52 protein-coding genes, 1 other RNA gene, 1 pseudogene and 1 other annotated feature (1 of these 55 running past the window's edge) are annotated in these 57671 nt (G+C 38.0%); of the genes and pseudogenes, 20 read left to right on the plus strand and 34 right to left on the minus strand.

The features are described 5' to 3' along the window. Window positions 1–1011: 1011 nt before the first annotated feature. Window positions 1012–1326, minus strand: coding sequence for a hypothetical protein (locus tag ASE01S_RS07415; protein ID WP_067840542.1), 315 nt, complete (start codon window positions 1324–1326; stop codon window positions 1012–1014). 161 nt (window positions 1327–1487) lie between these two features. On the opposite strand from ASE01S_RS07415, the pseudogene ASE01S_RS16170 reads away from it, so the two are divergent. Then, window positions 1488–1931 (plus strand): annotated as a pseudogene (locus ASE01S_RS16170) (transposase); the annotation flags it as partial. A gap of 125 nt (window positions 1932–2056) precedes the next feature. On the opposite strand, the gene mecA reads toward ASE01S_RS16170, so the two are convergent. The 6 genes from mecA to ASE01S_RS07445 form a co-directional block, all read right to left on the minus strand. Next, window positions 2057–2734 (minus strand): adaptor protein MecA, encoded by a 678-nt coding sequence (mecA, locus tag ASE01S_RS07420; RefSeq protein ID WP_067840544.1) that lies wholly within the window; start codon window positions 2732–2734, stop codon window positions 2057–2059. A 213-nt stretch (window positions 2735–2947) separates the two neighbouring features. Beyond that, window positions 2948–3343: a transcriptional regulator SpxA gene (spxA, locus tag ASE01S_RS07425; protein ID WP_067840546.1), complete on the minus strand. Its 396-nt coding sequence runs from the start codon at window positions 3341–3343 to the stop codon at window positions 2948–2950. 360 nt (window positions 3344–3703) lie between these two features. Continuing rightward, window positions 3704–4300 (minus strand): GNAT family N-acetyltransferase, encoded by a 597-nt coding sequence (locus ASE01S_RS07430; protein WP_067840548.1) that lies wholly within the window; start codon window positions 4298–4300, stop codon window positions 3704–3706. A gap of 159 nt (window positions 4301–4459) precedes the next feature. Then, on the minus strand, window positions 4460–5680 hold the full coding sequence (locus ASE01S_RS07435; protein ID WP_067840550.1) for a putative glycoside hydrolase: 1221 nt from the start codon (window positions 5678–5680) through the stop codon (window positions 4460–4462). A gap of 509 nt (window positions 5681–6189) precedes the next feature. Further along, window positions 6190–7977, minus strand: coding sequence for an oligopeptide ABC transporter substrate-binding protein (opp4A, locus tag ASE01S_RS07440; protein ID WP_067840552.1), 1788 nt, complete (start codon window positions 7975–7977; stop codon window positions 6190–6192). A gap of 302 nt (window positions 7978–8279) precedes the next feature. Beyond that, window positions 8280–8576, minus strand: a complete 297-nt coding sequence (locus tag ASE01S_RS07445) for a HesB/YadR/YfhF family protein (protein WP_067840554.1) — start codon at window positions 8574–8576, stop codon at window positions 8280–8282. 314 nt (window positions 8577–8890) lie between these two features. After that, window positions 8891–9092 (plus strand) — a binding site (T-box leader). A 591-nt stretch (window positions 9093–9683) separates the two neighbouring features. Here ASE01S_RS07445 and trpS point away from each other — a divergent pair. Beyond that, a complete protein-coding gene (gene trpS / locus ASE01S_RS07450) occupies window positions 9684–10679 on the plus strand; it encodes a tryptophan--tRNA ligase (protein ID WP_067840557.1) in 996 nt (331 codons plus the stop codon). Window positions 10680–11040: 361 nt separating this feature from the next. Here trpS and ASE01S_RS07455 read toward each other — a convergent pair whose 3' ends face one another. From ASE01S_RS07455 to ASE01S_RS07470, 4 genes are all read right to left on the minus strand, one after another. Next, complete coding sequence (locus ASE01S_RS07455) at window positions 11041–11796, minus strand: DUF3603 family protein (RefSeq protein ID WP_067840559.1); 756 nt, start codon at window positions 11794–11796, stop codon at window positions 11041–11043. Between the two features lie 58 nt (window positions 11797–11854). Continuing rightward, a complete protein-coding gene (locus ASE01S_RS07460; RefSeq protein ID WP_067840561.1) occupies window positions 11855–12052 on the minus strand; it encodes a YuzI family membrane protein in 198 nt (65 codons plus the stop codon). Window positions 12053–12455: 403 nt separating this feature from the next. Further along, entirely contained in the window at window positions 12456–13697 is a 1242-nt protein-coding gene (gene fabF / locus ASE01S_RS07465; RefSeq protein ID WP_067840563.1) for a beta-ketoacyl-ACP synthase II, read from the minus strand. A gap of 24 nt (window positions 13698–13721) precedes the next feature. Continuing rightward, window positions 13722–14657, minus strand: a complete 936-nt coding sequence (locus ASE01S_RS07470; RefSeq protein WP_067840565.1) for a beta-ketoacyl-ACP synthase III — start codon at window positions 14655–14657, stop codon at window positions 13722–13724. Between the two features lie 373 nt (window positions 14658–15030). Between ASE01S_RS07470 and ASE01S_RS15515 the strand changes: the two genes are divergently transcribed. Continuing rightward, complete coding sequence (locus ASE01S_RS15515) at window positions 15031–15204, plus strand: DUF2929 family protein (RefSeq protein ID WP_083512048.1); 174 nt, start codon at window positions 15031–15033, stop codon at window positions 15202–15204. Window positions 15205–15365: 161 nt separating this feature from the next. On the opposite strand, the gene ASE01S_RS07475 is transcribed toward ASE01S_RS15515, so the two are convergent. After that, entirely contained in the window at window positions 15366–15698 is a 333-nt protein-coding gene (locus ASE01S_RS07475; RefSeq protein WP_067840571.1) for a hypothetical protein, read from the minus strand. Window positions 15699–15781: 83 nt separating this feature from the next. On the opposite strand from ASE01S_RS07475, the gene ASE01S_RS07480 reads away from it, so the two are divergent. After that, window positions 15782–16597 (plus strand): undecaprenyl-diphosphate phosphatase, encoded by an 816-nt coding sequence (locus ASE01S_RS07480; RefSeq protein WP_067840572.1) that lies wholly within the window; start codon window positions 15782–15784, stop codon window positions 16595–16597. A 37-nt stretch (window positions 16598–16634) separates the two neighbouring features. Then, window positions 16635–17336, plus strand: a complete 702-nt coding sequence (locus ASE01S_RS07485; RefSeq protein WP_067840573.1) for a Crp/Fnr family transcriptional regulator — start codon at window positions 16635–16637, stop codon at window positions 17334–17336. 82 nt (window positions 17337–17418) lie between these two features. On the opposite strand, the gene ASE01S_RS07490 is transcribed toward ASE01S_RS07485, so the two are convergent. Both ASE01S_RS07490 and ASE01S_RS07495 read right to left on the minus strand, forming a co-directional pair. Then, a complete protein-coding gene (locus ASE01S_RS07490; protein ID WP_067840574.1) occupies window positions 17419–17730 on the minus strand; it encodes a metal-sulfur cluster assembly factor in 312 nt (103 codons plus the stop codon). Window positions 17731–17939: 209 nt separating this feature from the next. Further along, window positions 17940–18698 carry a prolyl oligopeptidase family serine peptidase gene (locus ASE01S_RS07495; RefSeq protein ID WP_067840575.1) on the minus strand — a complete coding sequence of 253 codons (759 nt, stop codon included), beginning with the start codon at window positions 18696–18698 and terminating at the stop codon, window positions 17940–17942. Window positions 18699–19332: 634 nt separating this feature from the next. Between ASE01S_RS07495 and ASE01S_RS07500 the strand changes: the two genes are divergently transcribed. Further along, the gene (locus ASE01S_RS07500) at window positions 19333–20154 is read left to right on the plus strand and encodes a Cof-type HAD-IIB family hydrolase (RefSeq protein ID WP_067840577.1); all 822 of its coding nucleotides are present in this window, start codon (window positions 19333–19335) and stop codon (window positions 20152–20154) included. A 278-nt stretch (window positions 20155–20432) separates the two neighbouring features. Then, window positions 20433–20696: a NifU N-terminal domain-containing protein gene (locus ASE01S_RS07505; RefSeq protein ID WP_067840579.1), complete on the plus strand. Its 264-nt coding sequence runs from the start codon at window positions 20433–20435 to the stop codon at window positions 20694–20696. Window positions 20697–20780: 84 nt separating this feature from the next. Here the strand turns inward: ASE01S_RS07505 and ASE01S_RS07510 are convergent, their stop codons facing one another. From ASE01S_RS07510 to ASE01S_RS07520, 3 genes are all read right to left on the minus strand, one after another. Beyond that, complete coding sequence (locus tag ASE01S_RS07510) at window positions 20781–21422, minus strand: response regulator transcription factor (RefSeq protein ID WP_067840581.1); 642 nt, start codon at window positions 21420–21422, stop codon at window positions 20781–20783. A gap of 4 nt (window positions 21423–21426) precedes the next feature. Then, a complete protein-coding gene (locus ASE01S_RS07515; RefSeq protein WP_067840583.1) occupies window positions 21427–23727 on the minus strand; it encodes a sensor histidine kinase in 2301 nt (766 codons plus the stop codon). Between the two features lie 367 nt (window positions 23728–24094). Continuing rightward, complete coding sequence (locus ASE01S_RS07520) at window positions 24095–24943, minus strand: YitT family protein (protein ID WP_067840585.1); 849 nt, start codon at window positions 24941–24943, stop codon at window positions 24095–24097. Between the two features lie 197 nt (window positions 24944–25140). Here ASE01S_RS07520 and fakB point away from each other — a divergent pair, with 197 nt between their 5' ends. Continuing rightward, entirely contained in the window at window positions 25141–26001 is an 861-nt protein-coding gene (gene fakB / locus ASE01S_RS07525) for a DegV family protein (protein ID WP_067840587.1), read from the plus strand. A 994-nt stretch (window positions 26002–26995) separates the two neighbouring features. On the opposite strand, the gene asnB is transcribed toward fakB, so the two are convergent. Then, window positions 26996–28840, minus strand: coding sequence for an asparagine synthase (glutamine-hydrolyzing) (gene asnB / locus ASE01S_RS07535; protein ID WP_067840592.1), 1845 nt, complete (start codon window positions 28838–28840; stop codon window positions 26996–26998). A gap of 297 nt (window positions 28841–29137) precedes the next feature. Next, complete coding sequence (locus tag ASE01S_RS07540; RefSeq protein WP_067840594.1) at window positions 29138–29518, minus strand: DUF1516 family protein; 381 nt, start codon at window positions 29516–29518, stop codon at window positions 29138–29140. Between the two features lie 116 nt (window positions 29519–29634). On the opposite strand from ASE01S_RS07540, the gene ASE01S_RS07545 reads away from it, so the two are divergent. From ASE01S_RS07545 to ASE01S_RS07570, 6 genes are all read left to right on the plus strand, one after another. After that, window positions 29635–29853: a spore germination protein gene (locus ASE01S_RS07545; RefSeq protein ID WP_067840595.1), complete on the plus strand. Its 219-nt coding sequence runs from the start codon at window positions 29635–29637 to the stop codon at window positions 29851–29853. A gap of 10 nt (window positions 29854–29863) precedes the next feature. After that, window positions 29864–30058: a spore germination protein GerPB gene (locus tag ASE01S_RS07550; RefSeq protein WP_067840599.1), complete on the plus strand. Its 195-nt coding sequence runs from the start codon at window positions 29864–29866 to the stop codon at window positions 30056–30058. Window positions 30059–30081: 23 nt separating this feature from the next. Beyond that, on the plus strand, window positions 30082–30576 hold the full coding sequence (gene gerPC, locus ASE01S_RS07555) for a spore germination protein GerPC (RefSeq protein WP_067840601.1): 495 nt from the start codon (window positions 30082–30084) through the stop codon (window positions 30574–30576). Then, on the plus strand, window positions 30563–30733 hold the full coding sequence (locus ASE01S_RS07560; RefSeq protein ID WP_067840604.1) for a spore germination protein GerPD: 171 nt from the start codon (window positions 30563–30565) through the stop codon (window positions 30731–30733). Before gerPC ends, ASE01S_RS07560 begins: the two co-directional genes overlap by 14 nt. Continuing rightward, complete coding sequence (locus ASE01S_RS07565) at window positions 30730–31086, plus strand: spore germination protein GerPE (RefSeq protein WP_067840607.1); 357 nt, start codon at window positions 30730–30732, stop codon at window positions 31084–31086. Before ASE01S_RS07560 ends, ASE01S_RS07565 begins: the two co-directional genes overlap by 4 nt. Window positions 31087–31208: 122 nt before the next feature. Next, window positions 31209–31427, plus strand: coding sequence for a spore germination protein (locus ASE01S_RS07570; protein WP_067840609.1), 219 nt, complete (start codon window positions 31209–31211; stop codon window positions 31425–31427). Between the two features lie 595 nt (window positions 31428–32022). On the opposite strand, the gene ASE01S_RS07575 is transcribed toward ASE01S_RS07570, so the two are convergent. The 6 genes from ASE01S_RS07575 to ASE01S_RS07595 form a co-directional block, all read right to left on the minus strand. Next, entirely contained in the window at window positions 32023–33246 is a 1224-nt protein-coding gene (locus ASE01S_RS07575) for a C40 family peptidase (protein ID WP_067840611.1), read from the minus strand. A 404-nt stretch (window positions 33247–33650) separates the two neighbouring features. Beyond that, a complete protein-coding gene (gene aroD / locus ASE01S_RS07580) occupies window positions 33651–34412 on the minus strand; it encodes a type I 3-dehydroquinate dehydratase (RefSeq protein WP_083512050.1) in 762 nt (253 codons plus the stop codon). A 292-nt stretch (window positions 34413–34704) separates the two neighbouring features. Beyond that, window positions 34705–36168, minus strand: a complete 1464-nt coding sequence (locus tag ASE01S_RS07585; protein WP_245630338.1) for a sulfatase family protein — start codon at window positions 36166–36168, stop codon at window positions 34705–34707. 197 nt (window positions 36169–36365) lie between these two features. Next, window positions 36366–36521: a hypothetical protein gene (locus ASE01S_RS15760; RefSeq protein ID WP_157065168.1), complete on the minus strand. Its 156-nt coding sequence runs from the start codon at window positions 36519–36521 to the stop codon at window positions 36366–36368. A gap of 89 nt (window positions 36522–36610) precedes the next feature. Beyond that, the gene (locus tag ASE01S_RS07590; RefSeq protein WP_067840617.1) at window positions 36611–38521 is read right to left on the minus strand and encodes a beta-glucoside-specific PTS transporter subunit IIABC; all 1911 of its coding nucleotides are present in this window, start codon (window positions 38519–38521) and stop codon (window positions 36611–36613) included. A 110-nt stretch (window positions 38522–38631) separates the two neighbouring features. Beyond that, window positions 38632–39453, minus strand: a complete 822-nt coding sequence (locus tag ASE01S_RS07595) for a PRD domain-containing protein (protein ID WP_067840618.1) — start codon at window positions 39451–39453, stop codon at window positions 38632–38634. Window positions 39454–39987: 534 nt separating this feature from the next. On the opposite strand from ASE01S_RS07595, the gene ASE01S_RS07600 reads away from it, so the two are divergent. Beyond that, the gene (locus tag ASE01S_RS07600; RefSeq protein ID WP_067840619.1) at window positions 39988–40617 is read left to right on the plus strand and encodes a YczE/YyaS/YitT family protein; all 630 of its coding nucleotides are present in this window, start codon (window positions 39988–39990) and stop codon (window positions 40615–40617) included. A gap of 522 nt (window positions 40618–41139) precedes the next feature. On the opposite strand, the gene ASE01S_RS07605 is transcribed toward ASE01S_RS07600, so the two are convergent. From ASE01S_RS07605 to smpB, 4 genes are all read right to left on the minus strand, one after another. Further along, window positions 41140–42093: an RNA polymerase sigma factor gene (locus tag ASE01S_RS07605; RefSeq protein WP_067840620.1), complete on the minus strand. Its 954-nt coding sequence runs from the start codon at window positions 42091–42093 to the stop codon at window positions 41140–41142. 939 nt (window positions 42094–43032) lie between these two features. Then, the gene (locus ASE01S_RS07610) at window positions 43033–43590 is read right to left on the minus strand and encodes a hypothetical protein (RefSeq protein ID WP_067840621.1); all 558 of its coding nucleotides are present in this window, start codon (window positions 43588–43590) and stop codon (window positions 43033–43035) included. A gap of 520 nt (window positions 43591–44110) precedes the next feature. Next, window positions 44111–44472: a transfer-messenger RNA gene (gene ssrA, locus ASE01S_RS07615) on the minus strand. Between the two features lie 108 nt (window positions 44473–44580). After that, a complete protein-coding gene (gene smpB, locus ASE01S_RS07620) occupies window positions 44581–45042 on the minus strand; it encodes an SsrA-binding protein SmpB (protein WP_067840622.1) in 462 nt (153 codons plus the stop codon). A 218-nt stretch (window positions 45043–45260) separates the two neighbouring features. On the opposite strand from smpB, the gene ASE01S_RS07625 reads away from it, so the two are divergent. Then, window positions 45261–46106: a GNAT family N-acetyltransferase gene (locus ASE01S_RS07625; RefSeq protein ID WP_067840624.1), complete on the plus strand. Its 846-nt coding sequence runs from the start codon at window positions 45261–45263 to the stop codon at window positions 46104–46106. A gap of 513 nt (window positions 46107–46619) precedes the next feature. Here ASE01S_RS07625 and rnr read toward each other — a convergent pair. The 3 genes from rnr to secG form a co-directional block, all read right to left on the minus strand. Then, entirely contained in the window at window positions 46620–48926 is a 2307-nt protein-coding gene (gene rnr, locus ASE01S_RS07630) for a ribonuclease R (RefSeq protein WP_067840626.1), read from the minus strand. Window positions 48927–48966: 40 nt separating this feature from the next. Continuing rightward, on the minus strand, window positions 48967–49710 hold the full coding sequence (locus ASE01S_RS07635) for an alpha/beta hydrolase (RefSeq protein WP_067840628.1): 744 nt from the start codon (window positions 49708–49710) through the stop codon (window positions 48967–48969). A 358-nt stretch (window positions 49711–50068) separates the two neighbouring features. After that, the gene (gene secG / locus ASE01S_RS07640) at window positions 50069–50296 is read right to left on the minus strand and encodes a preprotein translocase subunit SecG (RefSeq protein WP_067840629.1); all 228 of its coding nucleotides are present in this window, start codon (window positions 50294–50296) and stop codon (window positions 50069–50071) included. A gap of 251 nt (window positions 50297–50547) precedes the next feature. Here secG and ASE01S_RS07645 point away from each other — a divergent pair, with 251 nt between their 5' ends. From ASE01S_RS07645 to ptsP, 4 genes are all read left to right on the plus strand, one after another. Continuing rightward, complete coding sequence (locus ASE01S_RS07645; protein ID WP_067840631.1) at window positions 50548–51300, plus strand: DeoR/GlpR family DNA-binding transcription regulator; 753 nt, start codon at window positions 50548–50550, stop codon at window positions 51298–51300. Further along, the gene (gene pfkB / locus ASE01S_RS07650; protein WP_067840633.1) at window positions 51297–52208 is read left to right on the plus strand and encodes a 1-phosphofructokinase; all 912 of its coding nucleotides are present in this window, start codon (window positions 51297–51299) and stop codon (window positions 52206–52208) included. Before ASE01S_RS07645 ends, pfkB begins: the two co-directional genes overlap by 4 nt. Window positions 52209–52447: 239 nt before the next feature. After that, entirely contained in the window at window positions 52448–52717 is a 270-nt protein-coding gene (locus ASE01S_RS07655) for a phosphocarrier protein HPr (RefSeq protein WP_067840635.1), read from the plus strand. Between the two features lie 6 nt (window positions 52718–52723). Beyond that, entirely contained in the window at window positions 52724–54439 is a 1716-nt protein-coding gene (ptsP, locus tag ASE01S_RS07660) for a phosphoenolpyruvate--protein phosphotransferase (protein WP_067840636.1), read from the plus strand. A 449-nt stretch (window positions 54440–54888) separates the two neighbouring features. On the opposite strand, the gene eno is transcribed toward ptsP, so the two are convergent. Together eno and gpmI are read right to left on the minus strand one after the other, a co-directional pair. Further along, window positions 54889–56175: a phosphopyruvate hydratase gene (gene eno, locus ASE01S_RS07670; protein WP_067840639.1), complete on the minus strand. Its 1287-nt coding sequence runs from the start codon at window positions 56173–56175 to the stop codon at window positions 54889–54891. Window positions 56176–56229: 54 nt separating this feature from the next. Next, on the minus strand, window positions 56230–57671 hold the 3' portion of the coding sequence (gpmI, locus tag ASE01S_RS07675; protein ID WP_067840641.1) for a 2,3-bisphosphoglycerate-independent phosphoglycerate mutase. The gene runs 94 nt beyond the window's last position; 1442 of the gene's 1536 nt are visible here — the last part of the coding sequence; its start codon lies off the right edge, out of view; it ends in the stop codon at window positions 56230–56232.

Genomic DNA, 57671 nt, shown 5'->3' on the forward strand with positions numbered 1-57671 from the left:
TCATAGCTTATATGATGTAAATGAATTAAACAAATTCTATCTTCTACTTTATAATTTAAACTACATAGCTAACAAAAGTAGATATTATTTGGTGACTTCCAAACTTTGAATCAAGGTATGACCAAAGATAATACTAAAAATTATAGCGACATATCGTATTTCAATCATATTTATATTTACAATGTTAATATTTAGCGAAAACAACAAAGTAACCCAAACGTAAGGTAGGGACAGAATGAATGATGGAATACCTAAAATGAACAAGCTGATCTTATTAATTTTCAGATTGCCTTTTAGGGAAATAAGAGAATTGAATAGACCTAATAAAAAGCCAATTGCTCCAAAACAAATAAAGATTAAAAAATTTAAGTAAAGGTAGTTATGTTCTAATGATGACTGAACTTGTAATTCGTAATTTCTTAATAAAAAAATTACCACAGTTATTAATAAAATAATAAGAAACAAGTTAGCAGAATACTTTAATATTAATTTATTTTTCAATATTATCACTCCTCGTATATTATATTTAATCCCATCATTTGGACTCACTATTTTACTCATTAGACCTGTAATAAAAAAAATACTTGGACGTCTTGTGATGTTCCCTAGATAATGGTCCTAAAGATCATTTGGGACAATTATGTTCACTCCTGTGGCCAACCATATGACTGGTTTCCAGTTACGTGCGGAACCTCCTACTCACAGTCTGTGCACTCTGTCACTCGAACTTGGATGGTAGTAACTCCAAGGTGGCTTTCGATACAGAGATATTACGGATAACGAGGTTGATCGGCGTTCACACTAGGGATATTTCAAGGCGTCTAAGATAGGTTCCAATTTCTAATTTTAGAAAGGAAGGGAGGGAGGGAGGGAGTCCCCCATGCGATCGATGGACAACCTTAGAAGTATTAAAGATTGCCTTAGAATCCACTTCCGTGTAGTTTTCATCCAACCATTATTTCATAAGGATGAGATCATTATAAAGTTAATTTTATCATAATATTCACTAAATTACAACAATTGTAAAATAAAATTCATAAATTTTCCCAAAAAAATATCAGTTAATTCCCATAAATGCAGTGTTATCAAGAGATTAACTCCTATACGGGTCATGGGTTGGTTGGTTTCCATTCCTTTTTTGTTGGAATAGGCGTGATTTTCTTGGTATTGACGTGCTCCTACATCTTTGAGATAGACTGGATAATATTTCCGTTGTGACGTGATCTGTTGCTTCGCCCCTCGCCGTAGTTCTCTTGAAATCGTTGATTGGTTAATCCCGAGTGCTTCAGCCATTTTTATTTGCATGTCGTTACCTGAACGCGTCATTTCATTCAAGCCGCCGCGTTGAAGGGCAGATAGGTGTTTAAAGGATGGTGAGATTTCTTATAGTCAAGAGATTGAGATCATTGAACAAGAAACTACCCTCACTGCCTATCCAAAAATAAAAGAGACATTAAATCAACTCAGAGAAACCGAGAATGACGACATCTCGAAATAAAGAAAATGAATTTTCATTCAATAAGGACGCAGGTATGTATGTGTTTAAAGATGGACATATGACGATATGGAAGGCACGTCAAGAGAAGAAGGATGTGTCCAAGAATCAGACAGATACTTACTAATTTTGATGTAGGAGAAGTGTCGATTTACCCGTTAAGAGAGGGGTGTTATAAACTTGGTGCTAAAACGAAACCTATTCCGTTTCGATCAAATCTGACAAGTATAGCGCTCAAGCTCAGTTTCAAGAGATCGACACCTTTAAACAAAAACGAAAGACGCTATAAATTACAGCGAAAAATAGTAAATTAAAGTGTAGACACGGGTATGATATTTCAAAATTCACTGGTCTAATCGAAATGGAATTACAAGGAGCCATGACGGTATTCGCCATTAATCTCAAGAGAATATTGAAATTAATGAGATTAAAATAAGGAAAAGAATGTCTAAGTATCCATAAAAAGCCGACTTAAATTAAAAAAATTCTAAGTCGGCTTTTTTCTACTGAATTTTTTGCACCACTGAAAGTTTTTCAGTAGTCTCCCTGTAGAGGCGGAGTTTAATTAAAGTACTGTCGAACTTGGGTAAGTGCATTCTCCGAAAAAATAACGTTACCGTATTCCTCCACTAGTGGAAACGCTTCTTTAACACCCTTCCCATATTCTTTAATGATGCTCATTAAATCATCCTGTTTATCAATCGTTATAACCGTGTCATCAAATGAAAGTTTTAAAAGATAACGATCCTGATAATGATATAATTGATCTAAGACACCATCATGCTGACCAAATTGGTGACTTAATTGAATGATATCCTCAAAATCATCAAATGCAACCATATTATGCACATATCGGTCATCTTCATTTTCATCATCATCATCTAAATCGTCAGCTTGGCCAAACTTCTCTTCAAGTAAATCTTCTAGCTTGTCATCAAATTGTTTATCTCCAACAGCAGATTCTAAAGGTAACTCTAAATTTTGTCCATCTTTAGAAAGCTGGGCCTTCGTCACTGTAATCTCTAATCCCTTTTCTAAAGCTTGTACTTGAATCCAAAGAGGGCCCTCAATGTCAAAGTCTTCTTCTTTATGATCAGCTTCCTCCATAACTTGCCAAAACAATTGTTCACTGCGCTCACGATTATACCAAATCTCTTCTCGATTAAAACCACGGTCTTCAATATCGATATAGGATATATAAAATTTAATTGTATTTTCATTTATTCTCTCTATTTCCATTATTCACTCCCCCTTTAAGCAGGTGATCTATTATAGATAAAGCTCCAATTACAAAAGAATCCCCTCAAATTGAAGCCATTTTAAGCTTATGATAAATCTATATTGACTATTAATTTTAACTTATTTTTAATAAATTGTCATCTCTTACAATGATAACATAACAGAAAAACGCAACCCTAACAAGAGGTTGCGTAAATATAGTAAACAATAGCCCTAGTTAACCATTTTCTGTGCTTCACGTAATTGAAAAGTTCTTACTTTTCGAGGTAAGAATCGACGAATCTCATCTTCATTATAACCTACTTGAAGACGTTTTTCATCAATAATAATCGGACGACGTAAAATGCCTGGATTAGACTGGATAATGTTAATTAAATCCTTTAGTGGCATTTGCTCAATATCGACTTCAAGCTTTTGGAATACTTTGGAACGTGTTGAAATAATTTCATCAGTTCCATCCTCAGTCATACGTAGAATTTCCTTGATCTCATCAAGGGACAACGCATCGGAGAAAATATTTCTTTCATGATATGGAATATCATGCTCTTCTAGCCATGCCTTTGCTTTCCGACAAGATGTACAGCTTGGTGAGGTATAAAGTGTTACCATTGAACTTCACTCCTCAATATAATAAAAAATTTTTTAACTAATTAATTTTAGGATTTATTAAATTAAAATGAATTTAATTTAAACCTCTAATTCTAAGTATACTACACCTTTTGTCTTTGCGATAGGGGGGGACACATTTTTACTCATAATTTACACAAATTAACGCTAATTTAATTCGTTACACAGGATATACCCTTATGATCTATCATTTAAACACTTTTGATAAAAATATTTATCATTTTTAAAATTAGGTTAAATAAATAAAAATGATCACTGCACTGTGCTAAGCTTTTCTCAACTAACACCTATAAAAATGATTTTAATTGAAAATAAAAAAGAACGCAAGTTCGAATCCTATTCCTATTTTTTCCTGATTGAATGATTTAAACCTGTAAAAATATCCTCTGTTTGATGTTCTGTGCTATAGGATAGGACGTCATCAACACTTTGGTAAGACTGACCATACATCTCTTTATCTTTATAAGTATGAATATTTTCATACATGTGTCGCATTTGTTTGTAGATGGTTTCCTCATCTTGATTGTTAGGCGACCAATAAAGAATTTCGAGTCGACTATTTTGATTAGTTGCTAGAGAGCGTCTGCTGTAGCCAATTGAATTAGCATGCGTAAAGCCTTCTCGTTGATAAAAGTGTAGTCGCTTGGCTGTATCCGAATCTGAATAATCAATCGGCTCTACCTCAAGTATAATAGGCTTTTGCTTTGATTTAAGCTTTTCAATCAATTGATGACCAATCCCCTTACCTCGGGCACTTGAGGCAACATACAAATAATCAATAAAAATGAACTCTTCAAATTCAGCATACATCATCACATGCTCTTGACCCTCATCTTTATAATAGACGTCTCCTTTTTCCTTTAGTAACGTCTCCATATGCTTTTTAGACTTCATTTCATGTACTGGGAAGTATTCATTTAATTTCTCAAACCAATCCATGACTTAACCTCCTTCTCAAGCATTAAAAAAGCTCCTTTATTCACTTATTATGATTCTCTCTTTTTGAAAACGAGATTTTTTTGCATGACCCTTTAACTCTCTAGCTCAAATGTTAATCCTAAAAAAAGCTCCTCCTCATGATGAAGAAGAGCTTAAAGGTCAATCTAAAGGCGTATAGTCTACTCCTTTAGTATAGACATTTCCAGCGTTCCATAACAAAAATTCATCAATCCCATTTTCATTTAAGGCACGAATTTGTGCTTCAACCTCGTCAACACCATAGGTAAAGGCCGGACCACTATATAACCAAGTTGCACTAAAATCCTGAATCCAAGGTCGAGATATCGGTCTTTCCTCAAGTCTATCCAACACTTCATTCTCTAACTTACTATATGCATCGACAAGACGATAAGGCTCCTTATCAGGGAAGTCAATACCAAAATGTGGTGTCCAGTGACTAGGATAAATCATTGACGAGATAACATCAACGTTTTCAGAAATTCTTGAGAAATTTTGACCAATACCTGGTGTTTCTTCTACAGTTACTGCATAACCAAAAATATCAACAGAAACATCTACACCGTAAGGTTTTAATTGTTCCCGAGCGTAGGCGACAAAATCTGTCACAGCCTCTACTCGTTTTTGAACACCATCCATGTCAACATCTTTATAATCACCCTGTGAGTATTCTAAATCTTGTTCTCGAAGTTCAAAGCCCTCTGGATATCTCACATAATCGAATTGAATATCCTGAAAGCCCATTTCAGCAGCCATAATAGCAATATTAACGTTATATTCCCATACCTCTTTCTGATACGGATTAACGAATGCTTCCCCACGATTGTTAACCCAAACCTCTCCATTTTCTAAGAATGATAGGTCTGGTCTATTTTTAGCTAACAAACTGTCCTTAAACACAACTACTCGTGCAATTGGATATATTTGATGTTGCTCTAAAATCTCCATCATCTTACTTGGGTCTTTAATATAATTTTGCGCTATATCATAATAAGGTGAGTCTTCATCAGGGATAAAGGTTAAATTACCATGGTCATCTTTAATATCAATCACCATTGTATTTAATTCAGTATCATTAACAAGATCGAGTAGTTCATTAAAACGAGAGCCACCAGCTGAATGACCTGTTAAATAAATCCCTCTAACGGCCTCTGGATAAGAAAAGTTAAGACCAGAGTCATATGTAAATCTTGCTAATCGCTTTACTTGCTCAGGAATGGCTAAATGTATTTCTTTTTTATCATAATCACGTGCTAAAAGGTGCTCGCCCTCTTCTGCTTGTAATACTGTTGAGAATGATATCAGCATCAGTCCAACTAAGGTGCACACTACTAGCCAATTACTTCTAAGCTGTCTACTCATAAATTTTACCCCCTGCTGTCTTAGCTTAGTCAGATTGTTATATAAATTTGACTATATAATGACTTTTATCTCTATTATAATAAAGATAATGACTTAATGATAGAAGATCTGACAATTTCCAATAAAAAGTACTATGTAATTCTATTGTATGCCATTGATAAATGGTTACTCTACATTTTTCTAGGTAAAGCTTAACGTTTATGTTCCAATTTGTAGAAAAAACATTTATTATCTCTTACCCTAAATAATCTATCTTCAAACATTGACTATATTCAGTAAATACAAGCTTATCAAATGCGCCCAGATTTTCGAGCTTCTCTCGAAAAATTTCCACTTAACATCAGCGTCATCCGCCGGAGGCTTTTACTTGATTCAGCCGAGGCTGGTATCCCACTGATGCAAGACAAATAGGCATTCATCTCTCCACTTTTAGAAGGTAGAAGTGGAAGACTTCTGCTAGATCAAGTAAAAAAAGCCCCAAGGATCAAATCCTTTGGGGTTTTTCCCTATTATTCAGCTTTTGACGCAGAATCCTTATTTACAGCTAATTGATGGCGATAAAGACCTGCCGATGGATGAAAATCAACGGCATAATTAAGAACACGGTTATTGGCGGCGACTAATTTGACTCGATATAAGGTCGGAAACACAGGGATATCATCGACCATTAACTGCTGCCATTGACGATATACATCTTGACGATATTGTTGATCAAAAGCAGCTTCAGATAGCCCTTCCGCGATTAAACGATCATTTTCTTTACTTGCATAACGAGAATAGTTGAAAGCAGATTGACGGCCATATAAATTTTGCGGATTGACATCAGCTCCAACCGTCCATGCTGCCAAATAGATATCCATTTCGGGATCATCTGCTCCAATTCGGTCATAGAACCCATTAAATTCTTGTAAACGACCATCTAACAATTGGACATTTAAGCCAACTTCTTCCCAAGCTTGGATATAATAACGCGTGAGCGGTTCAGCTGTGTCACCGCCAGACATAGAGGCAAAGTTAATAACAAGCTTATTGCCGTCTGGATCTTCGCGAAAGCCATCTCCATCGATATCTAAATAGCCCGCTTGATCTAAAATCCGATTTGCTTCATCTGGATCATAGGTTGGTGTTTCAATGCTATCGTCATGATAGGCTGGGTGCGAAGGTGGGATAAGTGTGGTTGCATTCCAGCGTAATCCATTATAATAATTCGCACCAACGCTATCATTATCGACTGCATACCACATCGCACGACGCAAATTGACATCCGCCATTTTAGCATCAGGATCTGGCACGACCTCCCCTCCATCATCATCCCATGCTCCAAGCTTAAAACCAAGGTATATATACGAGAGATCAATATCGGCTAGAAACTCTACGTTTGACATATCACTGTGGTCAACATATTGATCAGCTGGGAATGAACTAACCAGATCTACTTCTCCATTTTTTAAAGATTGAGCAACAACTTCTGGGCTAACAACGCGAATAGTTAAACCATCAAGGTTAGGCTCTCCGCGCCAATAATCATCATTTTTCACCAGTGTTACCGATTCACCTGGTGTAATATTTTCTACTTTAAACGGTCCAAATCCAATTGGGTATCGTCGAACTGCATCGGATGCGGACATATCTGATACTTCATACTGTGAAAAGATATGCTTAGGTAATGGATATGCCCAAATCCCACTTGATAACAGCGCTGGAGTAAACTGTTGATAAGTAATTTTTAATATCTTATCATCAATGATCTCCAGCCCAGAAATCGTATCGGCTTCTCCTGTCCGATACGCTTCCATTCCTTCGACACTACTTAAGGCTTGAGAGTAACGGGGACCATCATAATCTGGATGACCTACCACTTCATATGCATATGCCCAATCTTCTGCAGTAACTGGCTCTCCATCATGCCAATTAACCTGATCACGAATAGTAAAAGTAATGGACTTGTCCTCATGATCTACTTCAAAAGTGGCAGCTCCATCCTGAGTATATTTATAATCTTCATCAAAATCTAATAGTGATTCATCAAACCAACGGATGATTTCCGCATCAGGATTACCTGAATAGAAATTAAAATTTAACGTTCCCTCGAAAGGAGTGTCTGTTACTAGACCGAAATTAATGACTCCTCCATCAATCGCCTCGCCTTGATTAGTTTTGACTGAAGAAAAGTGATCAATGGAATAAACGATAGCCTGATCACTTGACTCGTGCTCGTCCCTTATTTGGTTGTTACACGCACTAATAACAGCCATCGACATACAGATCATCGCTAAAAATAATTTATTAACTTGCATTAGTTCTGGCCTCCTCAGACCGATTATCAGTTTTTTAAGAAAGTATTACTATTTTTGAATATCATTCGACTAGAATAGCATGATTATATTGGATTAATCTTTAAAAAGCAATCCATTATTAATGGTTTACAAAACCAACACTTTTTGGGTATGTATTCAGAAGTCTAGATTAGAAACGAGCCAACAAATAAGGAGTTTCGATTTAATAGTCATCTACAACATGGTGACAATTTTCTCACTATCGCTGCCAAATAAAAAGTAGCTAAATCAACAAGATAAGCTACTTTTTTTAAATCAATCATCTATCTCTTAAAGTAAGAATACATCACCTCGTCCTGATCTTTTTGATAATCAACAGTTAAATCGTGTCCATCGAAAAACCAAAGATCATTTGACTCAATTACAAAGTGCATCCCGCCTTGTTCAACAATGACCGCTGGATCAATTACCTGATCAACTTTAGAAAAGGACAATGCAAAATTTTCTTGGACCGGACTGCTACCATAAATCCGCGGATGAAATTTAACATACTCTGTTTCAGCCACACCAACGTCATCTTTAAACCATTCTTCTGCAGCTTTTGATAAAGTTATTTGCATCGATGCGCTAACCTCCTTTGCTCCATCTCAAAATCATCATAGCTACTATTGAAAATATCACCAAATGCTAAATGCCATATCTTAATGATTGGCTTGTTTCAAATTCAGCTAATTTAAATACGCACTTCACTTATCGGACTTCTTAATCATTACGATATCATTTAAGAGATACTTAATCAACTTGAGTATTTAAAAAGCTTACTAGTGGATAAGATTAGGTTATGCATGAAACAAAGAAGGATACGTCTCAATCGTGCTGATCGTATCCTTGCATATCTAAATGATTATGCTATAATTTTAGTAATTAAATGAGCAAAATAGCAATGAAAAGGTTGAGGAGTCATATCCTCTGGTTTAAAAGAGAGTCTGGATGGTGAAAACAGATACCAAGATGTGATGAAATTGGGACCTTTGAGCTGTATGGATTCCATACCGTTACACCTGTAACGTTATTTAGTAAAAGAGATCTCATATTCTGAGGTAATCAGGGTGGCACCGCGACTATTCGTCCCTGAAAACAATGCCTTCAGAATATGAGTTTTTATATGCTTTTATCCGTAAATAAAGTGAAACTTCGTTCAGTGGGGGTTTCGACGCATAGGATGTGTTCGTGCAGACGTTGCGAGACAAACGTCGCGAACTTAGTCAGCTTCCTCTCTCCCCACTTAACGTTAGCGTTAGTTGAACCAATCGAGCCGTTACTGGCTGTTGAATCTCCCACTTAAACATAACGTGTTCCCTTATTTCTTGAAGGGAGAGTCTTACAAAAGCCCTTCGATGGGGCGAGTAATCGCAGCCCCAGCCAGTTACACTGCGATCAATCAAGCATAAGACTCTTTTATCCATTAAACATGTTGCTCACTACAAGACCCGATAGTGCCGGATAGTATCAAATGCACCTTGGCGTATTTGCGCCCTGGTTTTACCGCGCTTCGCTCGATCAATTTCGGCTGAAAATCTGTCGTATCGCCGAAGGCTTTAATTTGATTCAGCTGGGGTTTGACCCCACTGAACGGAAGACAAATAGGCATGCATCTCACTACTTACTAGCAGTGGGAGACTTCTACTGAATGAAGTTAAACAATTTATAAAAGAAGGGTGATAAATATGAAAACGATCTTTTCAGGTATTCAACCCAGTGGGACATTAACATTGGGCAATTACTTAGGAGCGATTAAGCAATTTGTTGAGCTGCAAAATGATTACAATTGTTATTTTTGTATTGTTGACGCACATGCTATTACGGTCCCTCAAGATCGACTAAAGCTACGTGAAAATATTCGATCACTAGCAGCTATATATCTAGCGAGTGGTTTAGACCCTGAACAAGCCACTTTATTTATCCAATCCGAGGTACCGGCACATACCCAGTTAGGATGGATCATGCAGACACAAAGTTATATTGGAGAACTGGAGCGAATGACGCAATTCAAGGATAAATCTGAAGGAAAAGAAGCTGTTTCAGCTGCATTGCTTACTTATCCACCTTTAATGGCTGCTGATATCTTACTTTACAATACAGATATTGTTCCAGTTGGTAATGATCAAAAACAACATATAGAATTAACACGCGACTTAGCTCAACGGTTTAACCGTAAATTCAATGATATTTTTACTATCCCTGAAATTAGGGTCCCTAAAGTCGGAGCACGTATTATGTCACTCCAAGAGCCAACAAAAAAAATGAGTAAATCAGATCTAAATCAAAAAGCGACAATCTATCTGTTAGACGATGCTAAGCAAATTGAGAAAAAAATAAAAAGTGCGGTTACTGACTCTGAAGGTATCGTCCGTTTTGATCCGGAGCAAAAGCCTGGCATTAGTAATCTTTTAACAATATTGGCTTGCTGTACAGATCAATCAATTGAAGATTTAGAGGCGAAATATCAAGGAATAAGTTACGGCCAATTCAAACAAGATACAGCTCAGGCCGTTGTGCGACTCATCGAACCGATCCAAAAACGCTATCATGATATGATTCAATCAACGGAATTAGATAACATTCTTGATGCAGGGGCTGAAAAAGCTAGCTATGTCGCAAATAAGACTTTGGCTAAAGCGAAGAAAGCAATGGGGTTAGGACGTGTTAAGAAGAAAAAATAGTTCAAAAAAAAATCAGCTTGTTGACCGAACCTTTAATTAAAGTGAAACTTCGTTCAGTGGGGTTTCGACGCATAGGATGTGCTCGTGCAGATGTTGCGACACGACGCCGCGAACTTAGTCATCTTTCTCACTCCCCTACTGAACGTGAGTTGAATCTATCGGGTCGTTACTGGCTGTTGGATCTCCCACTTAGACATGACGGGTTCCCTTATTTCTTGTAGTGGGAGACTTACAAAAGCCTTCGATGGGGCGAGTAATCGCAGCCCCAGCTAGTAACACTGCGATAAAATAGGTCAACGAGCTGTTTAAATCTTTCTAACTAGTATGTGGGGCTTTATAAGCGGCATAGTTGGTGATCCGATCACTTCATACGTTTTAATTGTGGTGAGTTATCATTCTCATGTGCTTTCTGCCACAGTTGCTCAAATAAGGGTTCGCCTTTAATAATAGCTTGACAAAACAGCTCATGCTGCTTTCCCCAGCCATGATAGACATGTTGATAAAGCTTGTTCCAGGCTTGTTCAAATGTTAATTTACAAATGCTTTCATATTGATCTGGCTCCCACTCTGTTAGCCAGTAAAGTACCTCATCGCGATTACAGCCTTGTCTTAGACTATCTAGTGCTAGCATTGTTAATTGCTTTAGCTCACGCTCACGCCGAATCAGACCAACCATTGCTTCTGGTGCTAACGAGAACATATGGTGCTCTTTTTTAGGAAAATGGGCTTTCTTTAATGAATAGTATAAACGTGACTGGTTTGAAACCATATGTAAAACACGACGTTCTTGTCTTGGAATAAGTCGGCTTTTCTTTAAAGGAATACGATAGCCCATTGTATCGAAGACAAGTACCCCAGATCCATCGGTGACGATAGCTGCATAGCGCAAAGGTTCTCCTTTGACCAACGTTTGATCACATATTTGATCAAGTAGCTTAGCTGGTAAATCATCTAGATGATTCTCTATGTAATTGTATAAATGTGATTCAATATAAAGAACTGGCATGGTATCAATCAGTTCAATTTTATCTTGTTTACGCCATTCATAAAAGGAGCAAACATTATAACCATTCTCTTCACCCTCAAACCAATTTACCCATACATCTTGTAGCATCATCGACTTTCCCTCACTTTTATGATTTAGCAAATAGTATCACCATTTAAGGAAATATTATTCATTTTAGCCTTCGTAACAATTTGGGTAATCCAATGAGCATAAGCACTAACCCTAATACAAAAAGTTGACATTCTGTCTGGGAGATAATATAAAACAAGTAGCTTGTCCAGCTTAGACCTGCAGGAATTAAATTTAAATATAAAATGATCATCACTCCACCTGCTACCGTTAAACCAAATCCAATTAAAAAGAGCATGAAGCTTCCCTCCACAGCTTGTCCCTATTCACTGTACTCTATGCGAGCAACCACTAAAAAAGACCTGTACGCTAAACGTAAAGGTCTTTGATTAATCTCTTGGTAACATGACAATCGATAAAGTGAAACTTCGTTCAGTGGGGGTGTTTTCCACCCCCCACTGAATGTTAGCTGAACCAATCGGGCCGTTACTGGCTGTTGGATCTCCCACTTAGACATGACGTGTTCCCTAATTTCTTGAAGTGGGAGCCTTACAAAAGCCCTTCGATGGGGCGAGTAATCGCAGCCCCAGCCAATTACACTGCGATAAAAGTGCAACGGATTTCAGTAAAATTCATTTTAAAAATTCATCTTAAATGAAGAATAAAGTCATTATTCCTTTTTGTGCTTTTCCCTACTAACATTAATCTTGATATCCTTTAAATATTAAAGTTGCATTATGGCCGCCGAATCCTAACGAATTGCTAAGTGCGACATCAACCTTAGCCTGGCGTGAACGATTCGGCACATAATCTAAGTCACACTCTGGATCAGGAGTCTGATAATTAATCGTTGGCGGAACAATCCCTGTTCCAATGGCTTTAATTGAAGCAATCGCTTCGACAGCACCTGCTGCTCCAAGCAAGTGTCCAGTCATCGACTTAGTTGAACTAATCATAAGCTTAGAGGCATGTTCCTTAAACACAGCCTTAATCGCAGCAGTTTCAAACTTATCGTTAAAAGGGGTACTCGTTCCATGTGCATTAATATAATCAACTTGATCAGGTCTCAAACCAGCATCGTTTATCGCCTGCTCCATCGCACGTTGAGCACCTTCTCCTTCCTCAGCTGGTGCAGTAATGTGATAAGCATCACCTGTTGAGCCATAACCAACAATTTCAGCATAAATGCTAGCACCGCGAGCTTGAGCAGATTCAAGTGATTCCAAGATTAAAATACCTGCCCCTTCTCCCATAACAAAGCCATCACGATTTAGGTCAAATGGACGACTAGCTGTGGACGGGTCATCATTAAATGACAATGCCTTTGCCGATGAAAAGCCAGCAAACGCCATGTTAGTTAGAGGTGCCTCAGCTCCACCGGTAATCATAACATCTGCATCTCCTCGTTCAATAACCTTAAAGGCATCACCAATTGAATTGGTCCCTGTTGCACAAGCTGTCACCGTACAAGAATTTATTCCTTTCGCCCCAAAGATGATTGAAATTTGACCAGCAGCCATATCCGGGATAAGCATTGGAACAAAGAATGGACTAACACGACGGTAGCCTTTTTCTTTAAATTTATTAAATTGTTCTTCATATGTGGCCATACCACCAATACCTGACCCAACCCATACGCCTACACGTGGCGCAAGCTCTTCTGTGATCATCAAGTTAGCATCTTCAAGCGCCATTCTGGCAGCTCCAACAGCATATTGAGTAAACAGATCCATCCGTTTAGCTTCTTTTTTATCCATATAGAGACTGGCATCCCAGTCCTTAACTTCTCCGGCAACCTTTGCAGGAAAATCTTCTTTATTGACTTTTGTAAGATAATCAATACCAGACTCTCCATTAGTTAATCGTTGCCACAGCTGTTCTACTGTTAATCCTAATGGACTAATTGCTCCCATACCTGTTACAACAACACGTCTTCTTTCCATGCTAGCTACTTCCTCCTTGAAAAATTATTTACCCCAACGTAATGCAATGGCACCCCAGGTTAAGCCTCCTCCAAATCCAACTAAAACCACGAGGTCCCCATCATTAATTTTACCTTGTTTGACATCCTCTGATAATGCGATTGGAATGGACGCTGCCGATGTGTTCCCATATTTGTTGATCGAATACGCCATTTTTTCTTCTGATATGCCTAAACGATTACGCGCCGCTTCCATTATTCTAACATTTGCTTGATGTGGAATTAAATAGTTTACATCTTCTTTATCGAGCCCTGCTTGTTCAACAACATGAACAGCTGATTCAGGCATTTGTCTGACAGCAAACTTAAATACCTCTCGACCATTCATACGAATTTTATCATCTTCTTGATAAAGTGCATGACCACCTGTACCATCAGCACCTAATTCAAATGACAGAATACCTCGATCCTCTTGAACTGGGCTTAACACAGCAGCACCAGCGCCATCCCCAAACAGCACACATGTATTACGATCTTCCCAATCGGTAATCTTCGAAAGCTTTTCTGCACCAATTACAAGCACATGGCGGTAAACGCCACTATCAATGAACTGTTTGGCGGTCACCATTCCATACATAAAACCAGCACAAGCAGCACTTATATCCATAGCTGCCGCTTTAGTCGCTCCTAATTTAGCCTGTAATTGGCAAGCCACAGATGGAAAAGGATGGTCAGGTGTAATGGTGGCAACCAAAATTAAGTCCAATTCACTAGCTGAAAGTTCTGCATCTTCTAATGCAGAGATAGCCGCCTGATACGCCATATCTGATGTATCCTCATCATCAGCAGCAATGTGTCTTTCTTCAATACCTGTACGGGTTCGTATCCACTCATCACTTGTATCAACTATTTTTTCTAAATCAAAATTTGTTAAAATACGTTTAGGGACATAATGTCCGACTCCAATAATTCCAGTAGCCATATTTAAATCTCCTCATTCGGATTTTTGATATTATAATCAATTATTAAGACTTGGTACTAATTTTAAGCGAAATCGGTTGGATAATCAAGTCTTTTTCACCAACTGCTCTTTCACTTTTTAAATTTTTTTGCTAAAATACGACATATTTAGCAGTGGTATTATCGAGATAGATTAAGTGTTTAGCTTTCCCGATTTAAAGTGAACACTATAATAAAGTGAAACTTCGTTCAGCTGGGGTTTCGACGGATAGGATTGCTCACGGTAGAAAGACTTTATAAAAATCTTCATTAAAACGGGTGCCATTTGTTTCTTTTTATTAATCTATTTGTTAAAATAGATAGTGAAAGAAGTGTATGAAACAGAGGTGACATCGATGCGCTTTCTAATAACAATTATATGGTCATTTGCCATAAGTCTCGTCTTAGGCTATGTTCTTACAAGTATGGGAGGCTATGAATTTCAAATTTTGCCCATTATCGGTATGACGATTATTTTTAGTTTTGTAGGTCTTCTAGTTGGTGAGAAATTTATTGATGAAAAAAAATAAAAGGCTAATTCTCTTAGGGAACGCATGACAAGCCATTTGGTGTGTGTAACAATACAATCCTTATGATTGTGCAAGCTTGCTTAACATTGAGAAGGCAACTTAACGGCTTCCAATAAGAAAAAAACCCCTTGCCTGATACTTTTGGCAAGGGGCTTATCATGTTAATACCATGGAAGCACGCTTAACGCAGTTAAGGCTGCAAGCGGCAAAATGACGCGACCAAATGGACGCGGTCGGTAAAATGGTGGGTACGGGCCATATGGTGGATACGGGCCATACGGCGGGAACGGTGGGCGTGGTCCAAAGCCTGGTCCATAAGGATACGGCTGACGCTCTTCTCTTTCACTATTATCTCGATTAGGTACAGCTAAGTAAACATATTGATCATCTAAGTCGGTAATAATACCATCAATTTGTTCACCATTAACTGTTTGAAGTAAAACATAATGATGCAAATTCTTTTTACATAAATCATGGATATGATGTTGTTGCAACTCAGATCCCTCCCTTTCTCACAATAGCCTATGCCTAATCTAAAAAAAGGTGACACGGTCACTTATCATGGAGGTTTTATAAAATGACATTTATCGATCAACTTATTTTTATTGTTCAATACATCTTTTTAGGTTTTGTACAAGGGTTTACTGAGCCCATCCCGATATCATCAAGTGGACACCTTGTAATCATCCAATCCTTATTCGGTCTTAAGCTTGAGAGCTTAACATTTGAAATTTTAGTTAATTTCGGTTCATTAATTGCGGTATTAATCATTTATTGGCAGGATATCGTACGACTAGCCGCCAATGCATGGCGTTTTTTATTTAAACGTGATCAGGCTGGTGCTGACGACTTTAAATTTGTCATATATTTAGTCATTGCTACAATACCAGCAGGCCTTATGGGGGTTCTAGTTGGAGACCAGATTGCAAGTATTTTCAGTACAGCAAAGACGACTGGTATAAGCCTAATTATTACGGCGATTGCGCTATGGATGATTCGTAATTTACGTGGAAAAAAAGCAGATCGTGACCTCACACTAAAGGATGCGATCATCATTGGGTTAGCACAGTCTGTTGCCTTAATTCCTGGAATCAGTCGCTCTGGTGCGACAATTGTAGCTGCTATGCTACTTGGAATGAAGCGTCCGACTGCTTTACGCTTTTCCTTTTTACTCTATATTCCAGTTAGCTTAGGAGCCATGCTATTATCTCTTGACGAACTAATGACTGTGACATCTAGCTTATGGATTCCATATTTACTAGCTTTTATAACAGCTGGAATTGCAAGTTACTATGCACTTCGTTGGTTTATGAACATTATGAATCGCGGTAATCTGATTTACTTCTCGATTTACTGCTTGATTATCGGTGTGTTGGCGTTTCTTATTTTGTAAGCTCTGATCTCGCGCCTGACACTGGGAGTGAAAACTGATGCGTAAACCTATTAAACTAAATCACTTAGATAAACAACTGAGACGCTATTTCACAGAGCCTGATCACTATCTTACAACGATCAAAAATAGCTATTTATTTCGTCAAGGTGATCAAGCTCGAGAACTATTTATCATTATTTCGGGCAAGGTGATGATTAGTAAAACATCACCTGACGGCAAAGAATTAACACTAAGGATCTGTGGTCCTGGGGATCTAATTGGGGAGTATAACTTAGCCGAGGAGGATTTGAGCTATTTAGTAGATGCCAAAGTTATTGAGGCTGGAGAGGTTTCTGTCTACAATCAAAAGCGCCTAATCGATAAATTAGCCTTGGATTCAGATGCCTCGCTCGCTTTAGTCAAATTAACGAACCTTCAATATCGTAAAGACCAAACAAGGTTTAGAGATTTGGTCCTTTATGGAAAGAAAGGTGCCCTATACTCTACGCTGATCCGACTTTCAAATAGCTATGGCCAAAAAACAAAGCAAGGCATATACCTTGATGTGAATCTAACTAATCAAGAAATAGCCAATTTTTGTGCGACTTCACGTGAATCTGTTAACCGTATGTTAAATGAACTGAAACGAAAAGGTGTTATCGGCATAGAGCGTGGACAGATCACCATATTTGATCTGGATTATCTTAAAACTGAAATTAATTGTGAAAACTGTCCGATTGTGCTTTGCACCATTAATTAGTAACGGCCTCGATTTCCTTTGGGCCAAAACAGGTTAAAAAAACAGAACTGACTAGAGTAATAACTAGTCAGTTCTGTTTGCTTTAATCTGGGATACCTAATGCAATTTTGGCATATCGTGACATGCGATCCTTACTCCAAGGTGGGGACCAAACGATGTTTACTTCTGTATCCTTCACCTCAGGAAGATCAGCAAGTGCTCGCTTAACATCTTGCTCAATATGAGCAGCTAGTGGACAGCCCATAGCCGTTAAAGTCATTGTCACAATGGCCGTTCCCTCTTCATTTAAATCAACTCCGTATACTAAACCGAGATTGACAATATCAATACCGAGCTCTGGATCAATAACGTTTTCCAAAGCACCGAGTAAGTTTTCTTGTAAGGCTTCTTCCATTTTAATTGGCTCCTTTCCTAATCATCTACCATCATTATAAACAATTTTGTTTAAAAATTAAAATCATAAGAAGATGTTCAAGATAATCAATCCAGCTTTTGTTAACTTCTCTTCATAATTGTGGATCGAATGGCATACGCTCTAAAGCTCAAAACACACCGCTGCCTCCAATCTACTTACTTCTGATTTAGCAACTCTTGAACACGTACTTAAAGTGACTTTATCAGCCAATTGACTAATGCCAATCTTCCATTTCTGCTAATTTTATGACCACGATTTGCTTCAGACAAAAACTCCACTTGACCTGTATAAGTAGCATCATTATGCAGTAGATGATAGAAATCGTTAGCATGTTCAAATGGAATAACCTGATCTTCTTGGCCATGCCAAATAAATAGTGAACGATTATGTAGACGATCAAGCTGACGTGATAAATCGAGCTGTTCAATCCTTACCAAAAGTTGCTCTAATTCAAGCTCAGATAACGGAAGTTCAATCCCCTGCTCTTTAATTTGGTTAATTTGGAGCTGGGCAAAATCATGCAACAATGCTGTCCCCATCATTAATGCACCAACTTGAATCCAATTATAACTAACCATCGCTGCTGCTGTCGTAATGGCCCCCATGCTTGTACCGGCGACGCCAATTCTGTCAGCTTCAATTAGATCACTTCGACTTAATTGATCTTTTATCACGGCTAAATCCAGTAAGCTTTGTTGGATAATATCAAAAAAGTACAACCTTAAATCTATATTTGCTACCTCACGCTCACCATGTAAATGAGCATCTGGCAATATAACACGATATCCTTGCTCTGCCAATAGGTAGCCGGTTGTTAAATTGTCCTCTTTAGCACTCGTAATACCATGCAAGTAAACTAGAGTAGGAAGTTTACTTTGTGAGTGAGCTTGATCAACAACCTCCAACACTGGTATGTCACGCCATATATGTCTTGTAACTTGAATCATAAACTTCCTCCTTAAATTAAGCCATTAATTCTAGCATAGCCTTTCTTGCCAACAGTTCACGACTAAAGTCGCGTGAAACCTTACTATATCCATGGTCGAAACAATGTTGATCAGCATAAACCAATAAAGTGAAACTTCGTTCAGTAGGGGTTTCGACGGATAGGATGTGCTCGTGCAGGCGTTGCGACACGACATCGCAAACTTAGTCAGCTTCCTCCCCACTGAACGTTCGTTGAACCAATCGGACCGTTACTGGCTGTTGGATCTTCCACTTAGATATGACGTGTTCCCTTTTTCTTGAACTGGAAGCCTTACAAAAGCCCTTCGAGTGGCGAGTAATCGCAGCCCCAGCCAGTTACACTGCAATAAATGGAATTTCAAGTTTATTACCTTTTCTATAACGGTCGACATTGAGGTTACTAGCTGAACTTATCATAACACATTTTAGAACCACGCTTCATCGTTATTGTCTCCCTTTTTCGGCTGGAAAAATACTCGGTTACTATTTTTTCACTTGATTCCTACGAATTAATTTTCTACAAGACTCATCCATTATTATTAATAAAATAGGATTAGCCCTTTACAGTTATTCTAAACTTCATTACACTAGTTTTAGAGATAAAGAGGTGAGTATATGATAAAAAAACAACATTTAATCGCCCTCGACCTTGATGGTACACTTCTTACCGATCAACAAGCAATTAGTGAACGGTCAAAGAGTGTGATTAAAAAAGCACGCGAAGCAGGGCACATTGTCGTTATTGCTACTGGGCGCCCCCATCGGGCAAGTCTTGACTACTATCATGAGCTTGCGTTAGATACTCCGATGATTAATTTTAATGGTGCCTATCTACATCATCCAACTGATAAGAAGTGGGAAGTACTCCACAGTCCTTTACCATTGAGAACAGCTAAAGGGATTATCCAGACTTGTTATGATCTAGAAGTAGATAATATAATGGCAGAAGTATTAAGCAATGTTTATATTGATCGTTACGATTCTAAGCTGATGGAAATTGTTCATACTAGCAAAGAAGATAACCCGATCAAAATTGGTTCTCTAAAAAATCTGCTTAACGAAGATCCAACCTCATTACTGATTTACCCACGTGATGAACACATTGATGAACTACGAGCCAACCTTGATCGTGATCACGCCGCCGTCATCGAACATCGGAGATGGGGGGCGCCTTGGAATATCATTGAGATTGTACGTAAAGGAATGAATAAGGCTGTAGCGCTTGAACGAGTCGCCCATTATTACCATATTGATCCGACTGAAATTCTTGCCTTTGGTGATGAGGATAACGATCTCGAAATGATTGAGTATGCAGGTGTTGGTGTGGCCATGGGTAACGCCATAGCTCAATTGAAAGAGATGGCTAATTACCAAACTAAAACGAATCAAGAAGACGGTGTTGCAGCTTTTATTGAGGACTATTTAAAGTTGGGCTAGTCATGATATCAGTCAAACTGCGCTTTTGAAAGTAAACAAAGTTCTTAGAATTAGTATTTATAGTATATACTAAAGTTGAACTACTCACAGTTTAATGTCTTTCTGACGAAATTTGAAGTGGAGCGGGTTGTCTTCTATTCAGTGGGGGGAAACCTCGGCTGGAACAAGTTACAGCCTCCGGCGAATGCCACAGATTTTTAGAGCATGACTCGAAAAAAAATCTGGACGCAAATACGCCAAGATGCATGTGATATAAATGATTTAGAGGAGGTAATAGTATGACGGTTATCGCAGAAGCTACGCCAAATCCAAATGCGATGAAATTCACATCTAATAAGCAAATTTTCCAAGGTAATGCTAGTGTTTCTGTTGCAGCAGGACAAACAAGTGAATTTGAGCTGTTGAATACCTTACTTGCACTTGAAGGTGTTGATAACGTATTCGGCTACCAACATTTCATCACCATTAATAAACAACCGGATTATGATTGGGATGATTTAATTCCTCAGGTAGAATCGCTTATGGAGCAATACGGCTTCTAATATCATTAAGCTGAACACACGAGCTTCAATCTAGGCTAAGATTGTTGATTCAGATATGTTCAGCTTAATTTTTTTAGGCTTTTTTTAAAAGCTTAGCTTTGGAAGTAGACCAAGTTGCTTCCCTTTTTTAAGTGCTTCTGCTCGTGAACTAACCTGCATTTTTTGGAATGTTTTAGTCAAATGTCGCTCGACCGTGCGTCTGCTTACTTTAATTTGATCTGCTATTTCATCATTCGATTTTCCTTTATCAACTAACAACAAAATCGTTTGCTCAATCTCTGATAGGGTCACTTGTTCACCATTTAGCTTGATCTTCCGATCGGTGCGTTTCAGTTCATTAAGCCAGTTAGCTGGAATAACAGCTAAATCCATTAAGGCACATTTAACTGCGTAAATAAGCTGCTGATTAGAATAGCTTTTGCTTAAAAAACCAATGACACCAAGATTAACTAATGTATTGAAATAGGCTGTTGTATCATATCCTGTGTAGATTAAAATGCGTGCTTCCCGATGTCGGGCTGTAATAGCTTTAGTCAAGTCAATTCCATTCTGCTCAGGCATATTTAGATCAATTATGTATAAGTCATAGTACTTATTATCCATGCTTATAAGCGCTTGGCTGCCTGACGACACAAAATCCGCCTGTAAATCTGGTTCATCACTTAATAACCGTTTTGTCCCTTCACCTACCATAATATGGTCATCAATAATGAGAACGTGCTTCATAATTTTAATTTTCTCCCTTCTTATAAGGTATAGAGATGGTCATCCTAAGACCTTGATTTTGACTAGTCGAGAAATTAATTTGTCCCATTAAACTGCGAACACGTTCTTTAATGGACAAGATCCCCATGTTTGAATACGTTCGTGGCCACGCATTTGTATCCATCCCAATTCCGTCATCATTATACTCAAGCTTGACTCGATCATTTTGGTCTACGATAACAATTGAAACATGATTAGCTTGGGCGTGCTTTCGTGCATTGCTAAGCCATTCCTGTACAATTCGATAGATCGTCAATTTTAGTTCCATACTAGCTGTTAAATTACCATTTATATTTGTATGAAAGTTTAATACACTATTGGACTGTAGCCTAAACTTGCTAACAAGCTCATGAATGGCCTCAATTAAACCAACTTCTTTTAATATTGTTGGATATAGGAATGAGCACGTTTCTCTGATTTCAAAGATAATATCTTTAATCTCCTGTTCAACAATAGTGAGTAAGTCTTGTTTAATCGATTCATTATTCTCAGTTTTTACAGCTTCAACTCGCCTTCTTAACACGATTAAATCTTGGAGAAAGGTATCGTGAATATCTCGTGCCAAAGATCGGCGCTCATTTTCAGACCAGTGAAATAGCAGTCTGGATAGCCATTCCATATCTTCTGATGCCTTAGCTTGTTCTAATTCACTTAACAAATCTTCAATTTTAGTTTGACGCTCAATGGCTAAGTTGGCAAACTGAGCTAAACTTGAGAGCCAGTCCAATTGTTCCTTTGATAATGGATGACCTTTAATTGCGATAAAAAGAATGGTAAATTTTCGCTCCTGCCAAGCCAAAGGTAACGCATATTGACTTCGTTTTCCGATCAATTTTCCAATAACTAAGCGCTGACCTTGATACTCATGTAACAAAGGCGAAAATATTTGATCAATCTGATAATCCTTTAAAGGTAATAAAAATTGTGATTCTTGTTCCACAGCTTCTAAATATGTAAGCTTTAACACATCTTTAATTTCATCCTTGACTGCTTCAATAATATGAGCACGACTTTGTTTTAACTTTACATTTTCACTAAATCGATAAAGACTTGTCTGATAATCATGTTTAGCAACATACAGGTATGAACGGAGATAATGATCTAACTGGTTTTTAAAAAAGATAAAGAATAAACTACTCAAAAGCATAAAAAGAAAAAAATGAATACTCTCTGTTAGGCTACGGATTTCATCATCAAGCATCACATAGATGAGCGTTGTAAGTAATGCAAAAGAAGAACCTAATAATAAATAATAGGGCAAACGTTTAATTTTTTGTCCAAGTACATATAGCTGATCTGAAACAATCATATACAGAAATCCACCAGGAATAAAAAACAAAAAAACCATCGTAATTTCTACTGAAATAATAGGTTTCCCCATTGATAAGGAAGGTAAGACAAATAGACATAAATAAGGTGCGATTGCAAAAATAATGGCCAACATTAGACTCTGAACCGTATCTATTATTGGATCATATTTTAACTTCCTCATTCCTTTAAACAATTGCGATAAAACAACAAACATAATGATCGTGTAGATAATTAGCACATGGATATGCGTGTTATAATCTTGATAAATATCAAGTGCTAGCAAGCTTGCTAAGCCAGCTAAGCTATATAATAACTGGACAGACTTTTTCGTTATCCATTGTTTGTCTTTTTCATAAAAAAATTGATAAATAAAATGATAGAAAATAGCCGGTGTAAACATTAGCAATATATGAACTATGGCTGCTGCCAGCATATTTAATTTTAAAGCTGATATTAACGATGAATAATTTACACTAACGAGCATTGTTAGAATAATAAGTAAGCGTGCGCTTTTAGCAGTAGAACTACGCCTTAAAATAACCAATACGACTAATGAAGTAAAAATAAAATATATGGTTGGCAAAATTAAATAGAGAAGATATTGTGTAAACAACTCAGCTTCATATTCAATTTTAAAATGATAAAGGTGATGATCCCGATTAATGGTAATCGAATCGGCTCTTTCAATCGCATGATGAGTCTTTACAGTCAAATAGTCCATTGTTGGTTTACCATCAATGGCTATAATTTGATCACCTATCATTAAGTCATTTGCTTTGCCCCAACCAAACTGCTTTAATCTTGAAATTTGATAGCCTTCATCTGTTTGCTCAAGCTCAATCCCGATATAAGGATGAGTATTTTCTATAAATAAATAGCTTTGAATAAGGACAACTGTAATAAGAAAAAGCATGAGTAAGCGATGGGGCTTTAGCCTTTGGATGATAACATTCATATTTTCCAACCTCTCATATACCGAAACTTCCTCTTCTAGTATACAATAATATATTGGCTAGGCATGACCTTTTAGTAAAAATATGTGATCATTCCGATAACTTGGTAGCATCGGTCTATTTGCTATCGTAAGGGCTTTGCCCGAATACATGAAAAAAGCCCTGACTTATGTAAAGTCGAGAGCCCGCAGAAACATTACCTATGTCGAAATATACCAAAGGGGTAGGTAATGTAACATTGTGCAACAAAGCACAATGTTTTGATATTTCTATTGTACCATAGTGGTACGAAATGTGAACCGACAATTTCAAATCAAAACCCGCCATTTGGTGGCGGTTTTACATCTTTTGATATTTTTGCAAATAAAACTAATCATCCTTTCGAAAAAAACCAAACACCCCGGTTGTTTGAACAATATTTGTAAAGGCTGCGGGATCTACCTCATTAATAATGCGCTCTAAATCATAAAGCTCATAACGCGTAATCACTACAACAAGCATGGATTTATCTTCTTTTGTATACGCGCCTCTAGCTGGTAAGATAGTGATTCCCCTTACCACCCTTTGGTGGATAGCATGCTGTAATTCATCTGTCTTTTTCGTCACAATCATTGCAGTCACTTTTTCATGACGTGTATGAATTCCATCTATAACCCGGGTGGATACGTATAATGCTAACAGTGTGTATAAAGCGTTCTCTGGTCTATTTAACAAACCAGCAAAGAAAATAATAATGCCATTAATAATCATTAAATAGCCGCCTATCGGTTTATCCTTCATTCTTGAAATTACCATTGCCAGAATGTCTGATCCACCAGTTGAAGCACCCCATTTCAACGTGATTCCAATACCAAAGCCTCCAAGTACACCACCAAATACTGCATTCAACATAATATCTTCTGAGAAACTGGTTATAGGAATGATTTCAAGAAATAAAGTCGTAGTTAACACCGATAACGCACTATAGATCGTAAAATGTTTTCCTACCTTATACCAGCCTAATATTCCGACCGGTATATTTAATAATAATAGCCAAATCCCTGTACTAATAAAATGTATATTAAAAAAGGTGGAAAAGACTGTAGATAAAAGTTGTGCCATCCCTGTAAATCCACTGGCATAGACATCTGCATGAATAAAGAAAAAATTTAATGCAAGGGCATTAATTAAAGCTCCCAAGATAACAATAATTATTCGTTTTGCTTCAAAGATAAACACATTTATCCCTCCCATCTCTAACTGAAACAGTCAATCACTGCTAATCATCATGACCCATTACATCCATTCTAAACCAAGCTAACTAAATTTCAAAATACCTTTTGACGAATACCATTGCTAACTATAAACTAGAAGTAGCAATATTTCTAGTTTATAAAAAATTTTAAAAAGGAATAATGGATATGGGAGGGAAAAGTATGACCGTAAAAATTATCGCGGATTCAGCGTGTGATCTAACAGACAAAGATTATCAAGAATTAAAGATAGATTGTGTTAGCCTTACTGTTTTGCTTGATGATAACAGTTACTTAGATGGCCAAACAATTTCTGCTAAAACGATTTATGATGCCATGCGGAATGGTAAAGCACCAAAAACATCTCAAGTTTCACCGCAGTCATTTAAAGAAATATTCACAAAATATGCTCAGGATGACCAGCCTTGCTTGTATCTTGCCTTTTCTTCAGAGCTTTCTGGTACGTATCAATCGGCTACCATTGCCGCTAAAGAGGTTCAGGAACACTATCCAAATTGGCAATTGCAAATGATTGATACTAAATGTGCTTCCTTTGGCTATGGTCTTGTCGTTTTAAAGGCTGCAGAGCTAGCCCAAAGTGGCCGATCTCTCGAGGAGATCACAGCTGAAAGTCAATTCCAAGCCGAGCATATGGAACATATTTTTACAGTGGACGATTTAGAATACTTATATCGCGGTGGTCGAGTAAGTAAATCGGCTGCCTTTATGGGTACTTTATTAAAAATCAAACCATTGTTACACATGGAGGATGGTAAACTCATTCCTTTAGAAAAAATACGTGGCTCCAAGAAGGTATTTAATCGTATGTTAGATATTATGGAGGAAAGAGGAACCGACTTCAGCAATCAAACAATTGGAATTAGTCACGGCGATGCCATCGAAACAGCCGAGCAATTAGCTCATGCTATTAGAGAACGATTTGATGTCAAGGATATTCAAATTCGAATGGTTGGTTCTAGTATTGGAGCACATTCAGGTCCTGGAACCATCGCTCTATTCTTTTCTAATGCTAAATACCAATAACAAAATATCGTAACATCCTAACATGGCAACATTTTTTTAATCGTTTGACGACAAAAAATGATTGCCTTTTTTATGCTCACCATTAAGATCATTTGGGAGCGGCATCTCGCTCCATTTTTTCTGTTCTTAGCGCCAATTCCTGCTGATATAAAGAAGTGACCCTACATTGTAGTTATATTAGAACATTACATTCCAGAGGTATCGGCAAAAAGCTTCAGCTAATCTCAAAACTAAAATGAGCAAAAATAATAGGTCATAGGCCCATTATAATAAAGTGAAACCTGTTTAGTGGGGGGGTCAACGCATAGGATGTGCTCGTGCAGACGTTGCGACACGAATTCGCCGAACTTAGTCAGCTTCCTCTCTTCCCGACTGAACGTAGTTGAACCAATCGGGCTGTTACTGGCTGTTGGATCTCCCACTTAGACATGGCGTGTTCCCTTATTTCGTGTAGTGGGAGTCTTACAAAAGCCCTTCGATGGGGCGAGTAATCGCAGCCCTAGTCGGTTACACTTCGATAAATGGTTTTAGAAAAGAAAAAGGATCATCTGACCTCACTTAATTGAAGAGTAGAGCTTAATCATCACGTTCAGTCATTGGCCTGTAATTAACTCTACTCTTATTTTATCTGTTATACTCAAATGCACCTTGGCGTATTTGCGTCCAGTGTTGATCGAGCTGCGATCGATCATTTCCGCTGAAAATTGTGGCATCACGCCGGAGGCTTTAACTTTATGCCACCAGGGTTTGAAGCCGAACTGAATGGAAGACAAATAGGCGTTCATCTCACCACTTATAGAAGTGGGAGCCTTCTGCTGAATCAAGTTAAAATTTTGATATCCTTTAAAAAGTTAACGCCCTTCCTAGTTAACAAAACGGAGCGATTGTCCTTAGATACAGAAATGAGCAAAACTAGGCAATCATCCGGATACACCGCCACTTAACTTGTAGTAATGGCTTGATCAAACCAATCATTTTGAACAAATAATCCGCCTTACTCAATGACCACATCGTAATACCTTAACCAGTAATCAAATTGCCCAAGATAGGCTAGTAACTGTGGACCTTGCATGAGCTGACCAAACCATGGTTCATCGATCGTATTGCCCTTATTTTCAACGAGTTGTTCAACGGCATCACGGTCAAAAATTTCAAACAGCCGTGCTTCGGGATCTTGTAAAATAGCTTTAATCCAGTTAACCATTGCCTCAGTAAAGTAGGGATGATAAGTTTTGGGATAGGGACTTTTCTTTCTCGTCCTAATTGGCTCAGGTAATATTCCTTTAAGTGCTTCACGTAATATTCCCTTTTCTTGTCCACCAGTGTTTTTGATTGACCAAGGAATATTCCAAACATATTCGACTAAATGATGATCACTAAATGGTACACGCGCTTCGAATCCTACCGCCATACTCATTCTATCTTTGCGTTCAAGTAACGTCTGCATGAAGCTTTCTTTGTTTAGGTAAAATAATTCTCGCCTGCGCGCTTCTAATGGCGAATCACTATCAGATCGAGGAGTTTGATCAATAATAGCTTGGTAGCGCTCCGTTCGATATTGATCTAAGTCTAGGTATTGCGCCCACTCTGATCGAAGCAAACGATTTCTCAAGCGCTTAGATCTAATCCATGGAAAGCCAGAGCGGTTCAGATCCTCCTCTCGATAAAACCATGGATAACCTCCAAAAATCTCATCAGCACACTCTCCTGATAAGGCTACCGTTACGTATTGTTTTGTTTGCTGACATAGCCAAAGTAATGACCCATCGACATCAGCCATCCCTGGAAGATCCCGTGCAATCACAGCTTCTTTTAACGTCCTTACCAATGTTGGCTGATCAAGGATAAAGCTTTGATGGTCCGTCTGGCTTTGGTCTACAACAAGTGTTAAATAATCTTGATCTCGAGTTGGTTGAAAGTCATTACCTTCAAAGTACTGATCGTTGTCAGTAAAATCTATTGAAAAGGTGTGTAATGATTGGTTTTTATGTTCTTTTAAATACTGAGCCGCAATTGTTGTTATGGCACTTGAATCAATTCCTCCAGATAAAAACGTGCCAATTGGTACATCGGAAACAAGCTGCCGTTCGACTGCATCTACTAATAAGCTTCTTACATGTTGAGCAGTCTCCTCAAGGGACTCACGATGTGGCTCACTTGTTAGCTCCCAATATTTTCTCTCTTCAAAGCCTGCTTTGGAATAAAAGCCATAATGTCCTGCCTTTAGTTCTTTTATACCTTTAAAAACGCCATGTCCTGATGTTCGGGCTGGCCCTAATGCCAATAATTCTTGGAGACCAGCGCGATCAACAACCGGCTTTATATCTTGGTGTGCCAAAAGAGCCTTTATTTCAGAAGCAAATAAAAGTGTCCCATTATTAAAAGTATAGAATAAGGGCTTAACCCCTAATCGGTCTCGCGCAATAAAAACGCCATTTTGTTCTGGGTCCCAGACTGCAAAAGCAAAGATGCCATTTAAGCGCTCAAGCGCCTGTTCTCGCCACTCAATATAACTTTTCAAAAGCACCTCCGTATCTGAATGTGACGCAAAACTCCAACCTACTTTAATCAGCTCGTCACGAATGAAGTCCGTATTGTATAACTCCCCATTATAAACAAGCGTATACTGTTTTCCATTTAATTCATACGTCATCGGTTGACAACCACCAGCAGGATCTACTACAATCAAGCGCTGATGTCCGAAAGCCACGTGTTGATTGAACCATGTTGCCGTTTGATCCGGACCTCGGTGTTGTAATTGCCCAGTCATGTACTCAACTTGAGCAAATTGGTCAATGATACCGTCAATAAAATTCACACAACCGACTATTCCACACATGTAAACATCCCCCTCACACTTACATTCTCTTGGATATGTATATGCCCAGATGAGTTAGAGGTGTCGATTATTTAAAACGGAGACTCATGTAACCAAAACCAGTATCCGTTCCTTGTCTTTATGAATATAGATCTGACACAACCGTTGGGGATCTGTTACGGCATACCAATCAAGAGCAATGTCCTTGAGTTTCGAAACAAAAAAAGCCGACATGGCCATGTTTGCGATGTCGACAATTCTTTAACGATAAATATCATCTAGAAGGATGAACGGACATTTGTCTGGCTTGTTTTTCCCTTATGGCAAAAAGCCCCATGGCAATCGCCCAAAGCCTAAGCCTAAGACAATCACCAACATAACCACAAGCTGAACCAAAAATCCACGCACAGGCTTCGCCTTTGTTAAGCGATATAGCGTCCACTCTAACATGACCACAACCCAAAGCCCAGCGATACTTTTGACAATGACCTCTGGAGCATAATTAGACCAAATTTCTGCCTGTGTGTAACGATAAAAAAGCATGAAGCCAGTAAAAATGATGAGTAAGTAGTTGATCCGGGCAATAAAGTGAAACACACGAGCAATGGTTAATTTACCAGTTACATAATACAACCAACTTAGTCCAAATAAGCACAGAGCTAATACCCAGCTCCCTACGTGCATATGGATGTACAACATATATCTCCCTCCCTTTCTCCTTCTATAACCACTTTTTATCATTGTTAAACCTTTCTTCAAAAAAAAGACACAGCGGTTCACCTCATGCATAGATTAATACAAGAGGGGGAATTCGTATGCCTGCAATTGTCGGCGCTATTAGTGTAAAAACCATTGGTACTTCAAGTGTTCTACATGTTGGCGACGTGTACTCTATAAACCCTTACTCTCAGGCAAAAACATATGCAGGTGGTGGATCGTTTAATACCGGTGAAGGAGTAACTGTTAGATTAGATAAAGCCATTACAAACATCACAGACCAAGATCAATTTGACCAAAATGTTACGGGCATTTGAGGTAGTGATCATGTTAATTCAGCAAACGATAATGATTCAACAGCTTAAAATAGGTACGGTGTCTAATGCTTCCGTGGTTCAAATTGGCACTACTGGCTCCTGGCAGCAATTTGCTGATTTATATAATACAGGTCAATTTCAAGCAGCTTTACCTCAGGCTGAATATGATGCGCCAATTGTACCTTTAGCACCACCAAGCATTTAATGATGATCAAAGGAGCTTTGTATATGAACATGAACCAGAATTATTGGTATTACATTAATCAGCAAGCCATCAAAATTAAAGAACTAGAACAGAAGCTATCCTTGCTAGAGGAGCAACTTTCGTCACACCCCCGTACACATATAGACAAAATTGAATATCATTTTGATCAATTAAAAATTGAACGGTTAGAAGGAACCTTACAAATTGGGATTAGCCCAGATGATATTGAGCAAATGGCTAAGTCTTACCCTCCCTATCATCATTTACTCACAGATATTAATCAATTATTACCAAAAGAGGTTGATCAGTTAGCTAATCAATATCAGCTTCGTTTGACAGAGCAAGAAAAAGAAATGATTCTTCATGATCTTCAACGTCAGCTCCCAGAGCGCGCAAACTATTATTATCAAAAACAGCTTTCTGAACAAGCGATCCAATCAAATTTACTTAAAGATATGCGAAATAGTCTTGAACGGCATTTTGAAAACAAGGTGGATGATATAAATGGAAGTTCATAATTGGCAATTACAAGTTGGTGAAATTGATATACAAACAATGTCCTCTTCTTCAATGTTATTAATCGGTGATAGTAAACATATCCAGCTGTATGGTTACTTTGATACACCACCCGAATCCTACGTCGTTCCAGTTCCTAAAGTGGAGTTAGATCAATGAAACGTACCGCTGTAGTAAAGGATTTAGATGTTATCTCCATATCATCCTCAGCCGTCATTCAAGTTGGTGATTGTCAAATAACTCAGCCTTTTACAAGACAAATAGCTGTGCAAAAATTTGCGGGTGTGACTGGAAAGGAAGATGAGCAATATGAGAATCACGAAATATTTACACGAAAAAATCCTACGTTTCCTGCTCATCATCATCAAACGATACGAACCATAAATCATAATAAAGCCATTAAAGTGAATCGGGTTTCACTAATAGGTTTAACTACAAGCTCACAAGTTCAAATAGGTTGTTGTGATAACATTCATGCAGAGGCACGGATCAAGCATATTCGCATAATCTAATGATACAGTGAGCATTGCTTTTTGTACATCAAATATGCTATTAACATAAGTCAATTACTTACCAAAATTTATCTAACAAATATCATGATGTTATGAGAAAAAATAAAAAAGGATGGGGTCATATGCCCGCAATTGTTGGACCAATCCAAATTGTTGAAGTTGGTGGCGGGGTGATTAATTTTGGTGATAGCTTTTACCTCGCACCTAAAAGTGCCTCAAAAACAGCCGCCGGATCTGGTACATTTAATACAGGAAATTTTGTTAATACAAACAGTGGACTAAGTGCCACGACAACATATGATCCAGATTTCCAAGATCAGGTGCTTGCAGGTAATGCTTAATCGTTCTATTTGCAGCAAGCTACTGATGCAACTGCAGCTTGCTGTAATTCGTTTATAGCGACACTTTCAGCGAAGTAATAAAATTCCTAAAAAGGTTATGGGTATTCCCCCATAACTTTTTTGGGTTAAAATCCGATAAAATGAAACTTCGTTCAGTGGGGGGGTCGGCGCATAGGATGTGCTCGTGCAGACGTTCCGACACGACGTCACGAACTTAGTTAGCTTCCTCTCTCCCTTACTGAACGATAGTTAAACCAATCGGGCCGTTACTGGCTGTTGGTTCTCCTACTTAGACATAACGTGTTCCCTTATTTTTTGAAGGGGGAGGCTTACAAAAGCCCTTCGATGGGGCGATTAATCGCAGCCCCAGCCAGTTACACTGCGATAAATTTATCATTAGAGATGATTAAAGCCATGTTAAATGAAGATTATGCTTGCTTAGATTCAATTACTGAATAGAACGTTACAATTAGAGACTTCTTGGAATGAAGCTAAACAAGATGATGATAGATATTTATTTTTCTTTTGCTACAAATTAATCTTAGCTAGGAAAACTAAAAACCCCTACTCCTTCAGAGTAGAGGTTGTTTATCTTTTAGTTCACACGGCGTACATGGCCTTTAAATGTATTTGCCCAATAACCACTTGCCATACTTTCAATCGCTACACCTGTTGATGATTGCGAGCCAATAAATTGGTTATTTCCAAGGTATATGCCTACATGACCATTTACTTTATAGGTATCAAAGAAAACCAAGTCACCCGGCTTCATTTCACTTGTCGAAACTTTTGTACCGACTGAAGACATTGACGAAGTACTTGCAGGAAGGCTTACTCCACCTTGTCTGAATGCCCAAGCTACAAAACCTGAACAATCAAATAACCCACGAGAGATATCGTCTTGATTACGTCCACCACCAAATTTGTATGCTGAATTTCCGATATATTTATAGCCTGCAGAAATAATGTCACTCATGCTGCCACTTCCCGCACTAACTGTAGGTGCATCAGATGATGAGCTAAATTGAGAGACTTGACCCCCACTCACTTGAGCAGTAGCTTCTTCGCGCTGGCGGGCAGCTTCTGCACGTGCATTTTCCAACATACGTTCAAGCTCACTATCTTCAATTTCTAAATCTTTAATGATTGCTTGACTTTCTTCTTCTTGTTCTTTTAATCTCTCTTGTTTTGCTTCATGCTCTTCTTTTTGTTCAAGAATCTGCTGTTGCATCATCTCTAATTCTATTTTAGTTTCTTCAAGCTCTGTTAATTTTTCTTCTACCAGCGTTTTTTGTTCTTCAACAATAGCCTGATCTATCTCTAATTGTTCGATAAGACCTTGATCAGCTTGGGTAATACGTGTCACCACAGAAACGCGGTCAATAAAATCAGTAAAATTTTGTGCGCCTAATAACACATCTAAGTAGCTAAGCACCCCACCACTCTTTTGCAACGCAGAGGCACGATCCTTAAGAATTTCATAACGTCGTTGGATATCTTCTTCTAGTAATACAATTTCTTCTTCCAATGCTTCAATTTCAGCTTGCTTCTCTTCAACAAGCTCTTCTGTTTCAGCAATTTTCTCTTCATTAGCCTCAATGGCTTCATTCACACGGTCAATTTCTTCCCGTAAAGTAACCAGGTCAGTTTGAATGTTTTCCAGCTCTTCACGCTTTTCTGCTAGCTCTGATTGTAATGCTGAACGCGCCGCTTCAATTTGACTTTCTGTTTCAGCAAAAACAGGTTGATTAACTGGTGAGACAAAACTAACAATTCCGATCGCTAAGGTTAGGCTCACTACAACTTTTTTACTATTCACGTATTCCCACTCTCACTTTCCTATGTATAGGTTGGTTACTTACTTATGTATGTAAATCTATGCTTTATACGTCTTAAGTGCTAGATTTATACCAGCACGGCTAGTATAACATCTCTAAATGTCAGTGAGATGATAGAAATGTTACAGTTATATTTCAATTTTGAAAATAAACCTTCTTTTTCATAACAATTCGATAAATGAGTGGTCATTCTAGTAAGTTGATTTTATTACATTTTTGGCTGATATATTCCAGAAAGGAAATAGTGTGGAAAAATAAGGGGATTAATGGAAAAACCGAATAACCAGAAGAAACATCAGTTATTCGGCTCTTAACAATTAGCAGGCCAGCATTTTAACAAATCTCGATACAAGTAGTTGATATTTAGGATGATTTATCCATTTTTCTAGACTGATTTGTCTAATTCTTCTAAGTTCTGATGAATAAGGTCTAAAACTGGTCCAATGGCATCACAGTTAATTTGACCTGGGGCTGAAGCCTGCCCGGCACTAGCAAAGGTTATGCTCGATCCAAAAACCTCTCCACTCAGTCGCGATAATAAGCCTAGGCCTCCCATTGCCATAGTTACGATTGGAATTTGACTTTTCTGGCTAATTTCATGTGTAACTTCCAATAAACTTAGCACGTCACTAACCTGTTGGGGCATAACCGCCAGTTTACTTATCGACGCCCCTATTAATTCTGCTTCTTTTAGACGATTAATTAACTCTTCTTTAGCAGGCGTTTTAGTAAAGTCATGATTAGAAACGATTGTTGCAACATCATGCTGTTGAGCCATGCTAATGATCTGATCTCGGACAACTTCAGACCGTTTTAATTCTACGTCAATTATATCCGCTAAACCTGATTTAATAACTATTTGATAGAGCTGAAGGTAGGCTTGATCTGTGATTGCTTGAGCACCGCCCTCCTCCTTACTTCTAAATGTAACAATTAACGGCATTGAACCTAGAATAGTGCGTATCTCGCTTAATGTCGTTTCAATATCCTGACCAAGGAAAAAATCAACTCTCCACTCAGCAAGCTCTGCATCCTGATGTTTAACTTGTTCTGTTTGCTTTTTAATTTCGGTTAATGTTTGACCAACAATTGGTAAGCAAACCTTGGGACGACCACGCCCTATTTCGACCCCTCTTATCGATAACATCATCAACACCCTTACATAAAATGATAGTCCACATTATACCATGTTCAAATTCAAGTTGGCTATACGAGCTTGATCAAAAGTTACTAATCAATAAGAAGGTTTATCCTTTCTGTACTTAAACCTAAAGAATGGAAAAAGGCACATAACTCCATTTGATAGTTTGGCACGATCAAATTTAATTAATTTGGCCGATTAATCATAGTGTGCGAATAAATACGGAGATAAATTAGGCAAAGCTAGTGCTCATCGATTCACTTTACCGCTAGTTCATTACCGGTCTCCTTTCCTTTTTCTACAGGTACTTTTTTAGACCTAACCACTCATATTCGGCTTCTGGTACCTCAATTTTATTCATAACCTTTATTAGTTTCTGAATCATTTCATTTTCAATTTGATCATCTTCTAATACATGCTCTTGATTCGGATCATTTTTCAAATCAAATAATAAATGCCCGATCGAATAAGAATCAATAAAGGTTGAAACCTCTATTTCTGTATAAGGAAATTGATTTGTAAAACGATTCCCTGGCTTCAATATCATATTATCTAATTGTTGCTTGTTTAAAAAACCACGCATTAAATTATAATTTAATGTTTGAATGACGTTTGGACCGTTATCTGGATGTACTGAAGCTCTCATGTAAACATAACGACCATCATAAATGCTTACATGTCCACCGTAAGTTCCAAAAATGATGCAATCATGTAATTCAGTTTCTTTTCCATCTAGAACAGGAAGTAGAGATTTGCCATCCATATCAAGGTTATTCTCAATACCAAAGTAATCCAATAATGTAGCCGGTATATCGATCGTCTGGCTCAATACATCACACTTATTACCTTCCAAAGACTTATTTGGAATATTCATAAAGAAAGGTAGATGGATAACTTCCTCATACATAGGGGGTAGATTTTTTCCTAACCAGTCATGTTCACCTAATAAGAAACCATGATCAGTATTCACAATAATTAAAGTATCATCCCACATATTATTTTCTTCTAAGAAATCTAAAACTCTACCTAGATGGGCATCACACATTGAAATTAGAGCCGCATATTCTTGTTGCAGTTCATTCAAATCTTCTTCCGAAATATCATCTGTGACTTTACCATATTTAGGCCAAAAATAAGGATTCTCATTTAGATTCTCATTATACAGTTCACGATATATTTCGGGAACATAGAAAGGTTCATGAGGATCGAAGCACTCAATTTGTAAAAACCAGTTATCTTCATCCTTGTATGCTTCTAAAAAGTCTAAACCTGCTTGAATGGTGATGACACTAGACATATCTTTCTCTTCTACTTGCTTTGTTCGGTTAGCTAAATGTTGATCGAACGATACCCCTTTTTTATTTAAGGGATTTGTTTCACCAGAAGATTTGCCGAGTTTCCAACGATCGCCTTCTTGTCCTCTGAAGCCTTCCCAGGTTGAGTAGCGATTGTGATACGTCGCACCACCATCTTCAAAGTAATGAGAATGATCAGTGACAAGATGACAATAAACACCATTTTTTTGCAATACATCGAAAATCGAATGATCAAACGGTTCAAGTTGTCCCCACATTCTATGCATGAAATTGTATCGCCCGGTATGAAGCTCCCGTCTGGCAGGCATACAAGGCATACTTCCCCCATAAAAATTCTCAAAAGTAATTGTTTTTTGTCTTAACCTTTCAAAATTCGGTGTTTTAATCCACTCATTACCGAAATTTGATAAAAAACCTCTTGACAGTGTGTCAAACATTAGCATCACAGCACGCAAGTTTATCCCTCCTTAATTTTTAACGCTTTTTATCGCAGTGTAACTGGCCCGATTGGTTCAACTAACGTTCAGTGGGGGAGAGAGGAAGCTGACTAAGTTCGCGACGTCATGTCGCAACTCTGCACGAGCACATCCTTTGCGTCGAAATCCCTCCTGAACGAAGTTTCACTTATATACCCTTCATCTTACTACATAACATTATGAAGAAATTTATAATTAACTGTAAAATGGTAATTATCTGTTAAAGGCCTAAGCGATCCGGTCAACCATTCAAAAAAGGCTAGCCCATTCACTCCACCTAAACCAATATGGTCTTGAAAGCCATCAATAAGCGGTGGCTTCAATAAAAAATCTCATGTACCTTGGCGTCTTTGGATACAGATTTTATCGAGCTATTTTCCTCTGAGTAGTGGGATACTATTACTGAATAAAGTTAATTAATTATTTTAATTCCTTTTATACTTTCATCCATGACAACATCTAAATAATTCTGATGATTCGTCACAATAATAGGTGTTTCAATACTATACCCTGCTTGTTTGATTTTTTCAGGCTCAAAGGTTAACAACTTGTCCCCTTGTTTGAAATGATCACCTTGCTCTACTAATGAATGAAAATATTCGCCTTCCAATTTTACTGTGTCCATTCCGATGTGAATAAGTAATTCTACCCCATCAGTGGATTTAAGACCAATGGCGTGACGTGATGGGAACAATGTGACAACAACCCCATCAAAAGGCGCAATCACTTCCCCAGATTCAGGAATGACACCAATCCCTTTTCCAAGTAACTCTGAAGAAAAAGCTTCATCTGTAATTTCTGATACAGGTATAATCTTACCGGAAATAGGCGAAACAATCTCTTTCGTTTCGAGCAATTCGGGGGATTCTTCTGTTGATTCATCAACTTTCTTCTTTGCTTGTTTTTCTTGTTCACGGTCTTCTTTAGGATCATAAAAGAAAGTAATCGTTAGGATAAATGCTAGAACAAAAGCTACGATTATTGCAATTATAAATCCATAAAACCCGATATCCCATCCTGTATCTGGATTAATGACGGTAGGTATGCCGAATATACCCATTCCACCCATCATAAACTTTTGGGATCCACTTAAACCAACAATAACTCCACCAGTTGCTGCTGCGATTAATGTTGCAATAAACGGTTTCTTCCTCGGAAGTGTCACACCATATAAAGATGGCTCTGAAACACCGAAGAAGCTTGAGATAAATGCTGGGATACCAATCGCACGTAATTGTGTATTTTTTGATTTTATAAGCACAGCCAAAACAGCACCAGCTGTTGCAAAAGGCGTAGACATACCTAAAATTAAAAGCGGATCATATCCAAAAACGGCAATATTGTTTATTGCAATTGGAATCACGCCCCAATGCAGACCAAACATAACGAGTACTTGCCAAAACCCTCCAACTATTAACCCTGCTAAGACAGGACTAAAGTTATATGCAGCGAGTGCTCCAGAGCCTAATATATTTCCTGCCCATGTTGCGATCGGACCAATTAGCAAGTATGTGAGTGGCACCATTAGAAGAACTGTTAAAAAAGGGACTAAGAAACTTCTCAATAAACTTGGAATTATTTTAGTGATGAACTTTTCTAGTTTAGAACCAAAGAAGTTTGCTAAGACAATAGGGACAACACTAGAACCATAATTCATTAAGATAACTGGGATACCTAGAAAAGTCACGTACACTGGTGACTCAAATAGCGTACCTGAGAAAAGCGTATAAAGTGGGTCTAACCCTACCGTTAAAGAAGACATGGAAGGATAAACCAAGGCAGCTCCAATTGCCATACCCACAAATGGTTTCAAGCCAAATTTCTTAGCCGACGTATACCCTAAAAATATAGGGAAGAAGTAAAAGAACGCATCCCCAGCAGCTTGTAATATCGCATACGTTCCTGATGTCTCTGATAACCAGCCCGTCGAAACAAAGATAACATTTAACCCCTTAATCATCCCTGTAGCTGCCAGTAAACTTAGTATAAGTGTGAAAATCCCTGAAATAAGATCTATGAATGCATCAAAGACGCCTTTTTTCTTTCCAGAATCTGATGAGTCGGTATTTCCTTCAGACATTCCAGCTTCCTCAATAAATTCTTTGTGCACTTCAGGGACATGGTTTCCGATAACAACTTGGTACTGCCCCCCACTTTGGACGACCGTTACGACGCCAGATGTATTCTTCAATTTATCTGTTTTTGCTTTGTTTTCGTCTTTAAGATCGAATCGTAAGCGCGTGACACAATGGGTTACGCCATTTATATTTTCTCTACCTCCTACACCATCTAGTATAACTTGGACTAATTCTTTATAAGCCATGACTTTCTCATCCTTTCTGTTTGTTTTCATATAATAAAAAAGGCAAGACCCATTCACCTTTCTTCATAACTAAGAGAGGTAAATAGTCTCGCCTGATTGAACAGTAACGCCTATTCGATTAATTTTTGTATATGCAATGTAAGATATAATTGCTCATCATCTTGTAAGGTAACTTCTAAATATTTCTCAATCAGCTTGACCGTATCGTAAGCTTCAGAATATTTTTGCACAGCATGTATAAGAAGTGGGTTACTCTTATTACCCATCACCTGTCGCTCAACTCGTTTGAAAAAAAATCGCATATGTGTTACAAATCTTTCAAACGCAAACGACTCCTCATCTACTTCAACACGATTATGCATTCGGATAATTGAAACGATGTCATTGATTTTGGTTAAAATCTTTTCAAGATCTTCGTATTCTGCATCCGCTTCCACCTTGGCGTTTATTAAATGCATGGCAATGTTCCCAGCTTCAAAATCATTAAAGGAAATTCCCAACTTTTCATCAATAATCTTAAGCGCTTTCTTCCCAATTGAAAATTCATTCGGATAAAACCGCTTTATTTCCCAAGTCAATCTATTACCTAGTTTAAAACCTTCTTTATATAATTTTTCTAAATTATAGATGTGATCTGCTAGCGAGGCATAAATCGTTTCAGCCAGATCATAAGAAACATGCTCTTTAGCTAACTTAACAATATCATCTGCGATTAATAAATAGTTAATTGGGATCGTATCCAGAATAGTAGTCAATTTGTCGATCTCATTTTTTTGATGGAGCGTGAATATTTTATCTATTTTACTATCAGTTTGATCGATAATTTGCCCTGGTTTTTTCTGAAAACCAATCCCGTTTCCAATCCAAATCTTTTCTATCTTTTTATCGGAAACAAGTATAGCATTGTTGTTTAGAATTTTCTTAATCTTCACTAAATCAATCACCTCCAAAAAAAAACCACACTACACCTTTTAAATATATCTCGGAGCCATCCGAAATAATCTAAACAGATATAGCCTGATCTAGTCAGTCACTACTCTTTCAATTACGGAAATTATAGCATTATTAAAAAATTCTTGTAAGCGTTTTTATGTAATTTGTATCAAGGTTTTCTCAGTCCCTTATCAGATCAATATTTCTGGCACTCTTTTTTTGTGCATTTTTATACTATCACGTGATTTCCATCTCAGGGTGCCCTAGCATCCGTCGTTACACTCCATTGTTCAAGAACCCAACACCAATATTAACATTTTTACTTGGATTGCTATTTGTACCGCCACTTTTCCGTATTTTTATCGTCTCTGTTCTCCGAATTTCATTTAAAGTGGTGAGAGTAAGTTAATTCTAAGCAAATCGCCAAATCAAATAGATTGCTATTTAAATGTTTTTTGATCATTTATAAATATGGAAAAAAGTTAAACAGCTGTGTTAAGATGGAGCCATGTTCAAAAGATGGGGGATATTAAGTGTTTCTAAAACGTGGTTTTATCTATTTTATTGGTATCTTTTTAATTGGTAGTGGTGTCGCCAGTATTATTAAAGCAGATCTTGGGGCTGGGGCTTGGGATGCCCTATATGTTGGGTTAAGTCATCGGATTGGGTTGACGACAGGAACCTGGGTTTGGTTAATCGGATTAATCATCATTATGCTCAATGCTTGGATTGGGATGGAAAGGCCTGACTTTAGTGCTTTTTTAACTGTATTTATTTTAGGTAATGTGATCGATTTTGCCTTGTATCTCCTTTTAGATCCGATCCAATTAACAGGGTGGTTTCCCAAGGTTTTACTATTCGCCATTGGTTTTATTCTTATTCCGGTTGGATCAGGTATCTATTTACAGGCACGGTTTGCGACAAATCCTTTTGATAAACTGATGCTTGCCTTAAATCAACGGTTGAACATTAGTATCGGATTGGCTCGATTTATTTCAGAGTTCTCTGCCCTAATTTTAGCATGGTTATTTAAGGGACCTGTTTCATTAGGTACTGTTTTTATCGCACTATTTATTGGTCCGGCAATCCAATTAAATTACCGTTATTTTAATCGTTTATTAAACGACCAAGAAGAATGGGGGATTCAGTCAGATAACACCTAAAAATTAAGCTATAGACGAAAAGCTTAAAGCAAGGGGCTGGGGCAAAGTTAAAAAGGGAGAATGAGGATCCGAACAATTTGACTCAGCGTAGGCAAAATACGTAAACTCCTACACAGGAATAGCATGAGCTGAAGATCCACTGAGGGAAGCGATCTTTTTCACCCAGTAAGCTGAAGCCACGCCTGTGGAAAGCGTAGGATTTTGCCTAAGCGGTAAAAAAGATATTAGCGTTCAGATCTCATCTATCTAACTATACTTTCTTTTCTTAAAGTCAATTCTTCACCATGTAGACTAGCTCGTTAACTTTTTTAAAATAAAGCGAAACTTCGTTCAGTGGGGGGTTTTCCATCCCCCACTGAACGTTAGTTGAACTAATCGGGTCGTTACTACTGTTGGATCGCCCACTTAGACACGACATGTTCCCTTATTTCTTGAACTGGGAGGCTTACAAAAGCCCTTCGATGGGGCGAGTAATCGCAGCCCCAGCCAGTTACACTGCGATAAATCGATGCTTAAATTTGATCACATCATATAGTTCTTATCTTTTTGAACGGGGATGTTAAATGCGTTTGCTGCTTCTTCTAAAAAGTCTTGACAGAAGTAATAGTGGCTAAAAAATACGATCCGATCTTGTTCTGTTTTAAGATAAATAATATCATTTAATTGTAGCTCATCGTTTTGCTTAATTAAAATAGCTACAACTGTTCTTCCCCATAACTTCCTAACCTCCGCATGCTGTTGCTCAATCGTTGGATCTTTAAACTCATCCGTGATCGAATACTTCTGAATAATGTCTTTGCCAAGTTCTTGCCCGACGTGGATAATATCATGGTATGCGTTCTCATCGAGTAGCGCAGCCATTGCATTCGGATTTCGCGCATTAAAAGCATTGACAAACGCATTGATCACAAGTGAATCGGTATCGGTTGCTTGTTTAATTGGATTGTCTGGAATTGGAGGCGTAGCTTTTGATATGCTTTGCAATTTATATCGTGCTCGATGTAATGCTGCTTTAACCGCACCTTCCGTTGAAGAAATCAGCTCAGCAGTTTCCTTTGCTGTAAAATCAAACACATCAATAAGTATGATCACCACAACTTGACGTAAAGGTAAGTTATGAACAAGAGTTTCAATTGATTCCGTTACATCAAATTTAATCGAAGCGGCTTGATCTGTCATATCATCATGCCATGCTATTTCCTCTATTTTTTTCTTTCTGTACTGATTAATCCAAGTATTCGTTGCAATCCGGAAAAGATAATTTTTCGGCTTTAAAGGTTGCCAAATCTGACCTAGTGAAGCAAATGCTTTCATCAAGGTTTCCTGAGCAAGGTCTTCTGCGTCCCATGGTGAGTTGGTCAGGTAATGACAATATCGCCATAACTCTGTACGGTATGGCTCAATCACCTTTAAAAATTGCTTCTTTAATTGCCATGCTTCCCTTTCTAAATCTTGTAGTTCCGGTATTTTTTCCATAAGAACAGTCCTTCCTATTATTTTCTTTCACTGATAAAGACACAACAATTGGCTGAAAAGATACGGTGAAAATTTAAAAATTTATTATTACAAATTAAAGCTTGAACATAGGTTAAGATCGTACATTGCCTTTTTAGCAAACCTAGTTAATCTACTTTAAGAGCATATTAAGATGATAGCGCTGAATAGCTAGATAGGATAGTCCAATCAGCATGAGCATGTTGACTAAACGTAAGGGCTTTTCTTATAGAAAAAGCTCTTTTTTAAAAAAATATGGTATTTTTATGTAAAAACAGATAAAATCAGAGTAAGCGTTATTTTTGTTGTGCTAAATAAAAAAATGATTATAGAAAGAGAGCTTTTTATGAAAAAAACCATGTCAATATTACTTACAAGTATTATTATGGGACTGATTTATTACTTTTTTAACCCTATATTCTTAGATACAATTTTAATCATTGCTGGAAGTCTAGTTGTTCTAGTTTTTTGAGAATTAATAGAATTGTTATATAAAAAAATAAAAAGTAAGCGATAAAGTTAAACTTCGTTCAGTGGGGGACGACACATAAGATGTGCTCGTTCAGACGTTGCGATACGACATCACGAACTTAGTCAGCTCCTCTCTCCCCCACTGAATCGGGCCGTTACTGGCTGTTGGATCTCCCACTTAGGCATGACGGGCTCCCTTAGTTCTTGAAGTGATCGGCTTACAAAAGCCCTTCGATGGGGCGAGTAATCGCAGCCCCAGCCAGTTACACTGCGATAAAGGTATGGCGTCTTGTTCGCAAATGATGGTCATTTCCATTTTTAGTCGAATTGACTATTCATGATGTCATTACAAAATAGACGGTGCAGGTGATTCAAGATTGATAGTCGCTCTGTCCTTCCTTTCTAATGGAATAGAGAGAAACTAGTAATCATCATCAAGATCCGCTTTTATTATTCATTGTTTCTGTATTGATTAAAGCCATATATATCAATAAATTGTGCGATTATATCCTTATCTCTATCCGCTATTAACAAATTAAAGTTGGAGATATTGTCATTAATTTCATTTAGTTCAGCTTCAGTCAATGCTATTTCTAGAATAAAAGTCACTTGATATTTTGAGTTATCGTTTGATGGTGTTTCAGCAATAACTGCATCACTATGTGTTTGCTGGAGAAGATCTATGATATTCTCAGGGTATTCAAGGATAAAATGCATCTCTTGGTTACCTTCAGTTAATATATTATATAGCTCCGGATCAATTTCGTAATCCATGTTAAAAAGAAGCTCTTGCTCTTCCTCTAAATAATCGATAGCAAAATCTGTAATAACAAATTTTGGTGGAACCAGCTTATTTTCTAGTGATTGGACAAGTTCAATATCTTCATTATTTACTTGATCTGTGATTACTTGATCACTAATTTCAACAGGTGATTGCTCTACATCATTTGATTGACAACCCATTAAGGTTATTAAGGTGACGATCATTACCCACTTCCACTTTGTCATAGATAACCCTTCCTTTTTTATTAATCTTATTTAGTTACAGTTTGATACTGTAGTTTACACTAACGTTTATTATCTTTATCTAGATTATGCATGAAGACTCCCGGCACAAGGAACGCAGATCGTTCAATTTATAGAGCTCGCTTTAAAACAGTTCATGCCATACCATCAACAATACAGTCTCTCCACTATTATTCTGCCAATAGTCAAGTCAAAAGAATTTAAAGATAGCTAATAAGAAGATAAAACTTATTAAGAGGATTGGAAACCTTATATCCCCTCTGTTTACTATCTCTTAACTTAACTCCATAGTAAAGATAAATTGAACTGCCTGCTAAAAAATATTGATTCTGTTACCATTAATACCTGTGAGGCAGTCACCTACTACCTGTAAGTTATAAAAAATTCAAAAAAAAAACAAGAGGGATCGATAAGTTTCTGATTCTTTAAAAACAAAAAAAGTTCAGAAACGTTGTTGTATCAACGATTCCGAACTTTTAACCCGAAGGTACCAGATTACATAAAATGGAGACGGTGGGAGTCGAACCCACGTCCAAAGATATTGGCACTCAAGCCTCTACGTGTGTAGTTGATTTATTAAGTGTTCACTTACTATTATGCCAATCAACAGGCGGCCTAGCAGCTAGTCTGATTAGTCTCTGCTAAACATCCTCAGACGGTGGATGCTAGCATATCCCGCTTAAGTTGAGACCCTATACTCTGCACACGGGCGATACAAAGAAGGATCCTTTAGGGCTGCTTAAGCAGCTGCTAAAGAGTAATTGTTTTGTTTGCCAGTTATTATTGGCGGGTAACGGTTAACGAGTCGTAACCTCGACACGCAACTTGAGCTCAATCTACCCCTGTCGAATCCGTAACGTCCCCTTGTTAAAAGGAACAAAACGAAGTAGGGACTATTAAGCCCTGTTCTTATTTTGTTAAAAACACTACTATTATTATAACAAATACCGCTAAATAATCAAGCTATACCTACTAATAGCGCTCTTTCAAAGCACGGTCAACATCTCGCTTGGCTTGCTTCTGCTTAAGGTCTTCACGTTTATCATATTTCTTTTTCCCTTTTCCTAAGCCAATTAAAATTTTGGCTACTCCATTTTTTAAATAAAGTTTAATCGGTACAAGCGAGTAACCGGATTGTTGTGTCTCACCAATAAACTTGTTGATTTGCTTTCTGTGCAATAATAGTTTTCTTGTCCGCGTCGGTTCATGATTATACCGATTCCCTTGCTCATAAGGTGAGATATGCATGTTGTGTAAAAATACTTCACCATGTTCAACACGTGCGAAGCTATCCTTTAAGTTAACTCGACCTGCACGAATCGACTTTATCTCAGTACCTTTTAACACAATGCCAGCTTCAATGGTTTCTTCAATAAAAAAATCGTGAGAAGCTTTTTTATTTTGGGCAATAACCTTGCCAGTTCCTTTCGGCATGTGCTTCACTCCTCTCATACTAACGCATTCTTCATTTTAACAGGTTGATGGATTAATGACAAAGAATTTTACGATTTTAATCCAAATTCTATCAAAATAATCCATTCCTAACGTTCACTAGATCTTTTCCGATAGGAAGCTATGTTTTTATCTAGACAAAGCAAATAAATGTGTGCGATGATAAGGTCGTCTGATTTTTGGTAAGGAGTTTGACGAGTATGCAAATAAAACGATTATCGATACGAGACTTAGCTACCTATAAATTAATGCAAACTGGCATCGAAGGAGATTATATCATAGATGTGTTTGAACGATTAGTCACGCCACCTGATCATGCCTTATTTGGTCTTTATCAACAGAATCAACTTGTTTCAGTTGCTGGTTATAGCATTTTCCCTGGTGGTTATGCCATGCTTGGACGTTTACGGAGTGATATTCGCTATCAAGGTAAAGGCCATGCGACACAGTTATTGCTGGCGATTATTGCTGAATTAGAAATAAATCCGAACATCCGATGGGTCGGAGGATATACCAATATTCATAATGATTCTGCTCGACGCGTGCTAGATAAATTAGGCTTTCAGGAGATTAAAACATTTTATAATTTACCTATGAAAGATAGAAGCTTAATCCAGTCTGCACAGGGTAAAGTGTGGGATCAGGTACATTCTCTTGAAGAGAAACGTTCTATTTTAGCAACTCTTGCAGAAACTGTACTGGATGTCTATCCTTATGAATGTTATTACCCGTTTCCCTACCGCACTGATCTTCTAACTGATCAAAAACTAGCAGAAACATATTTTTATCACAATTATAGCAAGGATCGTTGGCTTCTTATTTCAAACGACTTTAAACAGGAAGCCTATGCCCATGTTCGTTATTTTTGGGATGATTATTTTGAGCAAGCCGGGTTATTTGAGACTATTGATGCTTATCTTAGTCGACAGTCAGAAGAACGTAAGCCTTATTTTGATTTTTCTCCAAAGGCGTATCAGCGTATTCCAAACTTAGCGGCTTTTGAGGTATCAGATGGTTGGGTGCTTTATGGGAGAAAGATCCGTTAAAGATTGTAATCTACATGAAGCAGCTTACGTCACAAGTGGTACAGTAGCCAAGCAAATGTACTTAAAAGAGGAAATATGCACCTGGTAGCAAAACGTCAACATGACGATATAAGTATGATCATGTTGACGTTTTGAGTTATAAAGTGAAACTTCGTTTAGTAAGGGGTTCGACGCATAAGATTTGCTCGTGCAGACGTTGCGTCACCACGTCGCGAAATTAGTGAGCTTTCTCTCTCCCCACTAAACGTTAGTTGAACCAATCGGGCTATTACTGGCTGTTGGATCTCCCACTTAGCACTTATTTCTTGAAGCGGGAGGCCTTAGAAAAGCCCTTCGATGGGGCGAGTAATCGCAACCCCAGCCAGTTACACTGCGATAAAATGGTCTTAGAGCAAGCTCTTCTTTTCATCCATCCTTCATTAAATGAGCCATCTATCACTTATTTGACCAATACGCACTTTTAGTGATCTGATTTACTGAAATTATTGACTGACTGGGTTCTGTATGCTTCCCTTATTTTTTACGTTTCTTTTTTAATGCTTTTGGGGGTGTTACCTTCCCTTTAGCTTTACGCTTTCCTTTTTTCTTTAGTATGGCTTTTGTTTTCGGATCTTTTTTCTTACCGTTTTTTCCATTTACTACGTTATGCTTTTGTTGATTCTCCGGGCTAACTCGCTTTGCCCTTTTCTTCATCCCAACAATCTCAAAATCAATCGATTGCTCAGTTAAATCGACAGCCGCCACACGAACAGTAAGGGTGTCACCGATACGAAAGATATTACCGGTTCTTTCACCAATCATAGCGTAGCTACGCTCATCAAAATAATAATAATCATCGGTTAAATCACTAACATGAACTAATCCTTCGACCGTATTTTCCAGCTCAACAAAAAGGCCGAAATTGGTGACAGAGCTGATCACGCCATCAAATTCTTCACCAATTTTGTCTTGCATAAATTCTGCTTTTTTCAAATCATCCGTTTCACGCTCAGCATCAACCGCGATGCGTTCGCGCTCTGATGTGTGTTTCGCTATCTCGCCAAGCTTATCCTTCCAATAGCTCTGCGTTTGATGGTCCACTTTCCCCTCAAACAAATAGGTACGAATAAGCCGATGAACAATCAAATCTGGATAACGCCTAATTGGCGAGGTAAAATGGGTATAGAATTCCGTCGCTAAACCAAAATGGCCAACGCTGTGAGGGTCATATTTCGCTTGTTTCATTGACCGCAGCATTAATTTGGAAATCACCATTTCTTCCTGTTCGCCTCTTACTTGATCTAATACCTGCTGTAAAGCTTGAGGGTGGATATCATTAGCCGTTCCTTTGACACGATAACCAAACTGCCCAATGAATTCAAAGAATTTCTGCAACTTTCCGTCATCTGGGTCTTCATGAATGCGATGAATAAACGGTAAATCTAACCAATGGAAATGTTCAGCTATCGTTTCATTAGCTGCCAGCATAAATTCCTCAATTAATCGTTCTGAAACAGAGCGCTCTCGTATGACCACATCTTGTGGATGACCTGATTCATCTACAAGTACCTTAGCTTCCTTAAAATCAAAATCAATCGCTCCACGACTAAAGCGTTTTTCCCTTAAAATTGAAGCAAGCTGTTCCATTGTCTCAAACATGGGAACTAAGGCTTGATATTGTTCACGTAGCTCAGCATCTTGATCAACTAAAATCTGATTCACTTCTTGATAAGTCATGCGGGCATCTGTATTAATGACACTTGGAAAGATCTCATGATTGACCACCTCTCCCTGCTGATTGATTTCCATCTCACATCCAATGGTCAATCGATCAACGTGAGGGTTTAATGAGCAGATACCGTTAGAAAGGCGGTGTGGAATCATGGGAATAACGCGATCAACTAAGTAAACACTCGTACCACGTGCATACGCCTCTTCATCAATCGGTGAGTTTTCTTCAACATAATAAGATACATCAGCAATGTAGACACCTAATTGATAATTTCCATTACTAAGCTTCTCCACATACACAGCATCATCCAAATCCTTTGCATCTGCTCCGTCGATTGTAACGATTGACTTATCACGCAAGTCACGACGGTTCTTAAGTTCAGATTGGTCGATCTGCTCTGGTATTTGCTTAGCCTGCTCCATCACTTCATCTGGAAAATCAATGTTAATATTATGTTTATGAATGATTGAGATGATGTCCATTCCTGGGTCATTTTGATGACCTAAAATTTCAATGACCTCACCCTCTGCTGACATCAATCCCTCAGGAAACTTCGTTAGGTTCACAATCACTTTGTGTCCAGTTACTGCACCTAAGCTATCCGCCTTTTTGATGAAGATATCGTTTGGAATTCGTTTATCATCTGCAATGACAAATCCAAAGCTTCCCTTATCCTCATAGGTACCGATGATCCGAGTTGAATTCCGTTCAATAATACGTTCTACTACACCTTCCACACGTCGATCACCAACGGCAGCTGTTTCAATCCTTACAAGTACCCGATCATGATTCATAGCACCTTTTAAGTCACTTGGATTAATGTAAACATCCGCTTGCTCTTCATCATCAGAAATAAGGAAAGCAAAGCCCTTTTTATGCATTTGGATTCGACCTTTAACTAACCCCATTCGCTCAGGTAAAAGATAACGATTTTTTCGTGTTAATAATAGTTGTCCTTCATCTTCTAGTGCATTTAATGCCTTAACTAACTCTTTAAAGGACTCTGGGTCACCATTTAATGCTAAGCCTTGCTCAATTTCCTCGACTTTTAACGGCTTCTCGGCATATTCATGAAAATACGTCATGATTTGCTCTTTTATTTGTTGCATAGCTTCACCTTCTTTCTATCTAATCTATTCTTATTATTTGTTAGTCCCAATTTAATGATTCTAAAAATTGATCGATATCCTGATGGACTGCTTCCTTTTTAGGACCAAGGGTAATCGCATGTCCTGCATCCTCATACCATTTAATCGCCTTGTCGTCACTTTCAATGGACTGATAAATATAGTTGGCACTGTCAGGATTTATCATCTGATCATCCTTTGCTTGAATAACTAAAGCTGGTGTATAGATATGATCAATTTGCCCATTTACCTCTTGAATTAAACGGGCAAGATCATTAAACAACGGTTGAGCATCAATAACAAGCTGGTCGACTTCCTGATTTACTTGCTCAGTGGACTTACCTTCAACTTTTTTATATTGACTCGCATAATGACGAAATCCTTTACTAAGCTGTTCCTGATTGTCAAAGAACATTGGTGAACACATTGTCGATACACCTACTACCGGCTCTGAATAAGCAAGCTTAAGAGCGAGTACACCGCCAAGTGATAAGCCAATCACAGCAACTTTAGCATAGCCTAATTCCTTTAATTCACGATAAGCAGCTTGAACATCTTCCCACCAAGCATCAGCTCCTCCAGATAGTAAATCTTCTGGTGCTTGTCCATGGCCACGATAAATCGGTCCATATGAGGTGTAGCCTTTTTTTTGTAAAAAACGCCCCAGCATACGCATATCTGCACTATGTCCAGTAAAGCCATGTAACAATAATACCGCTCTTTCCCCTTCTTTAAACATAAATGGTTGTGGTGCTTGTATTTTCATGTTAATCATCCCTTCACATAATACGTGTTCAAAATGTCAGCTTTGTAAGCTGAGACAGCAGCTGTTAGCCTAAAAGCAAACAAACTGGATTTTGGGTCTCCTGTCATTTACGATTGATTTTTGAATGCTTTCTCTTTTAAAATAAATAGTTGTTTTAAGATTGGCTTAATCTTAACAAATTAAACCTAAACCTGCATGGTTGTTGATCAATAGCATGATTTGTACAAAAACAACTAATAGTTAGGAACATCGTTTCGAATACAGCTCGATTTGTATACTCATTTTGGACACAAACATAACGCTGTAAACAACAAAAACCCTCTCAATAAGCACAACCTTATGAGAGGGTTTAACGTGTTTAAATAATATAAGCAAGTGCAAATGTTAACAAAAAGAAAACAATTGAGGCAATAATCGTAGCACGTTGTAAAACAGCATCAATACCTCTAGCTTTCTTCTTACCAAACAATTGTTCAGCGCCACCTGAAATGGCTCCTAAACCTTCACTTTTTCCAGATTGCATCACAACAAGAATAATTAAAATAACTGAAGTAATAACTAATAATGAAATCGCAACACCTTGCATGGTTGCGCCCACCTCCTATACAAGCTTAACGCCAAAAACCCTTTTCAACTGTACAAGTACAGAAAACACTACTATTAATGTAGCATAAGTCTAACTAAGCCTGCAAGTTAATTTTGTGACAAACGTTTTTTAGTAAATAAATTAACCGGATATGACTGTTTTTGATTGTTTTTGATTGATTTCCGGCGATAAGTCGCTTATTATGAAGATAATAGATCACCATTGAAAATTATACATAAGGAGGTTTGGCCATGCTTACACCTAAACGCCATGCTTTAATTATTGAATTAATTAAACAAAAGCAGCTTGTTACCATTCAGGAACTAGTTGAACTCACTAATGTTTCAGAATCAACGATAAGGCGAGATCTTAGTGAACTCGAGACCAAACAAAAGCTAGCTAGAGTGCATGGTGGTGCAACGGCAATTCAATCAGCACGACAGGAGCTCTCATACCGAGAAAAGACAGATAAGTATGTTGAGGAAAAAAAACAAATTGCTCAATTGGCTGCAGCATTAATTCGGCCACATGATTGTATTTATCTGGATGCCGGAACGACAACCTATGAAATCATTCCACACTTAGAAACACTAAATGTTACCGTGGTAACAAACGGACTGACACATTTAGAATTACTCAATCAGTATCAAATCAAATCTTTCTTACTAGGGGGATTAATCAAACATACTACACGAGCTATTATTGGTTCTCAAGCACTTCATAATTTAAAGCTCTATCACTTTGATAAAGTTTTTATTGGAACTAATGCAATCGATCCAAGCTTTGGCTATTCGACACCTGATCCCGAAGAGGCTTCAGTTAAAAGTGCCGCTATCACGCAGGGAAGTCAAAGTTTTATTGTAGCTGATCATTCCAAGCTCAATCAAAGGAGCTTTGCCAAAATAGCTGAGCTTGCTCAGGCCACTTTAATCATTGATTCTATCCCTGCTGACTTGGAAAACAAATTAAGAGAACAAACTGATATAAAGGTTGTGACAGCGTGATTTATACTTGTACCGTTAACCCTTCAATTGATTACGTTATTTATGTTAACCCATTTGAATATGGTGGTTTAAACCGAGGCGAAAAACCTGCTTACTATCCGGGTGGAAAAGGCATTAATGTGTCTCGAATCTTAAAACGCCTAGATATTGCCAATACAGCTCTTGGCTTTATCGGTGGCTTCACTGGTCATTTTATCGAACAAGCACTTTTAAATGAAGGGATAAAAACCGACTTTATAAAAATTGATCAAGAAACGCGTATTAATTTGAAATTAAAAACAACTAAGGAAACGGAAATCAACGGACCAGGTCCAACAATTACAGATGAAAATTTAGCTTTGCTGGTTAAGCAAATTAAGACAATACCAAAAGAGAGTACATTAGTGCTCGCCGGAAGTCTACCTTCTTCAATTCCGGATAACTTTTATGCCACAATTGCAGAGCAGTGTGCTCAACAGAATATTCGAGTGGTTGCTGATACATCTAGTGCTTCTTTAAAAGCTCTTATCGGAATCCCCTTATTTTTGATCAAACCCAATCACCATGAACTCGGTGAATTATTTGGTGTAAAGATTCAATCTACTAAAGATGCCATTTATTATGGTCGCAAATTACAAAAGCAAGGGATAACGCACGTGATTATATCCATGGGAGGCGCTGGAGCGATTTATTTAAATGATCAGATGACTTTAACAGCCAATGTTCCAAAAGGGCAAGTTCAGAATACAGTAGGTGCAGGCGATTCGACCGTTGCGGGCTTTTTGGCAGGTCTGGTAACAGGTCTATCTAATAAGGAGGCATTTCGATATGCAATTGCAAGTGGAAGTGCAACAGCCTTCAACTCTGATCTAGCAGAAAAAAAAGATCTGGAAGCGCTTATACCGTTGATAGATATATCTCAATCCTGATGAGAAGTATTGTTTAGGAAAAAAAGGGATTGGACTTGTTTTCGTTTAGATGATATTGTATTAAAGGCGTATACTATAATACAGGTTAATATTTTTCACTAAGGTGGAAAGGATAACCGATAGTTTTACGTTGTTTTTGCGCTAAAGACTTGAAATATGACTATAAAACAAAGTAAAATTAAGATTATGGTATACTGAATATTGCTCAACATTTTTAATTTTATAGGAGGGGTTTTATTATGGCAGCAGAAAAAACAGTAACAATCACAGATTCAACAGGGGTTCATGCACGACCTGCAACTGTACTCGTAAACAAAGCAGGTAGTTTCTCATCAGATGTAACCGTTGAATATAACGGTAAATCTGTGAACTTAAAATCAATCATGGGCGTTATGTCATTAGGTATTCCTAAAGACGCTGTGATTAAAATCATTGCAGAAGGTTCTGATGAGCAAGAAGCTGTTAATGCAATTTACGAAGTCATTAAGCAAGAAGGATTAGGAGAGTAAAACCGTATGACAAAACTAACAGGGATTGCAGCATCAAATGGTGTGGCGATTGCGAAAGCGTACACACTAGAAGCACCTGATTTGTCGTTTGAAACAATAAAAGTTGATGATGTTGACAGTGAGGTGCAACGCCTACAAGATGCTCTTGATACTTCAAAGAAAGAGCTGGAAAAAATTAAAGAGAATGCTCGTCAAACACTTGGTGATGAGCATGCAGAAATTTTTTCAGCCCATCTACTTGTTTTAAGTGATCCTGAAATGATTACACCTATGACCGATAAGATCAAGAATGAAAGCGTTAATGCGGAAGCAGCACTTGATCAAGTAGCTAACATGTTTATTGATATGTTTAAAGGCATGGATAATGAATACATGCGTGAGCGTGCTGCAGATATCCAAGATGTGACTAAGCGTGTCATGGCACACCTATTAAAGGTATCGTTCCCAGATCCAGCATTAATTGATGAAGAAGTGGTCATTATTGCTGAGGATTTGACACCATCTGATACAGCACAATTAAATAAGCAATTCGTTAAAGGGTTTACCACAAATATCGGAGGACGTACGTCTCACTCCGCTATCATGGCTCGCTCTTTAGAAATTCCTGCTGTTGTTGGAACAAAATCAGTTACAGCTGAAATTAGTGATGGCGATTTAGTTGTTGTTGATGGTATTGACGGAGAGGTTATTGTTAACCCTAACGAAGATTTACTCGCTCAGTATAAAGAGAAACAAGCAGACTTTGCTAAACAAAAAGAAATCTGGGCTCAATTAAAAGACGAACCTACCGTTTCAAAAGATGGTAGCCATGTGGAGCTCGTAGCTAATATTGGAACACCTGATGATGTTATTGGTGTATTAAACAATGGTGGCGAAGGTGTCGGTTTATACCGTACAGAGTTCTTATACATGGGTAACAGTGATTTTCCGACTGAAGACCAGCAATTTGAGGCATATAAATCTGTTTTAGAGCAAATGGGTGATAAGCCTGTTGTCGTTCGTACATTAGATATCGGCGGCGATAAGGAACTTAGCTACTTAGACTTACCTAAGGAAATGAATCCGTTTTTAGGCTTCCGCGCTGTGCGTCTTTGTCTAGAGCGTGATGATATCTTCCGAACTCAATTACGGGCGCTTCTACGTGCAAGTACTTACGGTAATCTTAAGATTATGTTCCCGATGATTGCGACATTAAATGAATTCCGTCAAGCAAAGGCTCTACTACTTGAAGAGAAAGAAAACCTAAAAGCTGAAGGCATTGACGTGTCTGACGATATCGAAATCGGTATCATGGTAGAAATTCCATCAACAGCCGTTATTGCACGTCAATTTGCTAAAGAGGTTGACTTCTTCAGTATTGGAACAAACGATTTAATTCAATACACCATGGCTGCAGACCGTATGAATGAACGTGTTTCATACTTATATCAACCATACCATCCAGCAATTCTAAACCTGGTCAATAATGTGATTGAGGCAGCACACGCTGAAGGTAAATGGGCTGGTATGTGTGGCGAGATGGCTGGTGATTCAATCGCTATTCCAATTCTACTTGGTCTTGGTCTTGATGAATTTAGTATGAGTGCAACATCAATCTTACCAGCACGTACACAAATCAAAGGTTTGTCTAAAGAAGAAATGGCTTCATATAAAGATCAGTTGTTAAGTATGTCTACTGCTGATGAAGTTGAAGCATTTATCCGTGAAAAAACAAATCAATAATTTTCAAGTCCTTTGTGTTGAAATTTGACGCAATAGGGCTTTTTTTTATTTAAAATTATATTACTATTAATCAGGCTCGGAACTCCAATATAGTTATGGGTTTCGCGGTTGATTAGCAAGTATTTAGGATCGTTGAGTGCCGTTTTATATTCGACAAAGTCTTCGTTTTTCCCCACAGCACCCACAAGCAGTTGAAGGTATATACGTTAGGACACCTTCAATATATTGGCAAGACATACAGTTCTTTTCCCCATCATAGAGAGCTCAGGTTTGATCTGGAGTATCGAGCAGTTTTTAACATCATGAGTGTATGACAAGTACGTTTCCTTTATCAAGAGATAATGGAAAGGTGCTAGCCAATCGCTACTCAATTTCACAATTTCACAAACTCGTAACGTTAAAAAACTCCTAATCGGTGGCTTACATGCCGATTAGGAGTTTTAAACTGCTTATTTATTTAAGTTGTAGAATGCAGTTTTACCAGCATATTTAGCTGTTTCTACTAGCTCGTCTTCAATACGAAGTAATTGGTTGTACTTTGCAACACGGTCAGTACGTGAAGGTGCACCAGTTTTAATTTGACCTGCATTAGTTGCCACAGCAATATCTGCAATTGTTGCATCCTCTGTTTCACCTGAACGGTGAGAGATAACAGCTGTGTAACCAGCACGTTTAGCCATTTCAATGGCTTCAAATGTTTCAGTAAGCGTACCAATTTGATTAACCTTAACCAAGATTGAGTTGCCAACGCCTTGTTCGATACCTTGTGCCAAACGTTCTGTGTTGGTAACGAACAAGTCATCACCTACTAATTGAACACGGTCGCCAAGGCGCTCTGTTAATAATTTATGACCTTCCCAGTCGTTTTCATCTAAACCATCTTCAATTGAGATGATTGGGTATTTATTAACCATTTCTTCGAACCATTCAACCATTTCTTCAGATGTACGCACAACACCTTCACCTTTAAGGTTGTATTTACCATCCTCATAGAACTCCGAAGATGCAACGTCCATTGCCAATTTAACTTCTTCACCCGGCTTGTAACCAGCAGCTTCAATGGCTTCAATAATAGTTGAAAGTGCTTCTTCGTTTGATTTTAAGTTTGGTGCGAAACCACCTTCATCACCAACACCCGTATTATATCCTTTAGAAGATAAAACTTTCTTCAAGTTGTGGAATACTTCAGCACCCATACGTAATGCCTCTTTAAATGTTGAAGCACCAACAGGCATAATCATAAATTCTTGGATATCAACATTATTATCCGCATGCTCACCACCATTTAGAATATTCATCATTGGTGTTGGAAGAGTTGTGGCATTGAATCCACCTAAATAAGTGTATAATGGTACACCTAAATGGTCAGCAGCAGCATGAGCAACCGCCATTGATACACCTAAAATAGCGTTAGCACCTAATTTACCTTTGTTTGGTGTGCCATCTAATTCTAATAATAATTGATCGATAACAACTTGACGTGTTACATCAAAACCAAGAAGTTCTGGTGCAATAACATCATTTACATTTTCGACAGCTTTAAGTACACCTTTACCTAGATAACGGTCTTTGTCACCATCTCGTAATTCTACCGCTTCATGTTCACCAGTAGAAGCACCACTTGGTACTAATGCGCGACCAAACGCACCTGATTCTGTATAAATTTCTACCTCAACTGTTGGGTTACCACGAGAGTCCATAACTTCGCGTGCATAAACATCAGTAATGTATGGCATAGTTTTCGTCTCCTTTTTAAAAAATAGTTTATAAAACGGGCCTAAGCCACAGTTTTATTTAATTAATGATTGACCAGTCATTTCAGTTGGTTTGTCAACATTTAATAGATCAAGAAGTGTTGGCGCTAAATCACCTAGAATACCGCCATCACGTAACTCAATTCCCTCTTTAGTAACAATAACGGGAACTGGATTTGTCGTATGAGCAGTCATAGGCTTGCCATCTGGAGTGATCACTTCATCTGAATTACCATGATCAGCGGTAATAATCGCTTGACCACCTTTTTCAATGATCTTATCTACAATCTTACCTAAACACTCATCAACAGCCTCAATGGCTTTAATCGTCGGCTCAAGCATCCCTGAGTGCCCAACCATATCTGGATTGGCAAAGTTCAAAATAATCGCATTTTGATGACCTTGATCCAATTCCTCTAATAACGCATCTGTGACCTCGTAAGCACTCATTTCAGGTTTTAAGTCATATGTTGCCACCTTTGGTGAATTAATTAAAATGCGCTTTTCACCCTCAAATTCTTGCTCACGTCCACCACTCATAAAGAAGGTGACATGTGGATATTTTTCTGTTTCAGCAATACGAAGTTGGTTCAATCCGTTATTAGCCAAGACCTCACCGACAGTATTGATCAGTTCAGCTGGAGGAAAAGCAATCTTCCCATTAACTGTATCACTATACTTCATCATACAAACGAAGAAAATATCCTCTGGTGCTGCCTCGCCACGATTAAACTCAGAGAAATCGTTATTGGCGAATGCTTGTGACATTTGAATGGCACGGTCTGGGCGGAAGTTAAAGAAGATGATAGCATCATCTGATTGTACCTTTGCCACCGGCTCGTCATTTTCGTCAACAATAACGGTTGGTATGACAAACTCATCATAAATATCTTCAGCATATGCTGCATCGACAACTGCTAACGGATCCTTAGCTTTTGGTCCTTTCCCATATACCATTGCGTCGTACGCTTTTTGAACACGATCCCAACGTTTGTCACGATCCATTGCATAGTAACGACCAGAAATGGTTGCAAATTGACCAACACCTAATTCATCCATCTTAGCTTGCGCTGCCTTGATATATTGTTTAGCTGACTTTTGACCAACATCACGGCCATCCAAAAAGCCATGAACATACACGTTGTTAAGTCCTTTGTCTTTTGCTAATTTTAATAGGGCATATAAATGTTCAATATGGCTATGTACACCGCCATCTGATAACAAGCCGAAAATGTGTAATGCCTTATTTTTCGCTAAGGCATGTTCAACAGCATTAACTAATTGTTCATTTGTGAAAAAGTCGCCTTCACGAATGGATAGGTTCACACGGGTTAAACTTTGATAGACAATCCGTCCTGCTCCGATATTTAGATGACCAACCTCAGAATTACCCATTTGTCCATCGGGTAATCCGACTGCTTCACCTGAAGCAATTAATTGATTGTGTGGATAGCTATTCCAATACCGATCAAAATTAG

Origin of the sequence: Amphibacillus sediminis NBRC 103570 (assembly GCF_001552275.1) — a bacterium.
GTDB lineage: Bacteria > Bacillota > Bacilli > Bacillales > Amphibacillaceae > Amphibacillus_B > Amphibacillus_B sediminis.

Excerpts from the sequence above, each read along its gene's own strand:
- ASE01S_RS07415 (WP_067840542.1), bottom strand. The coding sequence starts at position 1,326 with ATGACGCGTTCAGGTAACGACATGCAAATAAAAATGGCTGAAGCACTC.
- mecA (WP_067840544.1), bottom strand. The coding sequence starts at position 2,734 with ATGGAAATAGAGAGAATAAATGAAAATACAATTAAATTTTATATATCC.
- spxA (WP_067840546.1), bottom strand. The coding sequence starts at position 3,343 with ATGGTAACACTTTATACCTCACCAAGCTGTACATCTTGTCGGAAAGCA.
- ASE01S_RS07430 (WP_067840548.1), bottom strand. The coding sequence starts at position 4,300 with ATGGATTGGTTTGAGAAATTAAATGAATACTTCCCAGTACATGAAATG.
- ASE01S_RS07435 (WP_067840550.1), bottom strand. The coding sequence starts at position 5,680 with ATGAGTAGACAGCTTAGAAGTAATTGGCTAGTAGTGTGCACCTTAGTT.
- opp4A (WP_067840552.1), bottom strand. The coding sequence starts at position 7,977 with ATGCAAGTTAATAAATTATTTTTAGCGATGATCTGTATGTCGATGGCT.
- ASE01S_RS07445 (WP_067840554.1), bottom strand. The coding sequence starts at position 8,576 with ATGCAAATAACTTTATCAAAAGCTGCAGAAGAATGGTTTAAAGATGAC.
- trpS (WP_067840557.1), top strand. The coding sequence starts at position 9,684 with ATGAAAACGATCTTTTCAGGTATTCAACCCAGTGGGACATTAACATTG.
- ASE01S_RS07455 (WP_067840559.1), bottom strand. The coding sequence starts at position 11,796 with ATGATGCTACAAGATGTATGGGTAAATTGGTTTGAGGGTGAAGAGAAT.
- ASE01S_RS07460 (WP_067840561.1), bottom strand. The coding sequence starts at position 12,052 with ATGCTCTTTTTAATTGGATTTGGTTTAACGGTAGCAGGTGGAGTGATG.
- fabF (WP_067840563.1), bottom strand. The coding sequence starts at position 13,697 with ATGGAAAGAAGACGTGTTGTTGTAACAGGTATGGGAGCAATTAGTCCA.
- ASE01S_RS07470 (WP_067840565.1), bottom strand. The coding sequence starts at position 14,657 with ATGGCTACTGGAATTATTGGAGTCGGACATTATGTCCCTAAACGTATT.
- ASE01S_RS15515 (WP_083512048.1), top strand. The coding sequence starts at position 15,031 with ATGCGCTTTCTAATAACAATTATATGGTCATTTGCCATAAGTCTCGTC.
- ASE01S_RS07480 (WP_067840572.1), top strand. The coding sequence starts at position 15,782 with ATGACATTTATCGATCAACTTATTTTTATTGTTCAATACATCTTTTTA.
- ASE01S_RS07485 (WP_067840573.1), top strand. The coding sequence starts at position 16,635 with ATGCGTAAACCTATTAAACTAAATCACTTAGATAAACAACTGAGACGC.
- ASE01S_RS07490 (WP_067840574.1), bottom strand. The coding sequence starts at position 17,730 with ATGGAAGAAGCCTTACAAGAAAACTTACTCGGTGCTTTGGAAAACGTT.
- ASE01S_RS07495 (WP_067840575.1), bottom strand. The coding sequence starts at position 18,698 with ATGATTCAAGTTACAAGACATATATGGCGTGACATACCAGTGTTGGAG.
- ASE01S_RS07500 (WP_067840577.1), top strand. The coding sequence starts at position 19,333 with ATGATAAAAAAACAACATTTAATCGCCCTCGACCTTGATGGTACACTT.
- ASE01S_RS07505 (WP_067840579.1), top strand. The coding sequence starts at position 20,433 with ATGACGGTTATCGCAGAAGCTACGCCAAATCCAAATGCGATGAAATTC.
- ASE01S_RS07510 (WP_067840581.1), bottom strand. The coding sequence starts at position 21,422 with ATGAAGCACGTTCTCATTATTGATGACCATATTATGGTAGGTGAAGGG.
- ASE01S_RS07515 (WP_067840583.1), bottom strand. The coding sequence starts at position 23,727 with ATGAATGTTATCATCCAAAGGCTAAAGCCCCATCGCTTACTCATGCTT.
- fakB (WP_067840587.1), top strand. The coding sequence starts at position 25,141 with ATGACCGTAAAAATTATCGCGGATTCAGCGTGTGATCTAACAGACAAA.
- asnB (WP_067840592.1), bottom strand. The coding sequence starts at position 28,840 with ATGTGTGGAATAGTCGGTTGTGTGAATTTTATTGACGGTATCATTGAC.
- ASE01S_RS07540 (WP_067840594.1), bottom strand. The coding sequence starts at position 29,518 with ATGTTGTACATCCATATGCACGTAGGGAGCTGGGTATTAGCTCTGTGC.
- ASE01S_RS07545 (WP_067840595.1), top strand. The coding sequence starts at position 29,635 with ATGCCTGCAATTGTCGGCGCTATTAGTGTAAAAACCATTGGTACTTCA.
- ASE01S_RS07550 (WP_067840599.1), top strand. The coding sequence starts at position 29,864 with ATGTTAATTCAGCAAACGATAATGATTCAACAGCTTAAAATAGGTACG.
- gerPC (WP_067840601.1), top strand. The coding sequence starts at position 30,082 with ATGAACATGAACCAGAATTATTGGTATTACATTAATCAGCAAGCCATC.
- ASE01S_RS07560 (WP_067840604.1), top strand. The coding sequence starts at position 30,563 with ATGGAAGTTCATAATTGGCAATTACAAGTTGGTGAAATTGATATACAA.
- ASE01S_RS07565 (WP_067840607.1), top strand. The coding sequence starts at position 30,730 with ATGAAACGTACCGCTGTAGTAAAGGATTTAGATGTTATCTCCATATCA.
- ASE01S_RS07570 (WP_067840609.1), top strand. The coding sequence starts at position 31,209 with ATGCCCGCAATTGTTGGACCAATCCAAATTGTTGAAGTTGGTGGCGGG.
- aroD (WP_083512050.1), bottom strand. The coding sequence starts at position 34,412 with ATGTTATCGATAAGAGGGGTCGAAATAGGGCGTGGTCGTCCCAAGGTT.
- ASE01S_RS07590 (WP_067840617.1), bottom strand. The coding sequence starts at position 38,521 with ATGGCTTATAAAGAATTAGTCCAAGTTATACTAGATGGTGTAGGAGGT.
- ASE01S_RS07605 (WP_067840620.1), bottom strand. The coding sequence starts at position 42,093 with ATGGAAAAAATACCGGAACTACAAGATTTAGAAAGGGAAGCATGGCAA.
- ASE01S_RS07610 (WP_067840621.1), bottom strand. The coding sequence starts at position 43,590 with ATGACAAAGTGGAAGTGGGTAATGATCGTCACCTTAATAACCTTAATG.
- smpB (WP_067840622.1), bottom strand. The coding sequence starts at position 45,042 with ATGCCGAAAGGAACTGGCAAGGTTATTGCCCAAAATAAAAAAGCTTCT.
- ASE01S_RS07625 (WP_067840624.1), top strand. The coding sequence starts at position 45,261 with ATGCAAATAAAACGATTATCGATACGAGACTTAGCTACCTATAAATTA.
- rnr (WP_067840626.1), bottom strand. The coding sequence starts at position 48,926 with ATGCAACAAATAAAAGAGCAAATCATGACGTATTTTCATGAATATGCC.
- ASE01S_RS07635 (WP_067840628.1), bottom strand. The coding sequence starts at position 49,710 with ATGAAAATACAAGCACCACAACCATTTATGTTTAAAGAAGGGGAAAGA.
- secG (WP_067840629.1), bottom strand. The coding sequence starts at position 50,296 with ATGCAAGGTGTTGCGATTTCATTATTAGTTATTACTTCAGTTATTTTA.
- ASE01S_RS07645 (WP_067840631.1), top strand. The coding sequence starts at position 50,548 with ATGCTTACACCTAAACGCCATGCTTTAATTATTGAATTAATTAAACAA.
- ASE01S_RS07655 (WP_067840635.1), top strand. The coding sequence starts at position 52,448 with ATGGCAGCAGAAAAAACAGTAACAATCACAGATTCAACAGGGGTTCAT.
- ptsP (WP_067840636.1), top strand. The coding sequence starts at position 52,724 with ATGACAAAACTAACAGGGATTGCAGCATCAAATGGTGTGGCGATTGCG.
- eno (WP_067840639.1), bottom strand. The coding sequence starts at position 56,175 with ATGCCATACATTACTGATGTTTATGCACGCGAAGTTATGGACTCTCGT.